The sequence below is a fragment of the Pseudomonas sp. ICMP 460 genome (assembly GCF_002723595.1).
GTDB classification, from domain to species: Bacteria; Pseudomonadota; Gammaproteobacteria; order Pseudomonadales; family Pseudomonadaceae; genus Aquipseudomonas; species Aquipseudomonas kitaguniensis.
Window position 1 is genome coordinate 112,216 of the sequence record NZ_LKBR01000005.1, and the last position, 57,671, is coordinate 169,886.

The 57,671-nt window shown below is 59.5% G+C and carries 52 protein-coding genes and 2 pseudogenes (2 of these 54 only partly in view); 27 read left to right on the plus strand and 27 right to left on the minus strand.

Annotation, left to right across the window (positions count from 1 at the left end; translation table 11 throughout):
• The 5 genes from AO240_RS05925 to AO240_RS05945 all read right to left on the minus strand — a co-directional run.
• Positions 1-1,641, minus strand: partial view of a DUF1302 domain-containing protein gene (locus AO240_RS05925; RefSeq protein ID WP_099235542.1) — the 5' portion only. 150 nt of this gene lie to the left of the window's left edge; 1,641 of the gene's 1,791 nt are visible here — the first part of the coding sequence; it begins with the start codon at positions 1,639-1,641; the stop codon falls past the left edge of the window.
• Positions 1,642-2,176: 535 nt separating this feature from the next.
• Positions 2,177-3,088 (minus strand): SDR family oxidoreductase, encoded by a 912-nt coding sequence (locus tag AO240_RS05930; protein ID WP_099235543.1) that lies wholly within the window; start codon positions 3,086-3,088, stop codon positions 2,177-2,179.
• A 133-nt stretch (positions 3,089-3,221) separates the two neighbouring features.
• On the minus strand, positions 3,222-4,124 hold the full coding sequence (locus AO240_RS05935; RefSeq protein WP_099235544.1) for an alpha/beta fold hydrolase: 903 nt from the start codon (positions 4,122-4,124) through the stop codon (positions 3,222-3,224).
• A complete protein-coding gene (locus AO240_RS05940; protein ID WP_099235580.1) occupies positions 4,124-4,564 on the minus strand; it encodes a class II aldolase/adducin family protein in 441 nt (146 codons plus the stop codon). The genes AO240_RS05935 and AO240_RS05940 overlap by 1 nt, the downstream gene beginning before the upstream one ends.
• A 204-nt stretch (positions 4,565-4,768) precedes the next feature.
• Complete coding sequence (locus AO240_RS05945) at positions 4,769-5,224, minus strand: flavodoxin (RefSeq protein ID WP_099235545.1); 456 nt, start codon at positions 5,222-5,224, stop codon at positions 4,769-4,771.
• Between the two features lie 129 nt (positions 5,225-5,353).
• Here AO240_RS05945 and AO240_RS05950 point away from each other — a divergent pair, with 129 nt between their 5' ends.
• Positions 5,354-5,821, plus strand: a complete 468-nt coding sequence (locus tag AO240_RS05950) for a PAS domain-containing protein (protein WP_099235546.1) — start codon at positions 5,354-5,356, stop codon at positions 5,819-5,821.
• A gap of 57 nt (positions 5,822-5,878) precedes the next feature.
• Positions 5,879-6,484, plus strand: a complete 606-nt coding sequence (locus AO240_RS05955) for a hypothetical protein (RefSeq protein ID WP_099235547.1) — start codon at positions 5,879-5,881, stop codon at positions 6,482-6,484.
• Position 6,485: 1 nt separating this feature from the next.
• Here AO240_RS05955 and AO240_RS05960 read toward each other — a convergent pair whose 3' ends face one another.
• Complete coding sequence (locus AO240_RS05960; RefSeq protein ID WP_099235548.1) at positions 6,486-7,442, minus strand: MerR family transcriptional regulator; 957 nt, start codon at positions 7,440-7,442, stop codon at positions 6,486-6,488.
• A 225-nt stretch (positions 7,443-7,667) separates the two neighbouring features.
• Between AO240_RS05960 and AO240_RS05965 the strand changes: the two genes are divergently transcribed.
• The 12 genes from AO240_RS05965 to AO240_RS06020 all read left to right on the plus strand — a co-directional run bounded on the left by AO240_RS05965 (position 7,668) and on the right by AO240_RS06020 (position 18,718).
• Positions 7,668-8,225, plus strand: coding sequence for a hypothetical protein (locus AO240_RS05965; RefSeq protein ID WP_058414920.1), 558 nt, complete (start codon positions 7,668-7,670; stop codon positions 8,223-8,225).
• A 57-nt stretch (positions 8,226-8,282) separates the two neighbouring features.
• The gene (folM, locus tag AO240_RS05970; protein WP_099235549.1) at positions 8,283-8,993 is read left to right on the plus strand and encodes a dihydromonapterin reductase; all 711 of its coding nucleotides are present in this window, start codon (positions 8,283-8,285) and stop codon (positions 8,991-8,993) included.
• Positions 8,994-9,013: 20 nt separating this feature from the next.
• Entirely contained in the window at positions 9,014-9,574 is a 561-nt protein-coding gene (gene folE, locus AO240_RS05975; RefSeq protein ID WP_099235550.1) for a GTP cyclohydrolase I FolE, read from the plus strand.
• A 2-nt stretch (positions 9,575-9,576) separates the two neighbouring features.
• On the plus strand, positions 9,577-9,960 hold the full coding sequence (gene folX / locus AO240_RS05980; RefSeq protein ID WP_099235551.1) for a dihydroneopterin triphosphate 2'-epimerase: 384 nt from the start codon (positions 9,577-9,579) through the stop codon (positions 9,958-9,960).
• A 262-nt stretch (positions 9,961-10,222) separates the two neighbouring features.
• Positions 10,223-10,519, plus strand: a complete 297-nt coding sequence (locus tag AO240_RS05985; RefSeq protein ID WP_099235552.1) for a DUF1244 domain-containing protein — start codon at positions 10,223-10,225, stop codon at positions 10,517-10,519.
• Positions 10,512-10,853, plus strand: a complete 342-nt coding sequence (locus tag AO240_RS05990) for a HopJ type III effector protein (protein ID WP_058414925.1) — start codon at positions 10,512-10,514, stop codon at positions 10,851-10,853. The genes AO240_RS05985 and AO240_RS05990 overlap by 8 nt, the downstream gene beginning before the upstream one ends.
• Before the next feature lie 333 nt (positions 10,854-11,186).
• Complete coding sequence (locus AO240_RS05995) at positions 11,187-13,238, plus strand: type VI secretion system tip protein VgrG (protein WP_099235553.1); 2,052 nt, start codon at positions 11,187-11,189, stop codon at positions 13,236-13,238.
• A complete protein-coding gene (locus AO240_RS06000) occupies positions 13,235-13,954 on the plus strand; it encodes a DUF4123 domain-containing protein (protein WP_256585861.1) in 720 nt (239 codons plus the stop codon). The genes AO240_RS05995 and AO240_RS06000 overlap by 4 nt, the downstream gene beginning before the upstream one ends.
• A gap of 567 nt (positions 13,955-14,521) precedes the next feature.
• Positions 14,522-14,860: a hypothetical protein gene (locus AO240_RS28850; RefSeq protein WP_256585862.1), complete on the plus strand. Its 339-nt coding sequence runs from the start codon at positions 14,522-14,524 to the stop codon at positions 14,858-14,860.
• Between the two features lie 106 nt (positions 14,861-14,966).
• Positions 14,967-15,674 (plus strand): hypothetical protein, encoded by a 708-nt coding sequence (locus AO240_RS06010; RefSeq protein WP_099235581.1) that lies wholly within the window; start codon positions 14,967-14,969, stop codon positions 15,672-15,674.
• 50 nt (positions 15,675-15,724) lie between these two features.
• Positions 15,725-16,498, plus strand: coding sequence for a hypothetical protein (locus tag AO240_RS06015; RefSeq protein ID WP_256585863.1), 774 nt, complete (start codon positions 15,725-15,727; stop codon positions 16,496-16,498).
• Between the two features lie 12 nt (positions 16,499-16,510).
• On the plus strand, positions 16,511-18,718 hold the full coding sequence (locus AO240_RS06020) for a lipase family protein (protein WP_256585864.1): 2,208 nt from the start codon (positions 16,511-16,513) through the stop codon (positions 18,716-18,718).
• A gap of 210 nt (positions 18,719-18,928) precedes the next feature.
• On the opposite strand, the gene trxB is transcribed toward AO240_RS06020, so the two are convergent.
• Positions 18,929-19,891, minus strand: coding sequence for a thioredoxin-disulfide reductase (trxB, locus tag AO240_RS06025; protein WP_099235554.1), 963 nt, complete (start codon positions 19,889-19,891; stop codon positions 18,929-18,931).
• A gap of 293 nt (positions 19,892-20,184) precedes the next feature.
• On the opposite strand from trxB, the gene cysZ reads away from it, so the two are divergent.
• Together cysZ and AO240_RS06040 are read left to right on the plus strand one after the other, a co-directional pair.
• The gene (gene cysZ, locus AO240_RS06035) at positions 20,185-20,949 is read left to right on the plus strand and encodes a sulfate transporter CysZ (RefSeq protein ID WP_099235555.1); all 765 of its coding nucleotides are present in this window, start codon (positions 20,185-20,187) and stop codon (positions 20,947-20,949) included.
• Positions 20,950-21,003: 54 nt separating this feature from the next.
• The gene (locus AO240_RS06040) at positions 21,004-22,206 is read left to right on the plus strand and encodes a glycosyltransferase family 1 protein (RefSeq protein WP_099235556.1); all 1,203 of its coding nucleotides are present in this window, start codon (positions 21,004-21,006) and stop codon (positions 22,204-22,206) included.
• Here AO240_RS06040 and AO240_RS06045 read toward each other — a convergent pair.
• The 7 genes from AO240_RS06045 to rplU form a co-directional block, all read right to left on the minus strand.
• Positions 22,175-23,278: an NADH:flavin oxidoreductase gene (locus tag AO240_RS06045; protein WP_099235557.1), complete on the minus strand. Its 1,104-nt coding sequence runs from the start codon at positions 23,276-23,278 to the stop codon at positions 22,175-22,177. The genes AO240_RS06040 and AO240_RS06045 overlap by 32 nt on opposite strands.
• A 206-nt stretch (positions 23,279-23,484) precedes the next feature.
• Positions 23,485-23,967, minus strand: a complete 483-nt coding sequence (locus AO240_RS06050; protein ID WP_058414192.1) for a glutathione peroxidase — start codon at positions 23,965-23,967, stop codon at positions 23,485-23,487.
• 101 nt (positions 23,968-24,068) lie between these two features.
• Complete coding sequence (locus tag AO240_RS06055; protein WP_099235558.1) at positions 24,069-24,533, minus strand: CreA family protein; 465 nt, start codon at positions 24,531-24,533, stop codon at positions 24,069-24,071.
• Between the two features lie 15 nt (positions 24,534-24,548).
• Positions 24,549-25,667, minus strand: a complete 1,119-nt coding sequence (proB, locus tag AO240_RS06060) for a glutamate 5-kinase (protein WP_099235559.1) — start codon at positions 25,665-25,667, stop codon at positions 24,549-24,551.
• A 110-nt stretch (positions 25,668-25,777) separates the two neighbouring features.
• A complete protein-coding gene (cgtA, locus tag AO240_RS06065; protein ID WP_058414189.1) occupies positions 25,778-27,001 on the minus strand; it encodes an Obg family GTPase CgtA in 1,224 nt (407 codons plus the stop codon).
• Positions 27,002-27,196: 195 nt separating this feature from the next.
• Entirely contained in the window at positions 27,197-27,454 is a 258-nt protein-coding gene (gene rpmA / locus AO240_RS06070; RefSeq protein WP_003176049.1) for a 50S ribosomal protein L27, read from the minus strand.
• Positions 27,455-27,488: 34 nt separating this feature from the next.
• On the minus strand, positions 27,489-27,803 hold the full coding sequence (gene rplU / locus AO240_RS06075; RefSeq protein WP_003176051.1) for a 50S ribosomal protein L21: 315 nt from the start codon (positions 27,801-27,803) through the stop codon (positions 27,489-27,491).
• A gap of 239 nt (positions 27,804-28,042) precedes the next feature.
• Between rplU and AO240_RS06080 the strand changes: the two genes are divergently transcribed.
• From AO240_RS06080 to AO240_RS06090, 3 genes are all read left to right on the plus strand, one after another.
• Positions 28,043-29,011, plus strand: coding sequence for a polyprenyl synthetase family protein (locus tag AO240_RS06080; RefSeq protein WP_058414188.1), 969 nt, complete (start codon positions 28,043-28,045; stop codon positions 29,009-29,011).
• 205 nt (positions 29,012-29,216) lie between these two features.
• Positions 29,217-29,558 carry a zinc ribbon domain-containing protein YjdM gene (locus AO240_RS06085; RefSeq protein WP_058414187.1) on the plus strand — a complete coding sequence of 114 codons (342 nt, stop codon included), beginning with the start codon at positions 29,217-29,219 and terminating at the stop codon, positions 29,556-29,558.
• 160 nt (positions 29,559-29,718) lie between these two features.
• Complete coding sequence (locus AO240_RS06090) at positions 29,719-29,976, plus strand: hypothetical protein (protein WP_003194088.1); 258 nt, start codon at positions 29,719-29,721, stop codon at positions 29,974-29,976.
• A 149-nt stretch (positions 29,977-30,125) separates the two neighbouring features.
• Here the strand turns inward: AO240_RS06090 and AO240_RS06095 are convergent, their stop codons facing one another.
• Positions 30,126-30,743, minus strand: coding sequence for an FKBP-type peptidyl-prolyl cis-trans isomerase (locus AO240_RS06095; RefSeq protein WP_099235560.1), 618 nt, complete (start codon positions 30,741-30,743; stop codon positions 30,126-30,128).
• Positions 30,744-31,030: 287 nt separating this feature from the next.
• Between AO240_RS06095 and AO240_RS29220 the strand changes: the two are divergent.
• Positions 31,031-32,095, plus strand: a pseudogene (locus AO240_RS29220) (methyl-accepting chemotaxis protein); the annotation flags it as partial.
• A 261-nt stretch (positions 32,096-32,356) separates the two neighbouring features.
• Positions 32,357-32,950 (plus strand): annotated as a pseudogene (locus tag AO240_RS29225) (methyl-accepting chemotaxis protein); the annotation flags it as partial.
• A 655-nt stretch (positions 32,951-33,605) separates the two neighbouring features.
• Here AO240_RS29225 and AO240_RS06105 read toward each other — a convergent pair.
• Genes AO240_RS06105 through AO240_RS06120 form a run of 4 tightly spaced genes read right to left on the minus strand, consistent with a single transcriptional unit; the run spans position 33,606 to position 37,705 of the window.
• Positions 33,606-33,974 (minus strand): glyoxalase superfamily protein, encoded by a 369-nt coding sequence (locus tag AO240_RS06105; RefSeq protein ID WP_099235561.1) that lies wholly within the window; start codon positions 33,972-33,974, stop codon positions 33,606-33,608.
• 29 nt (positions 33,975-34,003) lie between these two features.
• Positions 34,004-35,467: an amidohydrolase family protein gene (locus AO240_RS06110; protein ID WP_099235562.1), complete on the minus strand. Its 1,464-nt coding sequence runs from the start codon at positions 35,465-35,467 to the stop codon at positions 34,004-34,006.
• Position 35,468: 1 nt separating this feature from the next.
• Positions 35,469-36,329 carry a MurR/RpiR family transcriptional regulator gene (locus AO240_RS06115; RefSeq protein WP_099235563.1) on the minus strand — a complete coding sequence of 287 codons (861 nt, stop codon included), beginning with the start codon at positions 36,327-36,329 and terminating at the stop codon, positions 35,469-35,471.
• Positions 36,330-36,355: 26 nt separating this feature from the next.
• Positions 36,356-37,705 (minus strand): gluconate:H+ symporter, encoded by a 1,350-nt coding sequence (locus tag AO240_RS06120; RefSeq protein ID WP_256585866.1) that lies wholly within the window; start codon positions 37,703-37,705, stop codon positions 36,356-36,358.
• A 244-nt stretch (positions 37,706-37,949) separates the two neighbouring features.
• On the opposite strand from AO240_RS06120, the gene AO240_RS06125 reads away from it, so the two are divergent.
• Positions 37,950-38,330, plus strand: coding sequence for a lysozyme inhibitor LprI family protein (locus AO240_RS06125; protein WP_099235565.1), 381 nt, complete (start codon positions 37,950-37,952; stop codon positions 38,328-38,330).
• 137 nt (positions 38,331-38,467) lie between these two features.
• Here the strand turns inward: AO240_RS06125 and AO240_RS06130 are convergent, their stop codons facing one another.
• From AO240_RS06130 to AO240_RS06145, 4 genes are all read right to left on the minus strand, one after another.
• The gene (locus AO240_RS06130) at positions 38,468-39,913 is read right to left on the minus strand and encodes a SulP family inorganic anion transporter (protein ID WP_099235566.1); all 1,446 of its coding nucleotides are present in this window, start codon (positions 39,911-39,913) and stop codon (positions 38,468-38,470) included.
• 78 nt (positions 39,914-39,991) lie between these two features.
• Positions 39,992-40,888, minus strand: a complete 897-nt coding sequence (locus AO240_RS06135) for a LysR family transcriptional regulator (protein WP_099235567.1) — start codon at positions 40,886-40,888, stop codon at positions 39,992-39,994.
• 30 nt (positions 40,889-40,918) lie between these two features.
• Positions 40,919-41,509, minus strand: coding sequence for an NAD(P)H-dependent oxidoreductase (locus AO240_RS06140; RefSeq protein WP_058414173.1), 591 nt, complete (start codon positions 41,507-41,509; stop codon positions 40,919-40,921).
• 123 nt (positions 41,510-41,632) lie between these two features.
• Positions 41,633-42,397: a sulfite exporter TauE/SafE family protein gene (locus tag AO240_RS06145; protein ID WP_058414172.1), complete on the minus strand. Its 765-nt coding sequence runs from the start codon at positions 42,395-42,397 to the stop codon at positions 41,633-41,635.
• Positions 42,398-42,719: 322 nt separating this feature from the next.
• Between AO240_RS06145 and AO240_RS06150 the strand changes: the two genes are divergently transcribed.
• The 3 genes from AO240_RS06150 (at position 42,720) to AO240_RS06165 (ending at position 46,616) form a co-directional block, all read left to right on the plus strand.
• On the plus strand, positions 42,720-43,616 hold the full coding sequence (locus AO240_RS06150; protein ID WP_099235568.1) for a LysR substrate-binding domain-containing protein: 897 nt from the start codon (positions 42,720-42,722) through the stop codon (positions 43,614-43,616).
• A 208-nt stretch (positions 43,617-43,824) separates the two neighbouring features.
• Positions 43,825-45,225, plus strand: coding sequence for an amino acid permease (locus AO240_RS06160; protein WP_099235570.1), 1,401 nt, complete (start codon positions 43,825-43,827; stop codon positions 45,223-45,225).
• Between the two features lie 140 nt (positions 45,226-45,365).
• Positions 45,366-46,616, plus strand: coding sequence for an OprD family porin (locus AO240_RS06165; RefSeq protein WP_099235571.1), 1,251 nt, complete (start codon positions 45,366-45,368; stop codon positions 46,614-46,616).
• A gap of 53 nt (positions 46,617-46,669) precedes the next feature.
• Here the strand turns inward: AO240_RS06165 and mmsB are convergent, their stop codons facing one another.
• Positions 46,670-47,557: a 3-hydroxyisobutyrate dehydrogenase gene (gene mmsB / locus AO240_RS06170; RefSeq protein WP_099235572.1), complete on the minus strand. Its 888-nt coding sequence runs from the start codon at positions 47,555-47,557 to the stop codon at positions 46,670-46,672.
• 15 nt (positions 47,558-47,572) lie between these two features.
• Positions 47,573-49,090 carry a CoA-acylating methylmalonate-semialdehyde dehydrogenase gene (locus AO240_RS06175; protein WP_099235573.1) on the minus strand — a complete coding sequence of 506 codons (1,518 nt, stop codon included), beginning with the start codon at positions 49,088-49,090 and terminating at the stop codon, positions 47,573-47,575.
• Between the two features lie 131 nt (positions 49,091-49,221).
• Here AO240_RS06175 and AO240_RS06180 point away from each other — a divergent pair, with 131 nt between their 5' ends.
• Together AO240_RS06180 and AO240_RS06185 are read left to right on the plus strand one after the other, a co-directional pair.
• Positions 49,222-50,169, plus strand: a complete 948-nt coding sequence (locus tag AO240_RS06180; protein ID WP_099235574.1) for a LysR family transcriptional regulator — start codon at positions 49,222-49,224, stop codon at positions 50,167-50,169.
• Between the two features lie 328 nt (positions 50,170-50,497).
• Positions 50,498-50,788 carry a DUF3077 domain-containing protein gene (locus AO240_RS06185; RefSeq protein WP_099235575.1) on the plus strand — a complete coding sequence of 97 codons (291 nt, stop codon included), beginning with the start codon at positions 50,498-50,500 and terminating at the stop codon, positions 50,786-50,788.
• A 1,542-nt stretch (positions 50,789-52,330) separates the two neighbouring features.
• Here AO240_RS06185 and recD read toward each other — a convergent pair.
• Positions 52,331-54,421: an exodeoxyribonuclease V subunit alpha gene (gene recD / locus AO240_RS06190; protein ID WP_099235576.1), complete on the minus strand. Its 2,091-nt coding sequence runs from the start codon at positions 54,419-54,421 to the stop codon at positions 52,331-52,333.
• Positions 54,418-57,671: the 3' portion of an exodeoxyribonuclease V subunit beta gene (gene recB / locus AO240_RS06195; protein WP_099235577.1), read on the minus strand. Its footprint extends 418 nt past the window's final position; 3,254 of the gene's 3,672 nt are visible here — the last part of the coding sequence; the start codon falls outside the window, past its right edge; it ends in the stop codon at positions 54,418-54,420. The genes recD and recB overlap by 4 nt, the downstream gene beginning before the upstream one ends.

Genomic DNA, 57,671 nt, shown 5'->3' on the forward strand with positions numbered 1-57,671 from the left:
GTTGAACAAACCGTTGGGGCCATAGCCGCTGACGTCTTGGGACCAAGACACGTTGGGCTTGAGGTTCACCCCGGCGAACACGTTGTTGTAGTCGAGGATCGCGCGGGCGCGATAACCCCACGAATTGGCTGTGACAAAACCGTCGGTATCACCCTGAAAGCCGTAGGCGCCGAACACCGAATCGCGGCCGTAGCGCAGTTTGTTTTTGTCTTCCAGGCCGCCGACGTGCACAAAGGCCGCCTCGCCCACCAGCGTCAGCCGTTCAGCGCCCAGCACCTGGTCAAAGAACTGAGTCATGGTGCTCTGGATCTGGGTGATTGCTTTACGCCGATAGCCGGCGTTATCAGCGCCAAACGAACTGCGAATCGGCGAGGCGGTGTTCCCCGCAATCGGGTTGACCAGCGCCAGCGTCAGGTCGGTGGTGTTGAGTTGCACCGGCGCATTCGGCCGGTAGCTGATCTCGCCGGTCCACGCCGTGCCCGTCGGCAAGGTGGTGGAGAAGCTGGCACCGTACAGGCGAATGTCTTCCGGGTAATCGAGGTAATACTGGCCACGGCCGAGCATCGTGCTTTGGGCCAGGCCCGCACCGCTGCCAGGCGCGATGGCATTGGCGGTGGCGGCGATACGCCCGATGGTGGCCAGGTTGGTGTTGGCGGTAATGGTGCCCACGGTGGGCGTGCGGCTGTGGTAATTCATGAAGTACAGGCCGTACTCGGTGTCGTCGCCGAGCCAGCGCAACGCCGCGCCAAACTGGCCACTGTCGCGCGCATCACGGTCCTTGGCGCGCTGCACCACCACGCCTTCACGCGTGACCTGAAAGCCCTGGCCGAAAGCGGCCGCCACCGGTTGCAACGGTGCAATCGCCGGGCTGCCAACGGTGTAGTTGCCATTACAGCCGTGGGCCGCCACGTCGCCACCAAAGAATGTGCCGCAGTTATCCAGCACGGTGTTTTCCCAGTTCAACTGGTAAAAACCTTCCACCGACAACTGGTTGGTCAGGCTTTGGGAAGCGAACAGCATGTTGACCGGGATCAGGCCTTCCTTGATCTCGGCGCCCGGACGGCGGAAGGCCGAGACGTCGATGGGGTTGATGCTGTTGATCGAGTTACCGATAAACGTACTCTCGCCCCAACTCACCACCTGCTTGCCGACGCGCACGTTGCCCGGCAGGTCGCCAATCGAATAGTTGTGATAGAAGAACGCATCGAGCAATTCGTAGCCGGAAGAGCGGGCGCCCTCGTCGCGATGGTGATTGCTGATCTGCTTGAATTCGCGGTCTTCGTCCTGCAACTCAAAGTCGTACCAGTACTTGCCGCGCACAAACACGCCGCTGTCGCCGTACTTGAGTTCCAGGTCGTGAATGCCCTTGAAGATCTTGGAGAAGGTCTCGCCCTTCTTGAAGTTGAGTCGCCCGTCATCCCCGGTGGTTGCCTGGCCCGTGCCGCCGTTGGGTGTGCCCACAAGTTTTTTGTCGGCATCGCGCATGCCCCAACTGGCACCCACCGACAGCGAAGAATCGAATTGCCCTTCGATCTCGCCAATATTGAACGAAACAGCCTGTGCCTGGGCACAGCATCCCAACGCAACCGCAGCGGCGAGCGCCTGTGGCGTGAAGATGGCGCGCATTGTTGTTTTTGTCATGCGTCTTCCCCGGTGAGTGACAGAAGGCTCCACCGTACTGCCGCCGATCAAGAGCGATAAGCGCACCAAAGGAGTATTCGTGTTGTCGCTCGAAAGGATTAGCCGGCCCGCAGGCCGGGGTCCGCGTACGGCCATGGATTGGGTAGATAGCGGGTTATCAAGTGGATGGATACACGCCACTTAAGCTGCAAGCTTTAAGCGGTGAGCGGCAAGGGGTATTGAGGTGGGCCGGGAATATTGTTGCGGTTTTCGTAACAGTCCTTGTCGTGAACCGCTATTACTCAATTTGTTACAGACGATTATTCTTAGCGGGCTTTCAGGGCCAATGGCCCGCTTGCGTCACTGCACGAAAAGTCTGATTCCAATGGATTGATCTGCTGTATCAATCTGTTAGCGCTGTTCACTGACGTTGATTTGTCGCTCCTTGATCCAACGTCTGACTTCGGCCGCTGCTTTTGCAGCGGCTTTTTTTATGCGCGCAAAAAAACGGGGCGCTCTTCGCGCCCCGCATGATTGAACAATGTTCAAGCAATGATCAGCCGCCGAACCTCTGCAAATTCGCCATCATCTCCTTCAAAGACTCGACCGTGTCCTTGGGATGCGCGGCGCCTTCGAAGTCACAAATCTGCGCCCAATGCGCCGCCACGTCATCGGCTGAGAACCCGGCCTGCGGGTCAAACCCCACGCCCAGGCTGCGCTCCCAGCGGGTCTTGCCGACCCAGCCGCCACCCACTTCAAACAGCCCCGAGGTTTCCTGGCAGACCTCGCTGCCCAAGTACACCACCAGTGGGCTGATCAACTCCGGTTTGAGGCGCTCGAACACCTGCGGTGGGATCAAGCCCTCGGTCATGCGCGTGCCGCCGGTGGGCGCGATGGCGTTGACCAGAATGTTGTGTTTGCGCCCTTCCAGCGCCAGGGTGCGGGTCAAGCCGTACAAACCCAACTTGGCCATGCCGTAGTTGGATTGGCCGAAGTTGCCGTAGATGCCCGACGTGGACGCGGTAAAAATCACGCGGCCATAACCTTGCTCGCGCAGATGCGGCCAGACGGCGCGGGTCACTTTGTAAGCGCCTTCGACATGCACCCGGTAAACCAGGTCCCAGTCGCTGTCGTCCATTTTGTGGAAGGTCTTGTCGCGCAGAATACCGGCGTTATTCACCACCACGTCGATGCGGCCGAATACATCGAGCGCGTTCTGCACGATCTTGTCACCGTCGGTGACGGAGTCATGGTTGGCTTCGGCAATGCCGCCCGCCTCGCGTATTTCGGCGACCACCCGGTCGGCAGCCGACGCATTTGCGCCCTCGCCCTGAGTGGAACCACCGAGGTCGTTGACCAGTACTTTGGCCCCGTGCCTGGCGAACAGCAGCGCATGCGCACGGCCCAAGCCGCCGCCGGCACCGGTGACGATCACGACCTTATCCTTGAACTGCACTGACTCACTCATACCGAACTCCGCTGGCCACAATGGGAATGGCGTGAGTGTCAGACACGCAGCCTTTGGTCACAATAAAGACGGCCGAGGCTGAATGGTGCCCGATAAGGCAGCGCGATGATGATGGCTGCCGGATGCGTGTCGCTCAGGAACAGGCGACACGCGGCGCTGGCTGACCAATGCGCTCGCGAAACGCCAGGTAATGCTTAAGCACCAGCACCGGCGCCTCGATGTGTGGGTAGTGACCAATAGAGGGCAACAACACGCTGTCGGCACCGGGCACCAACTGGTGATAGCGCTCCACCATATGGGCGCCGGAGATCGGGTCGACTTCGCCGTCGATCACCCGCAACGGCACCTCGTCACGTTGCATCGCCGCCAGCCAGCGCTCACGCAGGCGGCGACGCTGAGGAATGTAGGCGATCAGTTTGTGCAGGATGCGTGGGCCATCATTGCAATTGATCAGGCTCCAAAAATCATCCAGCGCGCTTTCACTGGGCGGCGTGTCGGGGCCGAAAATCTGCCTGAAACTGTTCGACAAGGCCGTGCGCCCATAAGCGCGACCGATCATCCAGCCGAGCGGGCTGAGCAACAGTTTTTGCACGAGCGCCGGCCGATGGGTTTCGGGGAACAGCCCGCCGTTGAGAAAGACACAGCTGGCCAACCGAAAACGCCCTTCGTAATGGCGGGCCAATAGCTCTTGGGCAACGCTGTCGCCGTAGTCATGGGCCAACACATGCACCGGCTGCGTGACTCGAAGGTGGTCGAGCAGCGCCTGTTGCAGGTCGGCCTGCTCCAACAGGCAGTATTCATGGTCCAGTGGCTTGGCCGATTCGCCAAACCCGAGCATGTCGCACGCGATCACTAGATTGCGTTGCGCCAGCGGCTGCCACAGGTAATGAAAGTCCCAACTGGCGGTGGGAAAACCATGAATCAACAGCAACGGTTCGCCCTGCCCGGCCACCCAGTAACGAATCGTGTGGCCACGAAAGACGAATTCCTGGCCACGTTTGCGCCAGACGCTAAGCGGAATTTCGGCGAGAGGCATCAGCTTTTATACTCAGGGTCTTGCGCGTCCAATTTACCTGACAGCACCGGCCACGCCAGCGCCCCTCCCATACCTTGGGCACTCTGGGTGACAGCCGCCACCATCGCCTTGGCACCGGCCAGAATCTGCGGTTCGATGGTGATCAACTCTGCCCCTCCGTTCTGCGCCAGCACCTGTATATCGCAGGCGCGCTGGAAGGTGAACATCATCAGGAAAGTGTCGGCAATGCTACTACCGCAGGTCAGCAGGCCGTGGTTGTGCAACATCAGGAAGTCGTCAGTGCCCGGCACCTTGGCCGAACTATGCGTGAAACTCAGGTCATCCCAACCCTGTGGCGCCACCAGGCGATAGCTGGCGGCCAGGTCGACACGGGTTTGCCATTCGGCAGCGCTGACCTGCTCTTTGACAGTCTGTGAGGATTGAACGGGCGATAAGCTCACGGCAACGACCTCCATGGCGGGCTTTCTTATTATTTTTTTGGGTGAAGGCCAGTCTAGTCAGACGCCGCGCGGCAAGTAGTTGCCTTCGCAGCCAGCTTAATGACCGAGCGAGTCAGCCATTAGAATAGTACACGCCGCGTCAGCGCGGCGGCGCCAATAAAAGCGCTACCCACCGCGTGACACGGGCAGGCAGCGAACCTGTGGTCAACCGCGCAGTGCAGTCACCAGCTCGGCGAGCCACGGTTCAGCGTCCGTTTCCGGGGTGACACTTTCACTCGCGTCCAGGCGCAGCATCGGCAGCACTTCGCGCACGCCGAGTTCGACGAACAGCTCACGCAGTTGCTCGCCGCCAGCGCAAAAGGTATCGCCATAACTGGCGTCGCCAAGGCCGATCACCGCGCCGGGCAGGCCGCGCCAGGCGCCAGGCAGTTGGTCGCGAATGCTCGAATATAGAGGTTGCAGGTTGTCTGGCAGTTCGCCCATGCCGGTGGTCGAGGTCACCGCCAAAAAGGCCTGCGGGGCAAAGGCCTGCACGTCTGCCAGGCTGGCGCGAGGGTTGTGCCAGGCGTCAAAACCCGCTGCATTGAGGAGGTCGGCAGCGTGGCGGGCGACTTCTTCAGCCGTGCCGTAAACCGAGCCGGAAAGGATGGCGACTTTCATCAATCTGATCCTGTGGTTAAGCGAAAGCGTGGGATATTAGCAGTTGGCGCAGATATTTCAGCGCGTGCCGTGCAACACTCAACCTGTGCCATACACTCCAAGTGCCAGAAACACGCCATGGACCGCTCTATGATTAATGCCCAACTGATGCAAATGGTCGTCAATGCGTCCAACGACGGCATCGTCGTCGCCGAACGCGAAGGCCAGGACAAACCACTGATCTACGTTAACCCCGCGTTCGAACGCATGACCGGCTACACCCTGGATGACATCCTGTATCAGGATTGCCGCTTCCTGCAGTCGGGTGACCGTGACCAACCTGGCTTGCTGGCCATTCGTGAAGCGCTTGGCGGCGGTCGGCCCTGCCGGGAAATAGTGCGCAACTACCGCAAGGACGGCACGCGCTTCTGGAACGAACTGTCGATTTCGACGGTGTATAACGAAGCTGACAAGCAGACCTATTTCGTCGGCGTACAAAAAGATGTCACCACACAGGTGAAAGCGCAGTTGCGCGTCGCGCAGTTGGAAGCGCAAGTGGCCGAGCTTAAAGAGCAGTTGGCGGCACTCAAGTCGACGAGCGGCCATAACCCGCTGTAAATAACCCCGTCGTTAGAGCAATATTGGTTTTTTATTACTTAACCCTTGAGCAACATCATGCAACGCGACGCTTTACTGACGCAGGACGAAATGGAGTTTATCCAGGACATGGCGCATAACCCGCAGCTCAACCTGCGGGATACGTGGTCGAGCCTGACCGTCAACGGCGGTGCACAGATTCGCGATTTGCTCACCCGGTTGGCCGCTCACGACAACGTGACCATTCAGGCGCAGTTCGACAACCAGCAACTGACCTTCCCCTTGCACCTGGTGGAAGACGAGTTTCATGCGGTTCATCTGCGTTTGGGCGTGCCGAGCATTTTCGAAGACGGCCCGATGATCCGCCCCTGGCGCCTGGTGCTCGAAAAGCCGGTGGCACTGGAGAACGTGAAAAGCATCCCTGGCGCTTTGTGGGTGCATGAGGTGTCGTTCAAGGGCGTGCTGCTGGAGAACCGTGGCCGCGGCAAACCACCCAAAACCTTTTGCCTGCGGTTCAGCCCGTCCGGTTACGAACGCATTGCGTTGCGCGGCACGCTGGAGCGGGAAACCGCCCGGGGTTTATTCGCCTACCGCCTGAGCCAAAGTGATGTGGATGAAATAGCGCGCCTGCGCCAGTTCATCCTGCACCAGCACCGCCTGGTTCACCCACACTTACACGCCTGATTCAGCTGTCCAACCGGCCACTGATAAATTGCTGCAGCCGGCGTTGCATCAAACGCCCTTCATTGCCCAGACAGCCGATGGAACTACCTGCCAAGGTGTCTTGCGCCAGGTCGCACGCATCGCCGGCCAGCAGCAAGGGGCAATTGAGCGTCAGCGCAAGGCGCTTGAGCCGCACCGGTAAATCACTGGTCGGCGAGCGGTTGGAAAACAGCACCAAGGCCTGTGGCCGCATTTTTTCGCAGACCAGCGTTAATTCGTCGAACGGCTGACCGACGCCGATGATTTTCACCGCCAGCGCTTCTCCCGACATCAATAAGCCTGCGACCAGTAACTCAAGCTCGCGGCACTCTGCGTCAATCGCCGACAACAGCACCCTGGGCACCGGCAGCTCGCAGGCCAACTGCAAGCGCTGCGCAGTGCGCGAGCGCAGGAAGTTATCAAAGAACAGCCATTCACTGGCTTGACCAAAACGCCCTTGATGGCGCTGCAGTTGTTGCCACAGCGGCATCAGAATGTCTTGAAAAGCAACGTTGACAGGGTAAGCCGAGAAAATCCGGCCGTAGACGCGGTCCAGTTCGCGGTCATCAAAATCACTGATTGCCAGGCGCATCTGTGCTTGCAGTTGGCGCCAATCATCTTGGGTATCCGCAGACTGCGCGCCGCCGGGTACCTCGTGCGATTCTTCACGCGCGAGAATCTTGCCGACCTTGCTCACAGCCACGCCGCGTTCGATCCACTCCAGAATGCGCTGCACGGTGTTGATATCGGTGCTCGAATACAACCGATGCCCGCTTTCGGTGCGCGTGGGCTGGATCAAACCGTAGCGACGCTCCCACGCGCGCAACGTAACCGGGTTTACCCCGGTGACCCTTGCGACTTCGCGAATCGGAAACAACCCCTCGGCGTCGACGTCGTCGACCTGTGTGGTTTCGCGTTGAAGATCAATGATTTCAGGCATCAGTGGGGGCAAGCTGCCGGTTGAAGTTGAATCCCATTAACGCTGATTGAGGCGTCTGATTCAAGGTCTACGGCAATCCGTCCGAAGTCTCTGGTGTATTCAGGTAAAACAGGAATAATCCTTGCTTGCTGCTTGTGCGACAAAGAGCAACGTAGTGGCCTACCCGCCGCCACGTTTGTGCGCCGCCTACCCGGCTTAGCGCACCTGATTACTTGGAGATACACAATGTCTACCTCACCCGTCACCCTGATGGTTGCGCGCCGCGTGGCAAAAGGGCGCTATGAAGAACTGATGGCCTGGCTGCGCGAAGGCGAGCAACTGGCCACCGACTTCCCCGGTTACCTGGGTTCCGGCGTGCTGGCACCGCCGCCCAATGATGATGAATTCCAGATCATCTTCCGCTTCGCCGATGAAAAAACCCTGCATGCCTGGGAATTCTCCGCCTCACGCAGCACCTGGTTAAGCCGTGGCAGCGAGCTGTTCGCCGACCCGTCCGAGCACCGCGTCAGTGGCATTGATGGCTGGTTTGGCGCCGTGGGTGCACGACCGCCGCGCTGGAAGCAGGCAGTGGCCATTTGGCTGGCATTCTTCCCGGTGTCGCTGCTGTTCAACTTCGTGCTGGGGCCACTGCTCGGCGAGCTGGACCTGTTCACCCGCGTGCTGGTCAGTACGCTGGCGCTCACACCGCTGATGGTTTACGTGTTCATCCCGCTCTCGACGCACCTGCTGGCGAGCTGGCTGCACCCGACCGTAGCGCGCAAGGTCACCGAAGCCGCTGCGTGAGTACAGGGGCGACCGCTCGCTGGTATAGTTTCAACTTGCCCGCGACGTGAGCCTCCCATGACTGCAACAGACGCCCCGATCCTGATCACCGGTGCCGGCCAGCGTGTCGGCCTGCATTGCGCCGAGCGCCTGCTGGACGAAGGCCATTCGGTGATTTTCAGCTACCGCAGCGAACGCGCCGGCGTGCACACGTTGCGCGAGCGCGGGGCGGTCGGCGTGTTTGCCGACTTCTCAAGCGAAGCCGGCATTCTTGCGTTCATCACAGCACTGAAAGCGCACACCCATAGCCTGCGCGCGATCATCCACAACGCCTCGGCCTGGGTCGCGGAAACCCCTGGCGACGAAAGCCGCGCTTTCGCCGATATGTTCAGCGTGCACATGCTTGCGCCTTACCTGATCAACCTGCATTGTTCACCCTTGCTGCAACGCTCTGCACCTGCCGACATCGTGCACGTCAGCGATGACGTGGTGCGCAAGGGCAGCCGCCAGCACATCGCCTACTGCGCAACCAAGGCCGGGCTCGACAGCTTGACGTTATCGTTCGCCGCTCAATTTGCGCCGCACATCAAGGTCAACGGTATCGCTCCGGCCATGGTGATGTTCAACGAAGGCGATGACGCGGCCTACCGCGCCAAGGTGCTGGCCAAATCTGCCGTGGGCATCGAGCCCGGGCCGGAGGTGATCTACCAGAGCGTGCGTTACCTGCTGGACAACCCCTATGTCACCGGAACCACCCTGACCGTCAACGGCGGGCGGCATATCAAGTAAGCCGTTTGTGAGGATGTTGTATGACCTTGTCCCTGCCCCACCACTACCACGAGATACTCAAAGGACTGGGTGAAGACCCGGCACGCGAAGGCCTGCTCGACACCCCGAAGCGCGCCGCCAAGGCCATGCAGTACCTGTGTCACGGCTACACGCAGAACCTGGACGAAATCGTCAACGGCGCGCTGTTCGCGTCCGACAATGACGAGATGGTGATCCTCAAAGACATCGAACTGTATTCGCTGTGCGAGCACCACCTGCTGCCCTTTATCGGCAAGGCCCATGTGGCCTATATTCCGACCGGCAAGGTACTCGGCCTGTCGAAGCTTGCGCGCATTGTCGACATGTTCGCGCGGCGCCTGCAGATTCAGGAAAACCTCACGCGGCAAATCGCCGACGCGATCCAGCAGGTCACTCAGGCCGCCGGCGTAGCGGTGGTCATCGAAGCCAGGCACATGTGCATGATGATGCGCGGCGTGGAAAAACAGAACTCAACCATGAACACCTCGGTGATGCTCGGCGCGTTCCGCGAATCGAACACCACGCGCATGGAGTTCCTGCAACTGATTGGACGGAGCAAGTAACAATGCCACAACTTCAACCAGGCATGGCGCGCATCCGGGTCAAGGACCTGTGCCTGCGCACCTTCATCGGCATCAACGAGGACGAGATCCTCAACAAGCAGGATGTGTTGATCAACCTGACCATTCTGTACGCCGCTCAAGAAGCCGTGCGCGACAATGATATAGACCACGCGCTGAATTACCGCACCATCACCAAGGCCATCATCGCCCACGTCGAAGGCAACCGCTTCGCCCTGCTCGAGCGCCTGACCCAGGAACTGCTGGACCTGGTGATGAGCAACGAATCGGTGCTGTACGCCGAAGTCGAAGTGGACAAACCGCACGCGCTGCGCTTTGCCGAATCGGTGTCGATAACGCTCGCGGCGAGCCGTAACCAGCAAGTTTGAAGCTGCAAGCCGCTAGCTGCAAGCTACAAGCTGCCCCTGTTCCAACTTGCAACTTGAAGCTTGCCTGCTGAAAGCTGCCCCTGTTCCAACTTGCAGCTTGAAGCTTGCCTGCTGAAAGCTGCCCCTGTTCCAACTTGCAGCTTGAAGCTTGCCTGCTGAAAGCTGCCCCTGTTCCAACTTGCAGCTTGAAGCTTGCCTGCTGAAAGCTGCCCCTGTTCCAACTTGCAGCTTGCCTGCTGAAAGCTGCCCCCAAGAGAACTCTATGAACGATCAACAACGCCTGGAACTTGAAGCCGCCGCCTTCCGCCGCCTGGTAGCGCACCTGGACAGCCGCAAGGATGTACAGAACATCGACCTGATGAACCTCGCAGGCTTCTGCCGCAACTGCTTGTCCAAGTGGTACAAAGCCGAAGCCGACCAGCGCCACATCGAGCTGAGCCTGGATGACGCCCGCGAAGTGGTGTACGGCATGCCGTATGCGCAGTGGAAAGCCGAGCATCAAAAAGAAGCCAGCGCCGATCAACAGGCGGCGTTCGCCAAAGGAAAAACCCATGACTGACCTGAACACCCTGCGCGCCAGCCTCGACAGCGGCGAACACCTGTTTGCCGACACTCTGGCTTTTATTGCCGCAGGTTACGACTATCAGCCGCAAGCCTTCACCAACGGCGCGGTGGAAAACGCTGCCGGGCAGAACGAAGGTTCGTGCAAAACGCTGGGCCTGGCGTTGCTGGAAGGCTTGAGCGATCAGCAAGCGCTGCTCGCGTTTGGCGAGCATTACCGCTCGGTAGTGGCGACGCCTGAGGGCAGCGACCACGGCAACATTCGTGCTTTGATTGCACAGGGTTTGGCCGGCGTGAAGTTCACCGCGCAACCGCTGACGCGAAAGTCCTGAGTCAGCCCCACGTACAAAAAGTCTTGGCACCTGAGATGGTTTTATCAAGCCATCCATTTCAACCTGGTTTACAGCCTTGAACGCCGGGTAGCGCTGACGCGCTATCTGGCACATGGCGTGTGAGATTTAGCCCTCTATAACCGCTAAGTGCGGTAACCGCGCAAGTCATGCAACGTGACTTCGGCGCAGGCTTACGAACGGTCGGACAGCCGTGTCGGAAGCGTCCTGCATCAGTTTTTTTTCCGGTTTGTTAGCGTGCCCGACACTTAAGCGTGTTCAAGCCAGAGGCCTGAGCATTGCCTGCCGCCCCGCTCTCGGATGAAGGAAAAGCGCATGTACGCGCCGGCCAATACTGCGCACTTCGCGTTGGTGATTCCCACTGTTCGCAACGACTTCAAGGTGCTGGCGTTTCACGGCACCGAAGCCATCAGCACCTTGTACGCGCTCCAGGTTGAACTGGTCAGCGAGTACCCTGATTTCGATCTGGAGAGCCTGCTCAGTCAGCCGGCTTTTTTGCAGTTTGGCCTGAACGGCGAAGGTATTCATGGGCGCATCGAGGAGGTGTGCGTGGGTGAAGCCGGCAAGCGCCTGACCCGTTATCACCTGACCTTGGTACCGGCTCTGCACTACTTGCAGTTCAGCCATGATCAACGGATTTTCCAACAGTTGACGGTGCCGCAAATTGTCAGCCAGGTACTCAATGGCCACGGTATTCAGGGCGATTCATACACCTTTCATGTCAGCGCCCGCCCAGCGCGCGAATACTGCACTCAATACCTGGAAAGTGACTTCGAATTCGTTCAACGGTTGTGCAGTGAAGACGGGATTTCGTGGCACCACCAACACAGCCCGGATGGCCACCAGTTGGTCTTCACCGACAACCAGGCCTGCTTCCCTTTGCTGGGTGACACGCCGTATCAGCAAGGCACTGGCCTGGTGGCTGATCACCCGGTCGTCAGCGAGTTTTCCATACGGTTCAGCACTCGCACCAGCAAGGCCACACGCCGGGGCTATGATTTCCAACGCCCGAGCTTGCTGCGCGAAAGCCAGTTTACTGCCGAGTTCAGCCCTGCGCTTGAAGACTACGGTTACCCGCATCTGATCGAGAATGAAAAACTCGGCAAGCAGCTCGCCCGACAGGCGCTGGAGCGACACCGCGCCGACTACCAGTTGGCCGAAGGCAAAAGCGACCAGCCAACCCTGCGCAGCGGTTACTTTTTCAACCTGACTGAGCATCCGCGTGCGCAGTGCAATGAGTTGTGGTTGTTGCTCAGTGTGACCCACTCCGGCAAACAACCGCAGGTGCTTGAAGAAGCAATCAGTGATGAGGTTAAACCCGAAGACGGCTTTACCCAAGGTTACCGAAACAGCTTCAGTGCGATCCCGTGGGACGTGTTCTACCGCCCGCCGCTGGTCTTGCGCACGTCGGTGTTGGTCAGCCAGACCGCCCGTGTCACGGGTCCTGAGGGCCAGGAAATTTTCTGTGATGAACACGGGCGGGTCAAGGTCGAGTTCCACTGGGACCGCGCCGAACTGGGCAGCGACAAAAGCAGCCGTTGGCTGCGGGTCTCATCCAGTTGGGCGGGCGATAGTTTTGGTTGCGTGACCATCCCGCGCGTCGGCATGGAAGTGGTGGTGACCTACCTGGAAGGTAACCCCGACAACCCGCTGATTACCGGCTGTGTGCCTAACCAGCTCACACCGGTGCCGTACGCTTTACCGGAGAACAAAACCAAAACTGTGTTGCGTAGCCACAGCTCTCCGGCGAGTGGCGGCTACAACGAGCTGTCGATTGAAGACCGCAGCGGCCAGGAGCTGATTTACCTGCGGGCTCAGCGCGACATGGAGCAAAAGGTCATCAATGACAGCCGACTGGAGGTGGGTAACGAGCGCAGGCAAACCATCCACGGCAACAGCACCACGCTGCTCGGGGCGCAAGAACACCGCACCGTCAGCGCTGACCGCAAAGTTCTGCTCAAGGCGAATGACCATTTGCGGGTCGCCGGCAGCAGCCACACCCGTGTGGGTCAAACGCTGGTGATTGAGGGCGGCCAAGAAGTGCACCTCAAATCCGGGGCCAACATCATCATTGATGCCGGAGCCAGCATTACCTTCAAAGGCGGTGGCCAACACATCGTGATAGGCCCTGGCGGTATTTTCAGCAGTACCGAGGTTCAAATCGGCGGCGCACCTGCGCGAGGGACGCCCGCCAAACCGTTATCGCCGGGCGAACTGACGGCCTCGGCGACCCCATCCGAACTGCCAATACTCGCCCCGACGCAAGCGTTGCTGACAGCCGCCAGCAACGTCAAAGGCGCTGACGCGTGCCCGCTTTGCGAGGCCTGCAAGAACGGCCTTTGCCTGCCCCAAGGAATGACAGCATGACGGCCACCTGCCCTCGGCAATGGATGCTCGAACAGCTCACACTCGACCGCACGCTGTGCCTGATCCTCGGCTCGGGGAGCGAACTCGACGCCCGCCACGCCTTGTTGAACACCCGCACACCTGATCAGCACCGCAACGTATACCGGGAAACCCAAGCCTGCGATTTGGCCGATGCGGGGCCTTTAATACTCCACGTCGACCACCCGGACGATGAACGCATCACAGGACTGGTGCAGGTGCCCGAGCGCAATTGGGGCTGGCTGGCGAGTATCGGCAAAGATGACCTGCCTGCGCTGAGCCAGCACTGGCGCGAGCGCTTGATTACCGGCACACGGCCCAACCAGGCGCTGTACCGTTTTCACGATAACCGCGTGCTGGGCCGAGCCTTGCGGCATATGCCGGAAGAGGCACGCCCTGCGTACCTCGGGCCGGCGATCAGTGTGTGTTATTGGCACGGCGCAGGCTGGGAAATCGCCCACAACCCGGCTCCCGGCGAACACCCGCTGCCTGCCGACCCGCCATGGCTGAATGTTCCAGTGCCGGCAAGCCTGTCGATGGAGATGCTTCAGTCGAATATTTACCGGTATCTGTGGGCAGAACACAGCGACGACCTGATGCGACTCAGCCAACGCCAAGACCCCGGCGAGTGGCTGACGGAACAACTCTCGCAGGCTCAGGAGTGGGGAGGTCGGCGCCTGAGCAGGTGCATTTTTTGATTATCAGCAAGCTGAATGAAGCTGAGCCGCCACTTATAAAAAATTGGTTACCTCATAACGGCGAAGCGCCGCAGGTTCACTTCGAGCGCCTGTTTAATGAAGTGAATTTCTGGTCTGGGGAGTCATCAGTGTGAGGGTTTTAGGTCGGGTTAATCCGCAGTGTTTTCGGGGCTTGTTTGCGTGCGCAATAGCGTTGGGAGTTTCGGGCTGTTCGATACTGCAGACGGAGAGTTTTACTTTTCAGGCTGAATTGCCGGAAAACTTTACTGTTGGTGCGGTTACACATTACGAATCAGCATCAGGCGAGATGTGCTCTAAGCGTAAAGCTTTTCGCAGCAAGGAACGCAACGCGGCGCAACTTATTGAACTCCAGCTACCGCTCACAGACACAGCGAAGGGCTGTTCAATGGTTCTGAAAAAGGTTGTGCTACATATAACGGGGCAGTGGGGCAAGCGTGAACTGGACATGAGTCTTCAACGGGCCAGTATAACAATACGCGACGAGCCGTCAGAAACAGTTCACCCTTTCCCTATTTCGGGACCCCTTGTCTTTCAGGGGCAGTGCCAGTGGTTTTTCCGCACGGCAGGACAGAAACGCTATATCAGGAAATCCTAGAGTGCCGAGCGCTAGACGCAAATGGCGTTGTGCAAAAACAGCTTGCGGGTGCAGCGTTGCAACGTGATCAGTTAGCGGGCAAGACGGTGAAAATGGTGCTGACGGTGGCGAGAGAAGAGCTGCCAGCAGTTGGTGACAACTGGATTAAGTTTCCAACCGGCTGGAAGCGATGTATGGGGAAAGGACTTGATGATTTATACGGTTTTTGCCGTGAAAACATCACAGATTTTAAGTCTTTCAAAATGCCTGATGGACGTGACTGTAGCGTCTACCCCAACTGTACTGAATAAGGACATAAAAAATGGGCACGTATAAACCTATGTCACTGGAGCAATCCGCATGATGTGCGTACGACACGTTACGCCCCACTACCTTAGATTCTTATTTGCTAGCGCGATGGCGTTGGTAGTTTCGGGCTGTTCGATAGTGCAGCCAAAAAGCTTTACTTTTCAGGCTGAATTGCCGGAAAACTTTACTGTTGGTGCGGTTACACATTACGAATCAGAATCAGGCGGGATGTGCTCTAAGCGTAAAGCTTTTCGCAGCAAAGAACGCAACGCGGCGCAACTTATTGAACTCCAGCTACCGCTCACAGACACAGCGAAGGGCTGTTCAATGGTTCTGAAAAAGGTTGTGCTCCACATCGAGGGGAAGTGGGGCGAGCGTGAACTGGACATGAGTCTACAACAAGCCAGTATATCAATACGCGACGAGCCTTCAGAAACAGTTCGCCCTTTCCCTATTTCGGGACCGCTTGTCTTTCAGGCGCAGTGCCAGTGGTTTTTCCGCACGGCGGGGCCGAAACGGTATATCAGGAAAATCCTAGAGTGCCGAGCGCTAGACGCAAATGGAGTTGTGCAAAAACAGCTTGCGGGTGCAGCGTTGCAACGTGATCAGTTGGCGGGCAAGACCGTGAAAATGGTGCTGACGGTGGCGAGAGAGGAGACGCCGTACTTTGGGCGTTCATGGCTAGAAACACCAAAGGGTTGGAAGCCTTGCGTCGAAACGAAAGAAACTTTTCGCTGCCAGGCTCCACCGACCTTCACTGATTTCAAAATGCCTGATGGACGTAACTGCACCGTCTACCCCAACTGCACCGAATAAGGACATCAAACGATGGGTTCGTATAGATCTATGCCACTGGAGCAATCAGCATGATGTGCGTACGACACGTTAAGCGCCACTACCTGAGGTTCTTATTTGCAAGCGCCATGGCGTTGGGAGCTTCGGGTTGTTCAGTAGCGCCACCAGAAAATTTTACTTTTCAAGCCGAATTACCCGAAAACTTTAATATTAGTGCGGTTACCTACTACGAATCAGCATCAAACGAGGCGTGTTCATCGCATAAAGTTATCAAGGATGGGCAACCCGAAGTAACACGGCTAGCTGAACTCACGTTGCCGCTAACAGACGCGGCAAAGGGATGCTCAATGGTGTTGAAACGTGTCGCGCTGAATATCGAAGGAAAATGGGGAAAGCGTGATCAGGACATGGATATGGACTCTGCCGGTTTATCAATCCGAGATGACCCGTCACAAAATGTCCGCATTTTCCCCAATACGGGACCGCTAGTCTTTCAAGGGCAATGCCAGTGGTTATTTCGCACAATGGGTTCGCGTCGTTACATCGTAAAAATCTTACAGTGCCGGGCGTTGGACGCGAATGGCGTCGTGCAGAAAAGCCTTCCGGGTGCAGCGTTGCAACGTGATCAGTTGGCGGGCAAGACCGTGAAAATGGTGCTGACGGTGGCGAAAGAAGAGCTGCCTTATTTTGACCGCTATTGGATAAAAACGACTAGTGGATGGAAACCGTGCAAGGGGAATTGGGGGCGCGACATTGAAGAACTGTGTGTAACTCCGCCTCAATTCAAACCTTTCAAAATGCCTGATGGGCGTAACTGCACCGTCTACCCCAACTGTACCGAATAAGGACATCGAACGATGGGTTCGTATAGACCGATGGAAGATGTGCATAGGCCCTCTTTTAGCGACAAGATGTTTGCCTGCCCATTAAAGGGGCATTGGATTAGTTTTCAGCTAGTGGACGAGTTCGGTGATGGCAAACCGTATGCTGGTCTCAGCTATATCCTTCAGGACAGCGCAGAGCAGAAATATACAGGAGCGCTGGACGCCCAAGGATTTGCTAAAGTTGAAGACTGTTATCGAGGACCTGCCGTACTGACGATCGACAATAAGTATCAAGGAGGCGCTGATATTTGGTATGAAAAAATCGTGGATAGAAAGTTTTATCCACTCCCAATCACCGAACTCCAAGTCCGTGCCGAACAAACCCGCTTCTTTCACAAAGATGGATTCCCTGCCGAACACAACCCCGCGTTAAAAGCGGGAGACACATTTATCCAAGTGGAAGTGCGGGACTTGGTCAAACAGCGCGCGCATTTACCGCCGCCCCTTAAACGTAAATACCCGCCGAATGACCTCTTAATCAGAGCACTTGATGAACTGAGGCTAAGCCCAGAGCCGTTATCTCTGAAAGGTGTCGGGCTGCTGTCTAACCGGCACACGCTACTGCAGGTTCGCCCCCTGCGTGCATTCAGGCCCATGCTCTCAACCGATAATGCCTTCAGCGCACTCAACCTGTACCAGCTCGCAATAATGTCGAACTTGAGCTACAACAATTTCGGCCAAAAACCCGCCAAAGAACCTGTGGACACCGTGAGCTTCCCACTGGAACCCAGTGTGGGTAACTTTTTTGGTGAAGCGCTTCCCAACTATCAAGAAAGCTGGAAGGTGGACAGTTCGCAGTCGCCGGTTCACCGTTTCTACCCACTGTATGAGGAAGTTCCTTACTCGAAGCGCTTTGAGATTTTACCGTTCGACCCAACCCTCTATGAGCAAAACAAGCCGAGCGACACTCAGGAACACCCTGCCAATCAGCATTTTTTTGATGACACCAGTAAGTACTGGCTAAGCGGCAAGAGCACACAAGCGTTCATTACGCATCATGATGAGGTGATTTTGATCGCTATCCGTGGAACATTGGAGTTGTCAGATTGGTGGCGTGACGCGGATGCGGCGCAAGTACCTTTCAGCGAGGGTAAAGGCAACGTCCATCACGGTTTTTACGATGCGTATAAGGCGTTGAAGACGTTTGTTCAGAACTATTTGGATAGGTTTCATATCGGCCAAAAAATCATTATCAGCGGCCACAGCCTGGGCGGCGCGATTGCACTACTACTGGCCGAAGCACTGCGATCTGACGAAACCTTGAACTACGACGTTCTCCTCTACACCTACGGATCGCCGCGTGTAGGTGATGCCACATTCGTCGCCGCTGCCGAGCCGCTGACGCACCACCGCATGGTCAACAACAACGACATGATCCCCGGCGTACCCGCACCGTGGATGAACGCACGGCGAAGCATTTGGATTACCGGGCTTGCGGGACTTTTTATTACCAACCCGGTGTTAGGCATTTTAATTTTCGTGGCAGGCCTGGTTCGGGTGGGTGGCGCGCCTTATGAGCATCACGGCACGTTGCATCACTTTATGCCGGTGAACTTCAACGAGAAGCAACTTTCGTCGATTCTCTGGAACCCGGGGTGTGACTCCCTTGAAGAGGCCGCCTGCACGCGTGCGCTGGCCAAAGACGGCGACCTGCCGTTTCGGGGTGGTTTTATCGATCAGGCCATGAGTCTTGCTGATCACAGTATACCGGGGGCCTATATCCCGTTTTCCTGGGCGACCTTTAGACGCTGGCAACAAACCGAGGAAACCAGGGGCACGGTGGTGACTCAACGTGAATACGATGTGGTGGCGTCGGCACTGACGACCATGCGCAGCAAGGTGCACGACCAACGCAAGCGAACAATGGACACGCTGCGCTATTGCAACAACGACCCCGAGTACCTGCAAACGGTGAGCGAGTTGTCCGACGAGTATTACAAGCTGCAAGATTCACTGCAGCGGCTTGAACGATTACGCGTGCGCGCACTGAGGCGGGTGGATGTTTACGGCAGCGCGGCGCACTCGCCCAACCTGGAAGCCGCTCTGCAACGCTGGAAGGGCCAGCGGGAGAACACACTGCAGGTGCAAATTGCGATGATTCCCGAGCCGGACGATGTCGCTTCGATGTTCGCCTCCCGCAGCAGTGGGCCATATACATTCGACATCGATTCGATTACCTAGCGTGGGCAGTTGACGACCATCAACGCCTGAGCCCGGCATGGATCAACATGTGGGAGGGGGCTTGCTCCCGATAGCGGTGTAACAGCCAGACTATCTGTAGCTAATACACCGACATCGGGAGCAAGCCCCCTCCCACCGTTGACCTGTGCGGGTCATTAAATCCAGCACAAAAAAAACCGGCCTCGCAGCCGGTTTTTTCATTTCAATGGTTTAGAACGATGCGTCCTTCAAACCATCCAGGTAACGCTCGGCATCCAGCGCCGCCATGCAGCCGGCGCCGGCCGAGGTGATGGCCTGGCGGTAGACGTGGTCAGCCACGTCACCGGCGGCAAAGATGCCGTCGATGTTGGTCGAGGTGGCGTTGCCTTCGCGGCCGCCCTGTACGACCAGGTAGCCGTCTTTGGCTTCCAGCACGCCTTCGAACAGCGAGGTGTTCGGGGTGTGGCCGATGGCGATGAATACGCCGTCGACTTTCAGCTCGTCGAAGCTGCCGTCGTTGTTTTTCAGGCGGGCACCGGTCACGCCCATGTTGTCGCCCAGGACTTCGTCGAGGGTGGCATTGAGCTTGAGGATGATTTTGCCTTCAGCGACGCGGGCGTGCAGCTTGTCGATCAGGATCTTCTCGGCGCGGAACGTTTCGCGGCGGTGAACCAGGGTCACGGTGCTGGCGATATTGGCCAGGTACAGCGCCTCTTCGACAGCGGTGTTGCCGCCACCGACCACGGCGACCGGCTTGTTGCGGTAGAAGAAACCGTCGCAGGTAGCGCAGGCCGAAACACCCTTGCCCATAAACGCTTCTTCCGACGGCAGGCCCAGGTAACGGGCGCTGGCGCCAGTGGCGATGATCAGCGCGTCACAGGTGTAGACGCCATTGTCGCCGGTCAGGCTGTAAGGCTTTTTCGAGAAATCGACTTGGTTGATGTGGTCGAAAACGATCTCGGTTTCAAAACGCTCGGCGTGCTCTTTCATACGCTCCATCAGCACCGGGCCGGTCAGGCCGTGAACGTCGCCCGGCCAGTTGTCGACTTCGGTGGTAGTGGTCAACTGACCACCCGCCTGCATGCCGGTGATCAGCAACGGCTTGAGGTTGGCCCGGGCAGCATAAACGGCAGCGCTGTAACCGGCAGGACCGGAACCAAGAATAATCACTCGCGAATGACGGGTATCAGACATGACTCACTCCTATCGACCGCCCGCACAACAAGGCGGCTGGAATAAAAAAGGACCGCGAAACACTTGGGGAAGTGCTTGAACTCGCAGGCCCTGAAAATAATGGTTGAAGCGTAACGAGGGGCGCAAGATTAAGGAAATACGCAATAACAATCCAGCTCATAGGCGGTCTCTATGCAGTCGACGCGGTTAATCGACGCCTTTGTTACCGTTGATGTCGTCACACCGGCGGTGCTTTCGCCTTGAATGCAAAGCCGGTAAGGTCGGCGCGTTCGTCCTCTTGCTCGGAGTTCTCCATGCCCGCCCCTGTACTTTCTGGCCCGCAATACCTGCGTGAAGGCCTCAAATTGGTGTTAAGCCCTGGCTTGCGCCTGTTTGTACTGCTGCCGCTGGCAATCAACCTGGTGCTGTTTGTCGGTTTGATCTATTTCGCCGGCCATCAGTTCAGCCTGTGGGTCGACCATTTGATGCCGACGCTGCCAAGCTGGCTGAGCTTTTTGAATTACCTGTTATGGCCGTTGTTTGTGGTGCTGGTGGTGCTGATGGTGTTTTTCACCTTCACCATGCTTGCCAATATCATCGCCGCGCCGTTTAACGGGTTTCTCGCCGAGAAGGTCGAGGTGGTGATACGCGGCACCGATGACTTCCCGCCGTTCAGTTGGGGTGAGCTGGTGGCGATGGTGCCGCGCACCCTGGCGCGCGAAATGCGCAAGCTGGGGTACTTCCTGCCACGCGCCATCGGTTTGTTTATCCTGTCGTTCATTCCCGTGGTCAACCTGATTGCCGCGCCGCTGTGGCTGTTGTTCGGCGTGTGGATGATGGCGATCCAGTACATCGACTACCCGGCGGACAACCACAAGCTGGGCTGGAACGAAATGCTCGCCTGGCTGCGCCAGAAACGCTGGCAGAGCATGAGTTTTGGCGGCATCGTCTACCTGGTGTTGCTGGTGCCGGTGGTCAACCTGCTGATGATGCCGGCAGCGGTGGCGGGCGCCACGCTGTTCTGGGTGCGTGAACAAGGCGCCGAGACGATGGCCCGGAAAACCGTGACGCCGTCATAAATCCATCATCCCAATGCCACAATGGCGACATGGCCCACGGCGAGACTGTGGGTCATGACGACAGCTTCGCTTCACATCACCTTAATCACCGAAACCTTCCCGCCTGAGATCAACGGGGTGGCCAATACCCTTGGTCGCTTGTGTGAAGGTTTGCGCGCGCGTGGCCACCAAATCGAACTGGTGCGCCCGCGCCAGGGTGTCGACCAGACCCGCCCCAGCGACGACGAGTTGCTGCTGTGCCGTGGCTGGCCGCTGCCAGGCTACCCCGGCCTGCAATGGGGCCAGTCGTCGATGCACAAGTTGCTGCGGCGCTGGACCCGCCAGCGCCCGGACGTGCTGTACATCGCCACCGAAGGGCCGCTGGGGTTATCCGCCCTGCGCGCGGCACGGCGCCTGGGGATCAGTGTGGTCAGCGGCTTTCACACAAATTTTCAACAGTACTCAAACCAATATGGCTTGAGCCTGCTGAGCCGCATGGTCACGCACTATCTGCGCTGGTTCCACAACCGCTCGACGTTGACACTGGTGCCGAGCGCCAGCCAACGCCTGGAGCTGGAGCGTCGGCATTTCGAGCGGCTGGGCATGTTGTCACGCGGGGTCGACAGCCAATTGTTCCACCCGGCCAAACGCGATAGCGCCTTGCGCGAAAGCTTTGGCCTGCGCAACGACGACATCGCGGTGCTGCATGTCGGCCGGCTGGCGCAGGAAAAAAATCTCGGGCTGCTCAAGCGCTGCTTTGAAACCTTGCAGCGTACTTATCCACAGCGGCGCATGCAGCTGATCATCGTTGGCGATGGCCCGCAACGCGCGCTGCTGGAGAGCGAATTGCCCGACGCCGTGTTCTGCGGCACTCAGCGCGGTGAGGAACTGGCAAAGCATTACGCCTCAGGGGATCTGTTCCTGTTCCCCAGCCTGACCGAAACCTTCGGCAATGTGGTGCTGGAGGCCATGGCGTCGGGGCTTGGCGTGGTGGCCTATGACCAAGCGGCCGCCACCCAGCATATCCGCCATGGTTATAGCGGCGCGCTGGCGATGCCGGGTGATGAGGAGGCTTTTTGCGATGCCGCCGTGTGGCTGCTCGAAGAGCGCGAGACCTTGCGCAGGGCTCGTCTGAATGCCCGCCAACACGCGAGCCGTCAGGGTTGGCCGGCAATTATCGAGCAGTTTGAACGCCAGTTGCGCGGTGTGTGCAAGGACGGGCCACCGCTAACCGCGCTGTCACCGCTTACACCAAGGTCGTCAACGCCTCACGACTGAACGGCAGAATGTCGCCCTCACGGCCTTCGCGCACCTTCACCGCCCACTCCGGATCTACCAGCAAGGCGCGGCCCACGGCCACCAGGTCGAACTCGTCGTTGTTCAAGCGCTCCAGCAGTTTTTCCAGGCTGGCCGGTTGCGCGACCTTGTCGGTGTTGACCATGAACTGCAGGAACTCGCCGTCCAGGCCCACGCTGCCCACGGTGATGGTCGGCTTGCCGGTGAGCTGGCGTGTCCAGCCGGCCAGGTTGAGCTCGGAGCCTTCGAATTCCGGCTCCCAGAAACGCCGCGTGGAACAGTGGAAAATATCCACACCGGCGTCGGACAACGGTTGGAGAAACTCACCCAGCGCCTGCGGGGTTTGCACCAGGCGCGCGGTGTAGTCCTGCTGCTTCCACTGCGAGAAACGCAAGATGATCGGGAAGTCCGGGCCTACCGCAGCGCGGGTAGCCTGGATCAGCTCGATGGCAAAACGCGAACGGTTGGCCAGGCTGCCGCCGTACTCATCGGTGCGCTGGTTGCTGCCTTCCCAGAAAAACTGATCAACCAGGTAGCCGTGGGCGCCGTGGATCTCTACGCCGTCCATGCCGATGCGTTGGGCATCCTTGGCGGCTTGGGCAAAGGCATTGATCACGTCGTGGATGTCTTCGGTGGTCATGCCGTGGACGACCACCTTGCCGTCCTTGAGTTTTTCCATCGGGCCGTAAGCCGGCACGCTGGCGTCCGGCTCAGTGCCGATACGCCGCACGCTGCCCACGTGCCACAACTGCGGAACGATCTTTCCGCCTTCGGCGTGCACCGCGTCGACGACTTTCTTCCAGCCGGCCAGCGCCGCCTCGCCATAAAAATGCGGCACATTCGGGTAGCCGTTAGAGGCCTGATGATCAACCACCGTGCCTTCGGTGATGATCAGGCCTACGCCTGCGGCGGCGCGACGGCGGTAGTACTCGATAACCCTGGAATTGGGCACGCCACCTGGCGAGAACGAACGCGTCATCGGCGCCATCACCACGCGGGTCGAGAGTTGCAGAGCACCGAGCTGGAACGGTTTGAACAAGGCTTGCACAGGCATGGGAGCACTCCACAGCAGAAGGTTTTATGATGTGGATAATATTGCGCGTGTGCAGCGCTAGATAGCACTATTGATCTGAGTGATAAAGGAGCATGAGAGCAGCTGCAAGCTTTAAGCTTCAAGCTCAAGCTCAAGCTCAAGCTCAAGCTCAAGCTGTACGCAGGGGCTTCTACTTGCAGCTTGCGGCTTGCGGCTTGCAGCTAAATTTAAATAAGCGCTTTTTCGATGGCTTGGACGATAGTGGGGTCATCCGGCGCGGTGCGTGGCGAGAAACGCGCCAGTACCCGGCCGTCTTTGCCGAGCAGGAATTTCTCGAAATTCCAGGTGATGTCACCCGGAAACTCGGCGCCCTCGCCCGCCAGCAAGCGGTACAGCTGATGGCGGTCGGGGCCATTGACCTCAAGCTTGCTGCCCAGCGGGAATGTTACGCCGTAGTTGAGGCTGCAGAACTGCTGGATTTCTTCCTCGGTGCCCGGTTCCTGGCCTGCAAACTGGTTGCACGGCAGGCCGAGCACGCTGAAACCCTGGCCCTTGTATTGCTGATAGAGGTTTTCCAACGCCGCGTATTGCGGGGTCAAACCACACTTGGACGCCACGTTGACCACCAGCACAACGTGCCCTTTGAAGGGCGCCAGCGGCAGCTCTTGTCCGTCTAACGCTTTGAGTTTCAGGTCGTGGAAAGCACTCATGACGAACTCCAGATTTCCCATATTCTTCGCATTGCGGCACGTCGAGATTACAGACCCCACGCCTGCAATCATAGACGCCGATTAAAAAACGCGCCTGCCGGTTACTGCGCCGTCGGCCAGGGCAAAATCGGAATCGCCGTGACCGCATTCTGCGGGCTGCCTTCGATCAGACGGTCGCTGTAGACCAGGTACACCAGGGTATTGCGCTTCTTGTCGAGGAAACGCACCACCTGCATGGTCTTGAATACCAGCGAAGTACGCTCCTTGAACACCTCGTCGCCGTCCTTGAGTTCGCCTTTAAAACTGATCGGGCCGACCTGGCGGCAAGCGATCGAGGCTTCGGCACGGTCTTCGGCAAGCCCCAGGCTGCCTTTTACGCCGCCGGTCTTGGCGCGCGACAGGTAGCAGGTTACGCCGTCGACTTTGGGGTCATCAAACGCCTCGACCACGATCCGGTCATTGGGGCCGACAAACTTGAACACCGTCGACACTTGGCCGATTTCTTCGGCCGAGGCCAGCAGTGGCATGGCCAACAGCAGGCCGAGCAATCCCTGTATCACGCGCATCGTGTATTCCTTTGTTTAGACCAGGATCAGGTTATCGCGGTGAACCAGTTCCGGTTCAGCCATGTAACCTAATAGTCCGACAATCGCTTCAGACGATTGTCCAATGATTTTCTGCGCCTCAAGGGCGCTGTAGTTGGCCAGGCCACGGGCGATCTCGCGACCGTCGGGGGCGACGCACACCACCATCTCGCCACGGCGGAAGCTGCCCTGCACCAATTTGACGCCCACCGGCAGCAAGCTCTTGTGGCCTTGGGACAACGCCGACACGGCGCCTTCGTCCAGCACCAGAGTGCCACGGGTTTGCAGGTGCCCGGCCAGCCATTGCTTGCGCGCCGCCAGCAGCCCGCGCTCCGGCGACAGCAACGTGCCGATGCGCTCACCGGCCTTGAGACGGTCGAGCACGCGCTCCAGGCGCCCGCCGACGATGATGGTGTGGGCGCCGGAGCGCGCGGCCAAACGTGCAGCACGCAGCTTGGTCTGCATGCCGCCACGGCCCAGCGCGCCGCCGACGCTGCCGGCCACGGCGTCCAGCGCCGGGTCATCGGCGCGGGCTTCGTAGATCAATTGGGCATCGGGGTTGTTGCGCGGGTCGGCGTCAAACATGCCGTCGCGGTCGGTGAGAATCACCAGCAGGTCGGCTTCCACCAGGTTGGCCACCAGCGCGGCCAGGGTGTCGTTGTCGCCGAAGCGGATTTCGTCGGTGACCACCGTGTCGTTTTCGTTGATCACCGGGATAACCTTAAGGTCCACCAGCGCGCGCAAGGTGCTGCGGGCGTTGAGGTAGCGCTTGCGGTCGGACAGGTCGTCGTGGGTCAGCAGGATCTGCGCCGTGTGGCGGCCATGCTCGGCAAAGCTGGATTCCCAGGCTTGCACCAGGCCCATCTGGCCGATGGCGGCGGCCGCTTGCAGCTCATGCATCGCGCTGGGTCGCGCGGTCCAGCCGAGGCGGCTCATGCCGGCAGCGACGGCCCCGGACGACACCAGCACCAACTCAACACCGGCCTCATGCAAGGCCACCATCTGCTCGACCCAGACGCTCATGGCTGCGCGATCGAGCCCTTTACCATCCGCCGTCAGCAGCGCGCTTCCGATCTTCACGACCCAGCGCTGCGCACCTGTCACTTTGCTCCGCATCATCTTCAACCTTAGATTGAGGGCTGCGCGACCCAGCGCCGCCCGTAACGTTATACCCGGATACCAAAACGCCGCTCTGAAGGAGCGGCGTTCAAGTTTATCGCAACGACTCAGTCGCGCACGTAAATGATTTCCGGGCCATCCTCATCATCCACGTCTTCCTCGTCCCACTCATCGTCGCCGATGTCATGCACCGACTTCACGCCGCTGCGGCGCAGGGCACGCTGGTCGTCCAGCGCCTGCAACTGGGCGCGTGCTTCGTCTTCGATCTGCTGGTCGAGCTCGGCCAGTTCGGCCTTGAACACCGGGTCGGCCGCCAGGCGGTCGGCGCGGTCTTCAAGGTAGCGCATGATGTCGCGGGTCAGGCGCTCGGTGCCTTCTTTGGCGATAGCCGAGATCACGTAAACCGGGCCGGTCCACTCCAGGCGATCGACGATCTCCTTGACGCGTTCCTCGTGTTCTTCCTCGAGGATCTGGTCGCACTTGTTCAGCACCAACCAGCGGTCACGCTCGGCCAGGGCCGGGCTGAACTTGGTCAGTTCGCTGACGATCACTTCGGCGGCGTCTGGTGCGCTGGTGTCATCCAGCGGCGCCATGTCGACGAGGTGCAACAGCAAGCGCGTACGCGACAAGTGCTTGAGGAAACGAATGCCCAAGCCTGCGCCATCGGAAGCCCCTTCGATCAGGCCTGGAATGTCGGCGATCACGAAGCTTTTCCAGCGGTCTACGCTGACCACGCCCAGGTTTGGCACCAGGGTGGTGAACGGGTAGTCGGCGACTTTCGGCTTGGCGGCCGAGACCGAGCGAATGAAGGTACTTTTGCCGGCGTTTGGCAGGCCCAACAGGCCGACGTCGGCGAGTACTTTCATTTCCAGCTTGAGGTCACGCTGCTCGCCCGGTTTGCCCGGCGTGGTCTGGCGCGGTGCACGGTTGGTACTGGACTTGAATCGGGTGTTACCCAAACCGTGCCAGCCGCCCTGCACAACCATCAATTTTTGACCGGCCTTGGTCAGGTCGCCAATCACTTCCTGAGTGGCGGAGTCGATGATCGTGGTGCCGACCGGTACGCGCAGCACCATGTCTTCACCTTTTTTACCGGTGCAGTCGGTGCTGCCACCGTTGGAGCCACGCTCGGCATCGAAGTGCCGGGTGTAACGGTAGTCGACCAGGGTGTTGAGGTTTTCGTCGGCCATCAAGTAGATGGAACCGCCGTCACCGCCGTCGCCGCCGTTCGGGCCACCGTTTTCGATGAACTTTTCGCGACGGAAACTCATGCAACCGTTACCGCCATCGCCTGCTTTTACTCGGATGGAAACTTCATCAACGAACTTCATAACAAAACGCCTCTCGTCGCACGGACGAGCTTAAAAAAACCAAGACATAAGACTCTTGCAAAAATGAGCGCAGCGACCTCAAGCAATGACTGCAAAACCCGTTGCTTTCGCCCATCACAAACAGCTTTGCAAGAGACTCACCCCACAAACGAAAAAGCCCCGTCGCGAGACAGGGCTTTTCCAGCGATCGCGCAATTAAGCGGCGACAACGCTCACGTAACGGCGGTTGAACGCGCCCTTTACTTCAAACTTGATCACGCCTTCGATTTTCGCGAAGAGGGTGTGATCTTTACCCATGCCAACACCGTAACCGGCGTGGAATTGGGTGCCGCGCTGACGCACGATGATGTTGCCCGGAATGATTTTCTGGCCGCCATACATCTTAACGCCAAGGCGTTTGGCTTCTGAGTCGCGACCGTTACGGGTACTACCACCAGCTTTTTTGTGTGCCATGAGTCAATTCTCCTAGTGAGGAATTAGGCTGAAATTAAGCCTGAATACCGGTGATTTTGATCTCGGTGTACCACTGGCGGTGGCCCATACGCTTCATGTGGTGCTTACGACGACGGAACTTGATGATGCGGACTTTATCGTGACGACCTTGGGAGATCACTTCAGCCACAACGGTAGCGCCGGCAACCACTGGAGCGCCGATGTTCACGTCATCGCCATTGGCGACCAACAGAACGCGATCAAAGGTAACGGATTCGCCGGTAGCGATTTCCAGTTTTTCGATCTTCAGGTATTCACCTGGGGCGACCTTGTATTGCTTGCCACCAGTAACAATTACTGCGTACGACATGGTATTTCTCCGATAATCCTGCTCACCCAGCGCTTTATAAGAAGAGGTATTGGCTGGCATGGCTGCATGGGATGGACGTCCCGAATGCAATTGCGTAAGGCAGGTGCTGCCCAGGAAGTTCAGGGTGCGCGATTGTACGCAAGGTAAATGGGTGTTGCAAGTAGCCGTCTATCGCGCCTTGACACTACGGGGAGAGGGTCCTAGCATGCCGCGCAACCCTTCTGGAGCGACTGTCGCTGATGCAACCCCAAGCTTTCTACCGCGCGGTCGCGGACGATTTTAGCGCCGTCGACGGCATCATCAAGCAGCAGCTGACGTCTAAAGTGCCGCTGGTCTCCAAAATTGGCGACTATATTACGTCGGCGGGCGGCAAACGCCTGCGGCCTTTATTAGTCCTGTTGTGCGGCAAGGCCCTTGGCCGCGAAGGCGATGACCTGCGCCTGCTGGCCGCCACCATCGAATTTTTGCACACCGCAACCTTGCTGCATGACGACGTGGTCGACATGTCCGGCATGCGCCGTGGCCGCGAAACGGCCAACGCGATGTGGGGCAACGCCCCGAGCGTGCTGGTGGGCGACTTCCTGTATTCGCGCTCGTTCGAAATGATGGTCGAACTGGGCTCGATGCCGGTGATGAAGATTCTTTCACAAGCCACGCGCATCATCGCCGAAGGCGAAGTGTTGCAACTGTCCAAGGTTCGCGACGCCAGCACCACCGAAGAAACCTACATGGAAGTGATTCGCGGCAAGACGGCGATGCTCTTCGAAGCCTCCACCCACAGCGCCGCCGCCTTGTGCGAAGCGACGCCTGAGCAAAGCGAAGCGCTGCGCACTTTCGGCGATCACCTGGGGGTTGCGTTCCAGTTGGTGGACGACTTGCTCGACTACCGTGGCGACGCCGAAACCCTGGGCAAGAACGTCGGTGACGACCTGGCAGAGGGCAAACCGACCTTGCCGCTGATCTACACCATGCGCGAAGGCACGCCGGAACAGGCCGCCCTGGTGCGCAAGGCGATCCAGAAAGGCGGTATCGAAGACCTCGAAAGCATTCGCGCTGCAGTGGAAGCCTCGGGCTCGCTGGATTACACCGCACAGCTGGCACGTGACTACGTGGCCCGCGCGATCAAATGCCTGGAAGCGCTGCCTGCCAGCGAATACCGCGACGCGCTGGTTGAGCTGAGTGAGTTCGCGGTCGCACGTACGCACTGAAGACGCCCTGCAGAGCGGGCTTGTGTGGGAGCGGGCTTGCTCGCGAATGCGGAGTGTCAGTCACTGAATACGTTTCTGATAGACCGCATTCGCGAGCAAGCCCGCCCCCACATTTAGATTCCATTGCCAACCCACTCCCCCGCTCGCGCTGCAAAACCCTATATAATGTGCGACTTTTAGCCATCCTGACTCTAAAGGAGCTTTAGTGAGCACGTTGCCACCCTGCCCGAAATGCAATAGCGAATACACCTACGAAGACGGCGCCCAGTTGATCTGCCCGGAATGCGCGCATGAGTGGTCCGCCACTGGTGAGGCCGAAGTGGCCGGCGATGAAACCGTGAAGAAAGACTCTGTAGGCAATGTCTTGCAGGACGGCGATACCATCACCGTGATCAAAGACCTTAAGGTCAAAGGCACGTCGCTGGTGGTCAAAGTCGGCACCAAGGTCAAGAACATCCGCCTGTGCGACGGCGACCACGACATCGATTGCAAGATCGACGGTATCGGCCCGATGAAACTCAAGTCCGAGTTTGTGCGTAAAGTCTAAGCCTGCTGCCTCCATCCCGCGCCCGCCGCGGGGTGGCGTTTCGCCCTCTGCGTTGATCACGCGCAATACCCACACAGAAAAATCAGCAAACCGCCAATAGGCACTTGCTATTCTACGAATAAGAATTATTCTCATTGAAACTTATCAAGGAGAATCAACCATGACGTATTTGATCGATGCCTGGCTGGACCGCCCACACCCTTACCTGCGAATCCTGCATCGGGAAACCGGGGAAGTCTGTGCGGTGCTGGAAGAAGAAGCGCTGAATGAGCTGCAGGACCAGGGCGACCTGGACGTGAATGGCCTGAGTTCGAGTGAGCCCGGCGTACTTAAAGAGGTGGTGCGTAACCTGTTTCTGTTCTGCTATGCCCGAGCGTTGCGCCCGGCAACGGAGCTCAATGGCAAATTTCACCCATGAGCGACCGAGCAAAACCTGTGGATGCAGGCTTTATGTGGAAGCGGGCTTGCTGGCGATGCAGGCGACTCGGTTCACAGTCAAACCGGGTCGACGCCATCGCGAGCAAGCCCGCTCCCACACAGGCACAAGGCCCGCAATAACCTGCTGTGTTACAGAACGTCGAGCAGCTCGACGTCGAATACCAGCACGCTGTGCGGCGGGATGCTGCCAACGCCTTGAGCGCCGTAAGCCAGCTCGCTCGGCACGTACAGGCGCCATTTGCTGCCGGCATTCATCAGTTGCAGGGCTTCGGTCCAGCCGGCGATCACGCCGCCCACCGGGAATTCTGCAGGCTGACCACGCTCGTAAGAGCTGTCGAACACGGTGCCGTCGACCAGGGTGCCGTGGTAGTGAGTACGCACTTGGTCTTCACGGGACGGCTTGGCGCCTGTACCGGCAGTCAGCACTTCAAATTGCAGGCCCGACGCCAGGGTGGTGATGCCATCACGCTTGGCGTTTTCAGCCAGGAACGCCAGACCGGCACCGGCGGCCGCTTCAGCCTTGGCAGCCGCTTCGGCTTGCATGATTTCACGAATGACCTTGAAGCTCGCGGCCATTTGCTCTTGGTCAACGCGGCTTGGTTTGCCGGCGAACGCGTCGGTCAGGCCAGCCAGAATTGCGTCCAGGCTTACGCCCGGTGGCGGGTTGTCGCGCAGTTGGTCGCCCAACTGACGGCCAATGCCGTAGCTGACGCGGGTTTCGTCGGTAGACAGGTTAACTTCGGACATGAAGAGGCTCCGCTGTAGGACAACACTTTAGACCGCTGCATAAATGGGCGCCTAAAAAGTGTCATCCAAAACTAAAAGGGCCAGCAGACTAGCACAAAGTGGCTACCCGATGAGCACCGCGCAGCCCGCACAACGACCGCTGCCATTGGGTATGCAGGATTAAATGCATAGCTGGCGAATTAATTATTTCAGCTTCACGCCGGCTTGCCGATACAGCCGTAAATACCATGGCTGGCTCAAACAACAACACCGCCCAGCAACTCGATATCATTTTTGCGGAGCATTCGATGAATAGCTGGTTCGGCAACATCAGCGTAAACCTCAAACTCGGCCTGGGCTTTGGCCTGGTGCTGGTCCTCACGTCCATCCTGGCCCTTACCGGCTGGACCAGCCTGGGCGGCCTGATCGATCGTAGCAACTGGATGAGCGACATCACCCAGCTCAATGCGTCCCTGACCAAGCTGCGTATCGTGCGCCTGCAATACATGCTGGCCGATGGTGACGAAGCGGTGGCACAGAACGTACAGACTAACCTCGACGCTTTTGCCGCCAAGCAACAGAAGCTGTTGGACAGCTTCAAGAGCCCGGAAAACCTCAAGCTGCTCAACCAGCAAAAGGCCGTGATCACCGCCTACCAACAGTCCCTGAACAAGATGCGCGAAGCCTACCGTAACGGTAATAGCTCACGCCAAGTCATGGGTGACAAGGCAGCCATCGCCAATGAGCAGATCAACGCCCTGGACACCAGCGTGCAGCAGATGCCCGACAGTCCGGAGCGCTTCGCGCAATACCAGGCCGTGAACAATGCCAAGGATGAATTCCAATTAGCGCGCTACGACGTGCGTGGCTACACCTCTAACGCCAACGCCGAGACCGAAGCCCGCGCCGCGGCGCAAATCGAGAAAGCCATCGCGGGTTTGAAAAACCTCAGCAACGTGTTCGGCAGCAGTCAACAAAGCGCACTGGCGTCACTGGAAACCGCGCTGGGCGCGTATCGCAGTGCCGTACAGGCCTATAAAGCAGCCAACAACAACATCGTTACTGCGCGCGCCGAGATGACTACTCAGGGCAGCGACATCGTGTCGATCAGTGAGAAGCTCTACGATATTCAACTTGATCGCCGCGACGCCGAAAGCGCCCAGGCGCGTAGCCTGCAATTGATCAGCACGTTGCTGGCATTGCTGGTCGGCATCATTGCCGCATGGGTGATTACCCGCCAGATCACTCGCCCTATCCAGGAAACCCTGGCCGTGGTGGAACGCATCGCTTCTGGCGACCTGAGCCATAACATCCAGGTCACCCGCCGCGATGAACTGGGCGTGTTGCAACAAGGCATCCAGCGCATGGGCACGACCCTGCGTGAATTGATCAGTGGTATTCGCGACGGCGTGACACAAATCGCCAGTGCCGCCGAAGAGCTGTCGGCCGTTACCGAGCAGACCAGCGCCGGCGTGAACAGCCAGAAGATCGAGACGGATCAAGTCGCCACGGCGATGCACGAAATGACGGCCACCGTGCAGGAAGTAGCCCGTAACGCCGAGCAGGCGTCCCTTGCCGCTGCCGAAGCAGACGGTCAAGCGCGCGCCGGCGACAAAGTGGTGGCCGAGGCCATCGCCCAGATCGAACGCCTGGCGGCCGAAGTGGCACGTTCCACCGACGCCATGACGCACCTGCAGCAAGAGAGCAACAAGATCGGCAGCGTGATGGATGTGATCAAAGCCGTGGCCGAACAGACCAACCTGCTGGCACTTAACGCCGCCATTGAAGCGGCACGTGCCGGTGAAGCCGGTCGCGGCTTTGCCGTGGTTGCCGACGAAGTGCGCGGCCTGGCCCAGCGCACACAAAAATCCACTGAAGAAATCGAAGGCCTGGTTGCCGGTTTGCAGAACGGCACCCAACAAGTGGCCAGCGTGATGAACAACAGCCGCAGCCTCACCGACAGCAGCGTCGAGCTGACCCGCAAGGCCGGCGTCTCGCTGGAAAACATCACCCGTACAGTGTCGAACATTCAGTCGATGAACCAGCAGATTGCAGCCGCGGCCGAACAGCAAAGCGCCGTAGCTGAAGAGATCAGCCGCAGCATTGTGAACGTGCGCGATGTGTCGGAGCAGACCGCTACCGCGAGTGACGAGACGGCCAAGTCGAGCGTGGAACTGGCGCGTTTGGGTAGCCAGTTGCAGCAGATGGTCAGCCATTTCCGGGTTTAGAAATCCCGAGTCGTAAACCAAAAAAAGCCGCCTCGGTTTAAGCCGAGGCGGCCCACCTCTCAGACCTTACAGGTCATCGAAGCTGTCCCGCAGGAATGTCCACACGTGATAAACACGCAGGGCATTCACTACGAGGTTCCACGTACGTCGTGCAAACTTAGACATACTCGGCCCTCCAACAGTTGGGCCTTACCTCCAGCGCACTTACCGGAACACGCGAGCCTTCGGACGCAGGTCGATGCGTCCTTTGAGGTGGCCGGGCTAATGGTCCTTCCGCATCAATCCGGCACGGATTACTAGACCGTGGCGGTCAGTCCAGAATTCGCGCGCGTACCCGGCTCACCTAAAAAGCGACAAACGCAGAACGGAGAGGATCCTAACCAACATCGCGCTTGAAGGTGTGACAACAGTGGTTAAATATCCAGTATTTATCATGAGATTTATTTCAGGCTTTTTCAGCATGGATTACCAAGGCAAAAGCATAATAAAACTCCCGCTCCTGACCACCGCCGAGTCTTGCAACGGTGACATTACCAACGGTATTATTAATCGGCAGGTCGATGCGTCCTTTGAGACAGCAAACTCAGCCGCAAACTGGGTTTGCAATAAAAAACCGCCCTACTAAGGCGGTTTTTTATTGCCTGCCATTTACCGATCAGCCCTCGCCTTCTTCGGCAAACACCAGCCGATTCCCGAACGGGTCCTTGATGCTCATCTCGCGCGAGCCCCAAGGCGTTTCCTCAACTTCAGGCTTGGCATAACGGTAGCCCTTGCCCTGCAATTGCTGCTGGTACGCATCCACCCCTTGCGCCTGAATCCGCACCGCCGAGCCTGGCGACGCATCACCGTGGTGCTCGGACAAATGCAGCACGCACTCGCCCAGCGACACTTGCAGATACAACGGGAAATTCGCCTCGAAACGATGCTGCCAATCCACCTTGAAGCCTAGAAAGTCGACGTAGAACTCCAACGCCTTGGTCTCGTCGAAAATCCGCAAAATGGGGGTGACTTTTCCTAAGTGCATCGCGACCGCTCCGTGTGTGAGAGCGCCCACTATAAAGACCAAAAGCCTCGACGCAAATCCCCGCTGCGCGGCAAAAAACGCCCCGCCCGCTGACCATTCGCCTGCCCATCGCTGTAGCTCAGCACCCCGTTTATCCAGACCCCATCAATGCCTTCCGCCGCGCGTTCGGGCGCTTCAAAATCCGCCACATCGCGCACGCGCAATGGGTCGAACAGTACCAGGTCGGCCCAATACCCCTGACGAATTTCACCGCGCTCGGCCAAGCCAAACCGCGCCGCCGACAAGCCGGTCATTTTGTGCACCGCCGTGTGCAGCGGGAACAACCCCACATCACGGCTGAAATGCCCCAGCACGCGTGGAAACGCGCCCCATAGCCGTGGATGTGGAAACGGGTCTTCAGGCAAGCCATCAGAGCCGACCATCGACAGTGGGTGCGCAAGGATGCGCCGCACATCGGCTTCATCCATTCCGTAGTACACCGCGCCCGCAGGTTGCAGGCGGCGCGCTGCTTCCATCAGCGAAACCTGCCACTCGCCGGCGATTTCCTGCAAGTCGCGCCCGCCCATTTGCGGGTGCGGCGTCGACCAGGTGATGGTGATGCGAAACGCATCGGTAACCTGTTTGAGGTCCAGGGTCGAGGAACTGGCCGCATACGGATAACAATCACAGCCGACAGGGTGGGTTTTCGCAGCCAGCTCCAGCGACGCCAATAGCTGTGGGCTGCGCCCCCAATTCCCCGCGCCCGCGCATTTGAGGTGAGAAATAATCACCGGCGCCTTGGCGTGGCGGCCGATCAGGAACGCCTCATCCATCGCCTCCAATACCGGCTCAAACTCACTGCGTAAATGCGTGGTGTACACCGCCCCGAACGCCGTCAGTTCTTCACTGAGTTGCAGCACTTCATCGGTCTCGGCACTGAACGCGCTGGCGTACGCCAAGCCTGTGGATAAACCGAGCGCGCCGGCGTCGAGGCTTTCGCGCAATTGCACGCGCATCGCCGCGATTTCTTCGGGCGTGGCGGTGCGCTGCAAATCGTCCATATGGTTACTGCGCAGCGCCGTGTGGCCAATCAAAGCGGCAACGTTGACCGCCGGATGGGCGCTTTCGACGGCGGCGCGGTAGTCGGCAAAACGCGGATAAACGAAGGCCTCACGCTTGCCCAGCAAGTTCATCGGGTCTGGCGGATCACTGCGCAAACTCACCGGCGAGGCACTGATGCCACAGTTGCCGACAATCACCGTGGTCACGCCCTGGCTGAGCTTGGGCAGCATCTGCGGGTGGCGGATCACCACCGTGTCATCGTGGGTGTGCACGTCGATAAACCCCGGCGCCAATACCCGGCCATGCGCGTCGATTTGATGCTGTGCCTGCGCTGTCGACAAGTCGCCAATCGTCTCGATGCGCCCGCCGCGCAGCCCAACGTCGGCGATATACCCCGGGGTGTTGCTGCCATCAATGATCAGCGCCTGGCGAATCAGCGTGTCGTACTGCATATCAGTCTCCAAGCGGCAGGCTGTCGGGGCCGCCGCGATAATCGTCGAGGGCCAGTTTGATCCGGCGCAGGCGTTCCTGGTTGTCGTCCGGCAGGGTCAGCGCCAGCTCGGTAGCGAGCAGGTCGATGGCCAGCAGCATTCCGTAGCGCGCCGCGGTGGGTTTGTAGATAAAACTGGTTTCGGCCGGTTGCAGCGGCAGCACCACATCCGCGAGTTGCGCCAACGGTGAATCGGCAAGGGTGATGGCGACGACGGGCGCGTCGTAGTTGCGCGCCAGCGTCACCACCTCCAACAGTTCAGGCGTGAGGCCGGTCAACGAACACACGATCAGCGCTTGCTCGGGGCCCAGCGTCGCCGCCGTGATGCGCATCATCACCGGGTCATGGCAGGCGGCAATCGGGTAACCCAAACGCACCAGCCGCACCTGCAATTCGTCGCTGCACACGCTCGACGGGCCGCCCATGCCAAACGCGTGCAGCATGCGCGCCTTGCCCAGCAGGCTGACCGCATCAGCAAAACTCGCCTGGTTAAAACCCGACAGGTGCTGGCGCAAGGTCGCCTCAATGTCCCCAAGAATTTGCCGGTGAAACGCCGACTGTTCCGGTAACCCCGCCGGGTCGAGGAAGCGGCTGCCAACGCCACTGGCCTGCGCCAGCTGCAAGCGCAAATCACGTAAATCGCGGCAACCCACGCTGCGCGCAAAGCGCGACAACGTCGCCGTGCTGACCTCGGCGCGCTGCGATAACGCGTCCAGACTGGCCGAGGCGGCAAACCCAACATCATCGAGCATCAGCTTGGCGATACGCCCTTCGCCGGCACTGAAAGAGTCCTGGCGGGCGCGGATCTGGTAGAGGATGTCCATCGGGGCTCCGGGTTACAGGGTAAGGCTCATAAAACAAGTGAAAGGCCATAAGTGAGACCGAAGGCGACTACTGAAATCAGGGTCTCCAGCACGGTCCAGGTCTTGAAGGTCTGGATGACCGTCATATTGAAGTATTCCTTGATCAGCCAGAAGCCGCCGTCGTTGACGTGGGAAAAGATCACCGAACCCGCCCCGGTCGCTAATACCAGCAATTCGGGGTGTGGATAACCCAACGCCATTGCCACGGGCGCGACCACGCCGGACGCGGTGGTCATGGCCACGGTGGCGGAACCGGTAGCGATGCGCATCAGCGCGGCGAACAGCCAGCCCATTACCAGCGGCGACAGATGGAACGCGTGGGCCAGGCCGAGAATTTCGTGGGTGACGCCCGCGTCCACCAGGATGCGGTTCAACCCGCCACCCGCGCCCACCAGCAAGGTAATGCTGGCGGTCGGCGCCAGGCATTCGTTGGTGAATTTGAGGATCGACTCGCGGTTAAAACCATGCGCCAGGCCCAGTTTGTAGAAGCTCACCAGGGTTGCCACCAGCAGCGCGATCACCGAGTTGCCGATAAATAGCAGGAACTGGTTAAAGCCGGTACCCGGCGTGGCAATCACGTTGGCCCAGCCGCCGATCATCATCAACACCACCGGCAACAGGATAGTGCCCATGGTCAGCGCAAAACTCGGCAACCGTTCGCGCGGTTCACGCTCGATAAACTGGCGCTCCAGCGGGTTCTCCGCCGGCAGGTGAATACGCGGCACGATGAACTTGGCGTACAAGGGCCCGGCGATAATCGCGGTGGGAATGCCGATCAAAATCGCATACAGCACGGTCTGCCCGACCGACGCGTTGTACGCCAGCACCGCCATCATTGCCGCCGGGTGCGGCGGCACCAGCGCATGCACCACCGACAAACCGGCCACCATCGGCAAGCCAACCATCAGGATCGACACGCCCACGCGCCGCGCCACGGTAAAGGCAATCGGCACCAGCAACACAAAACCAACCTCGAAAAACAGCGGCAGCCCCACCAGGAACGCGATACACACCATTGCCCAATGCGCGTTGCGTTCACCGAAGCGGTTGATCAATGTGCGCGCCACCTGCTCGGCGCCGCCAGACTCCGCCATCATCTTGCCGAGCATGGTGCCCAGCGCCACGACCAGGGCGATATGCCCGAGGGTTTTACCGACGCCGGCCTCATACGAGCCCATGATGGTGTCGGCCGGCATCCCGGCCATCAGCGCCAGCCCGATAGACACCAGCGTGATGACGATAAACGGGTTGAGCCGATAACGTGCAATCAGCACGATCAATGCAATGATGGCAATGGCAGCGTATGCCAATAGCCCAAAGCCCGGTGATGCGGCCATGCGGTACTCCTCGGAAAGGGTCACGTCGAGTGTGTTGTGAAACTCATAAATCATTCCCGAGGAGTATTTTCAATTTTTATGAAAGTAATTTTCGCCCACAGGTACGCGCTGTCGCTTGGGGACATGTGCAACGCCACTGCATGAAAATTCGAGGGGTGTTCTTACATCAGCCTCAATTGGGGCTGGAAACTCAATGGCTTCAATCGAGTCATAGAAGGCGAACTCAGTCAGACAGGAACCGATCATGCTTCGTACCTCCCTCGCCGTCAGCGCCCTGTTGGTTGCCGTGTGCGGCAGCGCTGCAGCCGCCGACAACGCCGCACAGAGCAAATGCATGGACACGGCCAACACGACCGGAGATATGGTCGCTTGCAACGTCAATGAAACCAAGGTGCAGGACGCTCGCCTGAACCGTGCCTACAAAATTGCGCTGTCCGCCCAAGAGGGTGCGCACAAGCAGCAACTGCAGGATGTGCAGCGCCTGTGGATCACCTACCGCGACGCTAATTGCAAGTTTATAGGCAGTGCCACTGGCGGCACTATTGATCGGGTCAATGGTTCCGGCTGCATGCTGGACATGACCCAAACCCGCGCCGAGGAACTTGAAAACCTGGTTGGGCCATAACCGCGCTCAGCCACAAGTGAACCTGTGACGAGCGGGCAAGTGTGGTGAACGGGCTTATGTGGCGAGCGGGCTTGCTCGCGTTGGGCTGCGAAGCAGCCCCAAAAAGGCTGAAGCCGCGCAATCCAACGCAAACACCCTCAATCGTGATGAACCTTCGCGCGCTTGAGCAGCTTTTTGCAGCGCTCCGACAAATGCAGCACCCGCAGGTGCTTGCCGGCCTTGCTGTAACGCTCGCGCAAGGTCATCAGCGCGGCAATCGCTGAATAGTCGACAAAGCTCAGGTGACGGCAATCGAGCGTCACCTGGGCCGGATCATTGGCCGGATCGAACTGGTTCAAAAACGGCGTGGTCGACGCAAAAAACAAGGTGCCGTGCAAACGATAGAGCTTGCTGCCATCGGCTTCCAGATGCTCATCGGCATACAGTTCACGCGCTTGTTGCCAGGCAAAGTTCAGCGCCGCAATCACGATGCCGCACAGCACGGCCGTGGCCAGGTCGGTAAACACGGTGATCACAGTAACCGCGATAATCACCAGCACGTCGTTGAGCGGCACCTTGTTGATCACCCGCAACGAGGCCCAGGCGAAGGTCTGTTGCGACACCACAAACATCACACCGACCAGCGCCGCCAGCGGAATACGCTCAATCAGCGGTGACAGAAACAAAATGAACAGCAGGATCATCACCCCGGCAAACACCCCGGAGAATCGCCCGCGCCCACCCGAGCTCAGGTTGATCACGGTTTGCCCGATCATCGCGCAACCGCCCATGCCGCCGAACAGCCCCGAGAGCATATTCGCCGCGCCCAAGGCCACGCTTTCGCGGTCGGGGTAGCCACGGGTTTCGGTGATTTCATCGGTGAGGTTCAGGGTCAGCAGGGTTTCCAGCAAGCCGACCATGGCCATCAGGAACGCGTAAGGCGCGATGATGCTGAGGGTGTGCATCGACCAGGGCACCTGCGGCAGCGCGAACGTCGGCAGGCCGCCGGCGATGTGCGCCATGTCGCCCAGCGTGCGCGTCGGCAGGCCGAGCAGGTACACCGCCAAGCCGACGCCGAGGATAGCCACCAGCGCAGGCGGCACGGCGCGGGTCAGACGCGGCAGCAGGTAAACGATGGCCATGGTCAGCGCGACCAGCCCGGTCATCACGTACAACGGCGTGCCGCTGAGCCAGCTTTCGCCGCTTTTGAAATGCTCCAGCTGCGCCAGTGCAATGATGATCGCCAGGCCGTTGACGAAGCCCAGCATCACCGAGTGCGGCACCATGCGCACCAGCTTGCCCAGCCGCAACAGGCCGAACGCGACCATGATCAGCCCGCCCAACAGCACCGTCGCCAGCAAGTATTCAACGCCGTGTTGCACCACCAGCGCGACGATCACTACCGCCATCGAACCCGCGGCGCCGGAGACCATGCCTGGCCTGCCGCCGAATAACGCGGTGAGCGTGCAAATGATAAAGGCGCCGTAGAGGCCCATCAGCGGGTTGAGATGAGCGACCAGGGCGAAGGCGATGCATTCGGGCAACAACGCAAAGGACGTGGTGAGGCCGGCCAGAGCATCGGCGCGCAGACGGGTAAGGTTCATGAAGTACCAAGGCATTGCGGGGAATAAGGTCGGGAATGGTACGAAATTGCAGCGGGTGGGGCCAGTGAACTTATGGGGTCAGCAGGCATACCGCGCCAGTTTGGTCTGGATGAAATCCAGGAAACACTGAATACGCAGCGCCAACTGCGAGTTACGGTAGAACACCGCATGAATCGGCTGGCGATAGCCACTGTTGAACGCTTCCAACACCGGCACCAGGCGCCCGGCGTTGATATCTTCAACCGTCATGAAGTTCGACAGGCAGCAAATGCCCTGCCCCTCCAGCGCCAGTTGGCGCAGGGTCTCACCGCTGGACGCGGCGATGCTTGGCGCAATCAGCCAGCGGTCGCCCTCAACGTGACGTAGCGGCCAATGGTTGAGGGTTTCGGTCTGGGTGAACCCCAGCAACGTGTGGTCCGCCAACTCGGCGACCGTGCCGGGCGTGCCGTGTTGCTTGAGGTAGCCAGGGCTGGCAAGGATATGCAGCGGCGTGCAGCCCAAGGCGCGTGCATGCAAGGTGGAGTTGGCGAGTGCACCAATGCGAATCGCGATGTCGGTGCTCTGCTCCAGCAGGTCGATGATCAAGTCATCGCTGTTCAGCTCAAGCTGGATCTCGGGGTACAAGCGACGAAATTCGGCGATGTACGGCACGATGCCATGCAGCATAAACGGCACGGCGGCGTTGATGCGCAACCGCCCCGCCGGGTTTTTCTGGCGTGACGACAGGCGCTCTTCCAACTCCTCCATCTGCGCCAGAATCACCTTGGCCTGCTCAAAAAAGTACTTGCCCTCTTCGGTCAGGTCCATGCGCCGCGTGGTGCGGTTGATCAGCGTGGTGTCGAGCTTGGCCTCCAGGCGCGACAAGGTGCGGCTGACCCCCGAGGGCGTCTGCCCGACCTGCTCCGCCGCCGCAGAAATCGACCCGCACTCAATCACGCTGACGAAGATCTGTAGCTCATCGGATCGGGCTTTCACGGGCTGTCCTCGGTAACGGTTCGCAGCAGCTTACACCGAGAGCGTGAACACCTGCGCCAGATGCTGCTCGTAGCGCGCCACGTCGGCCTCGATGGCCGGGCGTTTCATCACATCCACGCACAGAAAGGTCGGCAAAGCGCGCATGCCAAGGAACTCGTTGGCCTTGTGGAACGGGAAGTACACCGCGTCCACGCCCTTGGCTTCGAAGAAGTCAGCCGGGTCGTCAAAGGCTTGCTGCGGCGCGTTCCAGGTCAACGACAACATGTACTGTTTGCCGTGCAACAGGCCGCCGCTGCCATATTTTTGCGTCGCATCGGAACGCGTGCGGCCATCACTGGCGTAAAGGCTGCCGTGGCCTTCGGTGAACACTTCGTCGATGTACTTTTTGACGATCCACGGCGCGCCCATCCACCAACCGGGCATCTGGTAAATGATCACGTCGGCCCAGAGGTATTTGGCGACTTCTTCGGCCACGTCGTAGCCTTCGTCGATATGCGTGACTTTGACGTCGATACCGCCACGGTCCAGCACCGCCAAGGCGGCGTCGTGCAGCGTGGTGTTGTAGCGGCCATCGGAGTGAGCGAACTTTTTGCCGCCGTTAAGCAGGAGTACTTTTTTCATGGGAGCGAATCCAGAGGGTTATCAATGTATGCCGGCAGGCTACGGATATTGGCGCCCCGGAATAAGCCTCGACGCGGCAAAATACACTTGACCTGAGCGCACGAATAAACCGGTACTTTTGATTTATCCGCTGATTAACAAATGGCCACCCAACAACACCATGCCGATAAAAAACACCCTTTTGAATAGTTGCGCGCTGATGCGCTGGCGCAGCGCTTGGCCGAGCCACATACCCAGCAACGCGGGCACCAGCGCCAGCAGTGAGGCATTTATTTCACCGCCGCCCAAGGTGCCGCGCCAAGCCAAACCGGCCGCCAGCGCCAGCGTAGACACCGTGAACGACAACCCCAACGCCTGCACCAACTCGTCTCGCGTCAAACCCAGCGCCTGCAGGTAGGGCACTGCGGGTATCACGAACACGCCGGTGGCCGAGGTGATGACGCCGGTGATCAACCCGCACACCGGGCCCAGCCAGCGCTCGGTGTGTGGCTTTACGTTGAACGCGGGCAACAACAGCCCACTCAGCGCATACACCAGCAACGCCGCGCCCAGCGCACGCACCACCCAATGCCCGCCGTCCATGCCCAGCCATACGCTGCCAAACCCGCTACCGAGGAAAATCAACAGCAGCATCGGCCACAGGCGTTTGATCAGCGACCTCAAGTGGCCACCGAACGTGAGTTGCCAGAGGTTGGTCACCGTTGAAGGAATGATCAGCAACGCGGCAGCCTGCGCCGGTAACATAGCCAGGCCGAGCAGGCCCATGGCAACGGTGGGCAGGCCAAGGCCAATCACGCCCTTGACGGTGCCGGCCAGCAGGAAAGTGCCGAACACCAGCAGGGTCAAGGCGGGGCCGATGGTTTGGTAGAACGCCAGGGAAGTATTCATGCGCGCAGTGTGCAGGTTTTAGAGGCGGTCGCACATTCGCCATATACTGAGGCAGCCTCTTGTTTTGTGTGAGGCTGAGGGCCTCATCGCGAGCAAGCCCGTTCCCACACTTATTGGGGTGTGACGCAGAATTTTGCAGCTGTCGCAGTTCAACTGTGGGAGGGGGCTTGCTCCCGATGGCGGCCGTTCAGCCACTGATTTATTGACTGAACCACCGCTATCGCGAGCAAGCCCGTTCCCACACTTGACTGTATTCACACATCAACAGGTGGGAGTGGGCTTGCTCACGATGGGGCCAGCCCAGCCAACCGAGGAGCCCGCGATGCACTTTGACCTGATCGACCTGCGCCTGTACCTGCATATCCTCGACACCGGCAACATTACCGCAGGCGCCAGCCGCAGCCATTTGTCGCTGGCCGCCGCCAGCGCGCGCATTCGGGCGATGGAGGCGTCGCTGGGCACCGCGTTTCTGCAACGCGGCCGCCGAGGCGTCACGCCCACTGCCGCCGGTAAAGCGCTGGCCAGGCACGCGCGCTTGCTGCTGCAACAGGCTGAGCACCTGCAACACGACTTGGCGGAATACGCCAATGGCATCAAAGGCCAGGTGCGCCTGCTGTGCAACACCACCGCCCTCAGCGAATACCTGCCGGAGTTGCTCGCGGATTTTTTGCGCGAACACCCCAACCTCGGTATCGACCTGCAAGCGCTGCCGAGCCTGCGCATTACCCAAGCCTTGCGCCAGGGCACGGCAGACCTCGGGATCATTTCCGACGCAGTAGACTCCCATGGCCTGCAGACCCTGGCCTTTCGCGACGACCCGCTGGTGCTGATCATGCCGCTGGAGCACCCGCTGGCGAGTGGCCCAGTGAGTTTTATCGACAGCCTGCAACACGACTACGTGGGCCTGGCCGCGCAGAGTGCGCTGGCGGTGTACCTGGAAGAACAGGCGCTGCACGCGGGCTTTCGCTTGCACACGCGAATTCGCGCCGACGGCTTTGACGGGCTGATTCGCATGGTCGCTCACGGTGCCGGCCTGGGCATCGTGCCCCAGGCTGCATTGCAACGTTGGCCGCTGGAACGCCGCGTCAAGGTGCAACCTTTACGCGAAGCGTGGGCCTGCCGCACGCTGCTGCTGTGCGCGCGGTCGTTCGAACAGTTGCCCGGTTACGCCAAGGCCTTGTTCGATGCCTTGGCCCTGCCCGTGCGAAAAAACCCGTAGTACAGCGATCGCCGTGGGGGCTTGCGCCCTGCCCAAGGCCCGCGCCAATGGTCGAATCGGTCCCGCAATGGCTAGCAGATCAGGCACTTGATGGCGTTCAGCTGTATTACGAAAAGTTTACGCAGAGTAATATCTGCCCCCTCAGCACTTCTGAGGGCGGGTGCGGCGTGCAATCCCTCTCAAGAAATACCAGTCGATAGGAAAGTTAATGGCGGATGACATGGTTAACCCGGTAGGCCTCAAGCGTGGCCTGAAGAACCGGCATATTCAGCTGATTGCCTTGGGAGGGGCGATTGGCACGGGGTTGTTCCTTGGCTCGGCCGGGGTACTCAAGTCGGCAGGCCCGTCGATGATCCTGGGTTACGCGATTGCGGGTTTTATCGCGTTCCTGATGATGCGCCAGCTCGGCGAGATGATTGTCGAAGAGCCAGTGGCCGGCTCCTTCAGCCACTTCGCGCACAAATATTGGGGCGGTTACGCAGGCTTTTTGTCAGGCTGGAACTACTGGGTACTTTACGTACTGGTGGGCATGGCCGAACTGACGGCGGTGGGCAAGTACATCCAGTTCTGGTGGCCGGAAATCCCCACGTGGGTCAGCGCGCTGGCGTTTTTTGTGGCGGTGAACCTGATCAACACCCTGAACGTGAAGTTCTTTGGTGAAACCGAATTCTGGTTTGCGATCATCAAGGTGGTGGCGATTGTCGGCATGATCATGCTCGGCTGCTACCTGCTGTTCAGCGGCACCGGCGGCCCACAAGCCTCGGTCAGCAACTTGTGGAGCCACGGCGGGTTCTTCCCGAATGGCGGCATGGGGCTGTTGATGGCGATGGCGTTCATCATGTTCTCGTTTGGTGGCCTGGAGCTGGTGGGTATCACCGCCGCCGAGGCCAGCGAACCGCGCAAAGTCATCCCCAAAGCCATCAACCAGGTGGTGTACCGCATCCTGATTTTCTATGTGGGCGCGCTGACCGTGCTGCTGTCGTTGTACCCATGGGACCAACTGCTGCAAACCCTCGGCGCGTCGGGCGACGCTTACAGCGGCAGCCCGTTTGTGCAGATTTTCTCGCTGATCGGCAACGACACCGCCGCGCATATCCTCAACTTCGTGGTGCTGACCGCGGCGCTTTCGGTCTACAACAGCGGCGTGTACTGCAACAGCCGCATGCTGTTCGGCCTGGCCGAGCAAGGCGATGCGCCCAAAGCGCTGATGAAGCTGAACAAGCAAGGTGTGCCGCTGCGCGCACTGGCGGTTTCGGCGTTGGTGACGATGCTGTGCGTGGTGGTCAACTACATCGCGCCGCAGAATGCGCTCGGGCTGCTGTTTGCGCTGGCGGTTGCATCGCTGATGATCAACTGGGCGCTGATCAGCATCACCCACATCAAGTTCCGCAAAGCCATGGGCGAGCAAGGCGTGGTGCCGTCGTTCAAAACCTTCTGGTTCCCGTTCAGCAACTACCTGTGCCTGGCGTTTATGGCAATGATCATCAGCGTGATGCTGGCGATCCCGGGCATCCGTGAGTCGGTGTTTGCAATGCCGATCTGGATCGGGATTATCTACATTGCCTACCGGTTGCGGGTCAAAAACGCGAACCCTGCCGTGATGCGCTAACCCATTTGCCTGACCTCTGTCGCGACATGGCGCGCACAGAATCAGACAAGTCCTGCACTCCTTCAAACGAGTCCTAGGTCGGTTTAATAGAAGTTTACAGCAGCCTGTGATGAGCACTTCCACTCACGCAGGCTGCTTAAATGAACACAACAATCAACGTAGGCGTTTTAACCCTTTGCACCTTTCTTGCGCCCAGCGTATTCGCTGACTTCATCAGTGACAGTACCGGCAAGCTCGAACTGAAAAACTTCTACTACAACCGCGACTATCGCGACCCCGATGCCATGCAATCCAAGCGTGAGGAGTGGGCACAAGGTTTCGCCTTGCAACTGGAGTCGGGTTTTACCGAAGGTACCGTGGGTGTGGGCGTCGATGTGCTCGCCATGGCCGGGTTCAAGCTCGACTCAAGTGCCAGCCGAACCCGCAGCGGCCTGCTGCCGGTGCGCGAATCCGGCAAAGCCGAAGACAGCTACGGCGAGGTAGGTTTTACCGCCAAACTGAGGGCTTCAAAAAGTACGCTGAAAGTTGGCACGCTGGTGATGCCACCGCTGCCGTTTTTGGAAAAAAACATCGGCAGTTTGCAGCCGCAACTGTTCAAGGGGGCCTATCTGCGCTCGCAGGAAGTGCAAGACCTGACGCTGGATGCGGGCAGAATCACCCAGGTCAATCAAGGCAACTCCACCAACTATGAAGCGCTGGGTGTGGGTACCGGCTCACGCAAGAACATTGTCGTGCGGGGCAAAAACCAATCGAACGCATTCGACTTCGCCGGCGGCAGTTACGCCTTTAATAAACAAATCACCGGCAGTTACTACTACAGCGCGCTGGACAGCCTTTACACAAAACACTCTGCCGCCGTTCAACATACCTACCCGATCGCCGAGAACCAAAGCCTGAAGAGCGAACTGCGTTACGCGCGCGCGACCGACAACGGCAACACCAACATCGACAACACCGCGTTGGGCGCGTTGATGAGTTATTCATGGGGCGCGCACAAATGGACCGGCGCCTATCAAACCATGTCGGGCGAAACGGGGTACGCCTCCCTGAGAGGGAGCTTCTCCTCGCTGGTGAACTTTTTCCAGTACAGCGACTTCGCCAACAAAAATGAAAATTCCTGGCAAGCGCGTTACGACTATGACTTCACCGCACTCGGTGCGCCTGGCCTTTCGCTGTTTACTCGCTATGCATCGGGCAGCAACGTCGACCGTGGCCCAGGGCGCTCGGACGGCCGCGAATGGGAACGCGATATCGACGTGACGTATGCGTTCCAGAACCCCACGCTTAAAAACGTGAAGGTACGTTTGCGCAACGCAATGGTGCGCTCCAACTTTGAACGCGATATCGATGAAACGCGCTTGATCGTCAGTTATGAGCGGCCACTGTGGTAACGCGTAGCCTGTAAAAAACGCGAGCCCACCGACGCGGGCTCTCGCAAATTTGCCTACTCGGGCTTGCGATAGCTGTTGATGATCGCCGAGAAGTCCTTGCCGCCTTCTCCGCGCTGGCTCATCGATTGATACAACTGTTGGGCCACGGCGCCGAGGATCACCGGTTGCTTGGCCTGGCGCGCGGCCTCAGTGGCCAGGCCCAAATCCTTGAGCATCAGGTCGGCGCCGAAACCGCCGGTATAACCCCGCGACGAAGGCGCAGTGTCGATCACGCCGGGCCACGGGTTGTAAGTATCTGAACTCCAGCAGCGCCCGGTGGAGCTGTTGATGATGCCGGCCAGCACGTGGGTGTCGATGCCCAGCGCATCGCCCAACGCCATGGCTTCGCTGACGCCGACCATGCTGATGCCGAGCAACAGGTTGTTGCAGATCTTGGCGATTTGCCCGGTGCCGACGTCACCGCAATGCACGATGTTGCGGCCCATCTGCGCCAGCACCGGTTGAAGGGTGGCGAACAGTTCCGGGGGTGCGCCGACCATAAACGTCAGCGTGCCGGCACTGGCGCCGCCGGTGCCGCCGGACACCGGCGCATCGGCCATTATCACGCCTTGTTTGGCGGCGGCAGCGGCCACATCGCGCGCGGTTTGCGGGTCGATGGTGCTGCAATCCACCGCCGGTACGCCTTCGCCGATACCGGCCAAAACGCCGTCGTCATTCAGCCACACACTGCGCACATGCGCAGCGGCCGGCAGCATCGTAATGACCAGTTCAGCAGCGTGCGCCGCATCACGCGGTGAGTCGCTGATGCGGCCACCCAGTTCGGCCAGCTCTTTGAGCACCGTTTGGTTGAGGTCGAACAGGCTAAGCGCGTGGCCGGCCTTGATCAGGTTGCGGGCCATCGGCGCGCCCATGTTGCCCAAACCGATAAATGCAATTTTCATGCTCGTCTCCCGAACTCAGCGCAAGTTGATGGTGGTGTTGACGCCATCGTTGACCGTGTCGTCGTCAAACCAGCGGCTGGTGACGGTTTTGGTCTGGGTGTAAAACTGCACCACTTGCTTGCCGTACGGGCCAAGGTCGCCGAGCTTGGAGCCACGCGAACCGGTAAAGCTGAAGAACGGCACCGGCACCGGAATCGGGATGTTAATGCCGACCTGGCCCACGTCAATTTCGCTCTGAAACTTACGCGCCGCCGCGCCGCTCTGGGTGAACAAACCGGTGCCGTTGCCGAACGGGTTAGCGTTGACCAGTGCGATGGCCTCATCGAGCGTCGCGACCTCGAGCACCACCAGCACCGGGCCGAAGATTTCCTGGGTGTAGATCTGCATATCCGTGGTCACGCCCGAGAACAGCGTCGGGCCGACGAAGTTGCCTTGCTCAAAACCCGGCACCGTGATGTCGCGGCCGTCCAGCTCCAGCGTGGCGCCTTCTTTCACGCCGCTTTCGATCAACTCCAAAATGCGTGCCTTGGCGCGCCTGGAAATCACCGGGCCAACATCGGTGCCCGCTTCGCTGCCGGCATTTACGTTGAGCTTTTGCGCCAGCGCCTTAAGGTCCGGCAGCCACTGCTTGGCCGCGCCGACCAGCACCACCACCGAGGTCGCCATGCAACGCTGGCCCGCCGCGCCGAAACCGGCACCGACCAGCGCATTCAACGTGTGTTCGCGGTTAGCGTCGGGCAGCACCACGGCGTGGTTCTTCGCGCCCATCATCGCCTGCACGCGCTTGCCGTGTTTGCCCGCCAAGTCATAAACATGCGTGCCCACAGCGGTCGAGCCGACGAAGGACACGGCCTTGATGTCTTTGTGCGTGCACAGCGCATCCACCACGTCTTTGCCGCCGTGCACCACGTTCAACACGCCAGGCGGCACACCCGCTTCCAGCGCCAGCTCCACCAGCAGCACGGTCGACAGCGGGTCTTGCTCGGACGGTTTAAGAACGAAGGTATTGCCGCAGGCGATGGCCATCGGGAACATCCACAGCGGAATCATCGCCGGGAAGTTGAACGGGGTAATGCCCGCGCACACGCCGATGGGTTGGCGCAGGGTGTAGGTGTCGACACCACCGGCGACGTTTTCAGCAAACTCGCCCATCTGCAACGTGCCGATGGAACAGGCGTGTTCCACCACTTCCAAGCCACGGAAAATGTCGCCTTCGGCATCGGCAATGGTCTTGCCCTGCTCGGCGCTGAGGACCACGGCGATACGTTTGGAGTGTTCGCGAATCAACGCTTGCAGCTTGAGCATGATGCGCATGCGCGCGCCGATTGGCGTCAGCTTCCAGGTCTGGAAGGCGCGGTGGGCAGCGTCGATGGCGGCATTCACTTCATCGGCCGTGGCAAACGGCACCTTGGCCAGCACTTGCTGGGTGGCCGGGTTGACGACGTCTTGCCAATGGGTGGTCCTGGACTCGAGCCATTCACCGTTGATCAGCAGCTTGACCTGTTGCACGGCAATGTCGGCAGATGCGTTCATGAGGGTCTCCAAATCTTATAGTTATGCAGAGACAAGGCGCGTAAACCGCCTTGGGAATGAGGCGTTCGGACTGTTTTTGGAGTATAGATGTGCAAACTTCTAATAAGAACGCACATAAAAGCCGGTTCAATATGCAAAAAAACATCACGTCCCTGGGCTCCCTGAACTGGGATGACCTCAAGTTTTTTCTCGAAGTGGCGCGCACCCGCAAAGCCAGCGTCGCCGCCAAGCGCCTGGCGGTGGACTACACCACCGTGTCGCGGCGCATCAGTTCGCTGGAAGTGTCACTCGGCACCTTGCTGTTCGAAAAATCGCGGACCAACGGTTTTGTCTTAACCGCCGAGGGCCAACGTTTGCTGGGCTACGCGGAGTCCATCGAAAGCACCTTGCACATGGCCTGCGAGCAAGTCTCCGGCTCCGGCGTGGCGCTCTCCGGCCATGTGCGCATGGGCTGCACCGAAGGCTTCGGCAGCTTTTTCATCACGCCGCAGTTGAGCCATTTCGTCGACACCTACCCAGCCATCTCGGTCGACATCCTGCCGCTGCCGCACTTCATCAGCCTGTCCAAGCGCGAAGCCGACATCGTTATCGCCCTGGAACGCCCGGAACACGGGCCTTACGTGTGCTGCAAATTGTGCGACTACACATTACAGCTCTACGCGACCCAGGATTACCTCGACCAACACCCGCCCATCCAACGCCCCGCCGATTTGGCCGAGCACCCGTTTATCAGCTACGTGGATGATTTAGCCTTCAGTTCGGAGCTGTTGTACCTGGCGAACGTGGTGCCCGGCGCCAGCGCAAGTTTGCGCAGTACCAGCGTGATCGCGCAGTACGTCGCGGCGCAGCAAGGCCGGTCGATGGCGATATTGCCGTGCTTTTTGGCGGCGCAGGATGCGCGGTTGTTGCCGGTGCTGGGGGAGCAGATTGCGATTACGCGGCAATTTTGGATGTATTGCCGGGAGGATCTGCGCAAGTTGAAGCGGATCACGTTGTTGTGGGATTACATCCGGGAGGTGACGGAGCAGAACGCGGGGTTGTTGATGGGGGAAACGCGGGAGATGCGCTTTGCGGATTAAAGGGCCATCAGCGACGTTTCGCTTTAACTTGCAGGACGTTTCCTAGAGACTCTCTAGCCTATTGCGCCTTACCGTTTGGGTCTCTAGCCTCTCTGGGTCGCTGCACATCAGCGATCGGGTTTAGCGATCCGGACTTCAAGAGAGGCACCGCACCAAACGAATCAGCTGGCAGCCGCCAGCTTTAAGCGTTTTATGGCGGCTGTGTGCGGGAGACCTTGAGTCTACCCGGGGCGCTCTCAACCCGGATCGCTAACCTGCACACAGCTGCCACCCTCTTCATGTTTAGCGATGTGATGTGGCGGCTCTACTTCAGCAGAGAGCAATCATCATGAGCAAAATCGTCCCCGACCCACCGCTTTCCTCCGTCACTACCCTCGGCATCGTCACCTTTGGCGACTACGGCGAAAATCAAAAACCATTGTTCCGCGTCAATTCCGGCATGCCCATCGGCGAAGCCCTGGAGCACGCCTCCACCTTGCTTTTTTACTCCAAGAAACTCGCCATGGAAGCCGCCATGGATGTACGCGGCGAGCAATACGCATGGGCCGCGCATTACCTGTGTGAGATGGGCAAAGCAGTCGTGGATGACCTGACGCAAGCAATGACGCCAGGCACTTAAGCGAACGCGGTTTGTAAAATGTGGGAGGGGCTTGCCCCCTCCCACAGTTGAACTGCGACAGCTGCAAAATTCTGCGCCACATTCCAATAAGTGTGGGAGCGGGCTTGCTCGCGATAGCGGTGGGTCAGTCAATAAATCAGTGGCTGAACGGCCGCCATCGGGAGCAAGCCCCCTCCCACACTTGAACTGCGTCAGCTGCAAAATTCTGCGCCACATTCGAATAAGTGTGGGAGCGGGCTTGCTCGCGATAGCGGTGGGTCAGTCAATACATCCTTGGCTGAACGGCCGCCATCGGGAGCAAGCCCCCTCCCACAGTTGAACTGCGACAGCTGCAAAATTCTGCGCCACATTCGAATAAGTGTGGGAGCGGGCTTGCTCGCGATAGCGGTGGGTCAGTCAATACATCCTTGGCTGAACGGCCGCCATCGGGAGCAAGCCCCCTCCCACAGTTGAACTGCGACAGCTGCAAAATTCTGCGCCACATTCCAATAAGTGTGGAAGCGGGCTTGCTCGCGATGACGGTGGGTCAGTCAATACATCTTTGGCCGAACCGCCGCCATCGGGAGCAAGCCCCCTCCCACAGTTGAACTGCGACAGGTGCAAAATTCTGCGCCACATTCCAATAAGTGTGGAAGCGGGCTTGCTCGCGATGACGGTGGGTCAGTCAATACATCTTTGGCCGAACCGCCGCCATCGGGAGCAAGCCCCCTCCCACAGTTGAACTGCGACAGGTGCAAAATTCTGCGCCACATTCCAATAAGTGTGGAAGCGGGCTTGCTCGCGATGACGGTGGGTCAGTCAATACATCTTTGGCCGAACCGCCGCCATCGGGAGCAAGCCCCCTCCCACAGTTGAACTGCGACAGGTGCAAAATTCTGCGCCACATTCCAATAAGTGTGGAAGCGGGCTTGCTCGCGATGACGGTGGGTCAGTCAATAAATCCTTGGCCGAACCACCGCCATCGGGAGCAAGCCCCCTCCCACAGTTGAACTGCGACAGCTGCAAAATTCTGCGCCACATTCCCAATAAGTGTGGGAGCGGGCTTGCACGCGATGGCGGTGGGTCAGTCAATACATCTCTGGCTGAACCGCCGCCATCGGGAGCAAGCCCCCTCCCACAGTTGAACTGCGACAGCTGCAAAATTCTGCGCCACATTCGAATAAGTGTGGGAGCGGGCTTGCTCGCGATAGCGGTGGGTCAGTCAATACATCTTTGGCTGAACCGCCGCCATCGGGAGCAAGCCCCCTCCCACAGTTGAACTGCGACAGCTGCAAAATTCTGCGTCACATTCCAATAAGTGTGGGAGCGGGCTTGCTCGCGATGACGGTGGGTCAGTCAATACATCTTTGGCCGAACCGCCGCCATCGGGAGCAAGCCCCCTCCCACAGTTGAACTGCGTCAGGTGCAAAATTCTGCGTCACATTCGAATAAGTGTGGGAGCGGGCTTGCTCGCGATGACGGTGGGTCAGTCAATAAATCAGTGGCTGAACGGCCGCCATCGGGAGCAAGCCCCCTCCCACAGTTGAACTGCGTCACATGCCGCTAAAGGCTGGGCTGCTCAAGGTCCGCTATATTCTCAGGCGCGGCGTCCAACTCCAGCATCAACCCGCTCAAGCGCTTGACCTTGCGCCGCACGGCCTCTTCGAATACGCCGCCGCGCGGCTCGATCAGGCTGAACCAGCGTTTGGCGCGGGTGATGCCGGTGTAGATCAGCTCTTTGGTCAGCACCGGGTTCAGCGCATCCGGCAATATCAACGCGGTGTGGGTGAACTCTGAGCCCTGGGATTTGTGCACGGTCATGGCGTACACGGTTTCCACATCGTTCAGACGGCTTGGCAGCACAAAGCGTACGCCGCCCTGGCCATCGTTGCGTGGGAAAGCCACGCGCAGCACCAGCGGGCCGCCATCGCTCTCGGGCAGTTTGAGAGCGATACCGATGTCGCCATTCATTAAGCCCAGCCCGTAATCGTTGCGGGTCATCAGCACCGGGCGGCCTTCGTACCAGTGTTCGTCGCCTTCGATCAGCCGCACTTTGCGCAGGGCGGCGGTGATGCGCAGGTTCAAACCTTCCACGCCCCACGGGCCTTTGCGCACGGCGCAGAGCAGCTGGAACGCGTCGAACGCTTGCAGCAGGTGTTGCGCCCAGAGGGTCCAGGCGGGGTCTTCACGCGGGGTATCGGCTGCCGGGCGCGCGCTTTGCAGCAGGTTGAGGTAATAGCGATAGCCTTGGGCGCCGTCGCCCTGCCCGTCCAGCACCAAGCGCTCCAGGGCAGTGTCGTGTTCGCCCTTGAGGCTGACACAAAACAGGTCAGCGTGACTGCGAGCGGCCAACAGCGCGCGCGCTTGTTCGGCATTTTGCTGGTTGACCCAGCGTGCCAATTGGCCGATGCCACTGCCTTCACCAAAACGCCGCGAGTAGCGCAGCATCACCACTTGCTGAGCCAGCGGATGGCTGCCGTCGTGGTCTTCCTGCAGGCCGCTGGCGCCGAGGTCTTCGCCGCTGACCGCTTGCAGCCACTGGCGCGTATCGACGCTGTACCAACCGGCCTCGGCGTCGCGGCACAAATCGCCGAGTACGGCGCCGGCCTCTACCGAGGCAAGCTGGTCCTTGTCGCCGAGTAATACCAGGCGCGCGTGGGGCGGCAAGGCGTCCAGCAGGTTGGCCATCATTTCCAGGTCGATCATCGAGGCTTCGTCCACCACCAGCACGTCCAGTGGCAACGGGTTGGCCAGGTGATGACGAAAGTGCCGGGTGCCGGGGCGACTGCCGAGCAGGCGGTGAACCGTGGTGACTTGCGTCGGGATTTTTTCGCGCACGTTGTCCGATACGTTCAGCGACAGCACTTGCTGGCTGATCGATTCGGTCAGGCGCGCGGCGGCTTTACCGGTCGGCGCAGCCAGGCGAATGCGCAACGGGCTGCCAGCTTCCACGGCGGGCGCCTGCAACAGTGCGAGCAGGCGCACCACGGTGGTGGTTTTGCCGGTGCCGGGGCCGCCCGTGACGATGCTGAATGCACCGCGCGTGGCCAGGGCGCAGGCGAGTTTTTGCCAGTCGATAACACCATCGGGCGGCGCTTGGTCGAACAAACGGTTGAGGCGTTGCGGCAAATCGGCGACCACGTTTTCCCGGCTGGCCAGGCGCAGGCGCAACGCTGTGTCGATGCGCCGCTCGTAGGTCCAATAACGACGCAAATACAGGCGCTTACCGCACAGCACCAAGGGCCGACTTTGGGCAGCGTCACTGCCATCGACCGCCCGCGCGACCAAACGACTGGACGCCAGCGCGTGGCACCATTCGGCGCCGTCCAGGCCCTCGAGCAATTGCGAAGGCAGCAGCATGGCGCCGGTTTGCTGGTCGCCCTCGGGCGGCAGCGACAAGGCAAAATCGGGGGCCTTGAGGGTTTCGAACAGGTCGAGGCATACGTGGCCGTGGCCGAGTTGGTGGCTGGTCAGCGCTGCCGCCAGCAACACCAAAGGGTCCGCGTGTGGATCAAGTTCGTGCAAAAAGCCGACGAAGGCTTTGTCCAGGGCGCGCAACCAGCCGCGATCAACCCAACGCTCCAGCAATTGCACCAAGTCGGCAGCACGACTGAGCGGCAGCAGGTCCTCAAGCGGTAACGGCGACAGGCTCATAACAGCACTCCTTGTTCCCAGGCGGGCTCAACCTTGGGCGGTATTGGCTTGCCCTGGAACAGCAGGTCCAGGCCTTCGATCAATTCGCGGGGCGGCCGGGTGAAATACGCGCCGTGGCTGGCGGACTGGGTACCGCGCAAGAACAGGTACAGCGCACCGCCGACGTGGCGGTCGTAGTCGTAATCCGGCAGGCGTGCCTTGAGCTGGCGGTGCAAGGCCAGCAGGTAAAGCACGTATTGCAGGTCGTACCGATGCTCCAGGATCGACAGTTCCATGGCGTCATGGGTGTAGGCCAAATCGTCGGGGCCGAGCCAGTTGGATTTGTAGTCAGCCACGTAATAACGGCCGTCGTGTTCGAAGGTCAGGTCGATAAAGCCCTTGAACATGCCGTTGAGCAGCACCGGTTCGGCGGCAACCCGCGAGACGCCGTTATGCGTGTACTGGCACACCAACTTGTCGAGGGCGAGCACGTCGACTTTGTGGCTGGCGAACCAAAATTCCATTTCGATCTGGTACTGCTGCAAGCTGCTCAGGGTGATGCGGTCGTTATCCACGGGCAGCGGCGTTTGCAACACATGCCCCAGCCAGCCACTGAGGGTGACGATCCAACCTTGCCAGTTACGGCGGTTGCAGCGCGCGCCCACAGCCTTCTCGATGGCCTCGGGTGTAACGTTGAAACCCTCGTCGCCCGCCCACTCCAACAGGCCGTGGAGGAAGGTGCCGGGGTTGGGACCGCGTGGGAAACGGTGAATATCGCCGCCGGACGCAGCTACTTCGCGCGGTGCGTCGGGGTCGAGGCGCTCGTCATCAAACAGCTTCTGGGCCTGTGGGCTTTCCGGTGCTTCAAGGCTGGCGGCGCTCATGCTGTCGCCAATGCGCAGCGCGCTGTAGGAGGCGATCCACCAGTTTTCGGCGGCCTTGCGCTTGGGCAGCAATGGCGCGAGCAAGGCGGCCTCGTTGCGTGGCGGGTAAAAAACCAGGTCTTGCGCTTCGGGCACGCAGGCGTAGTGGATGGCCGGGCAGCCTGCCTGCAAATCCAGCAGCCAGCGCGCCAAACCCGCGGACGCGCCCAAAGACGCGCCGCCGCCGAGCAGGTACCCCAACGCGGACAGGTGCAACACGGAGCGGCTGTTATTGCCTCGTTTGAGGTCGGCAATGCCGAGCCAGCAGGCGTGTTTGGCGCGGGTCAGTGCGACGTAGAACAAACGCAGGTCTTCGGCCAGGCGCTCGTCATCGGCCTGAGCGATCAATTCGTCGGTCGGCCGCAGGCTGACGTGGGACTTGCCCTGTTCGTCATGGTAGTGAAGGGGCAATCGGCTGCCGTCTACCGGCTTGGCCGAGCAGATGAAGGGCAGAAACACCAGGTCGTATTCCAGGCCCTTGGACTTGTGGATGGTCACCACCTTGACCAGTTGCTCATCGCTTTCAAGGCGCAGAATCTGCTCTTCACCGGCTTGCCCCGACAACGCCAGGTGCTCGGCCAAATGACGGATCAACGCTTGTTCGCCATCCAGTTCCGAAGCCGCCTGTTGCAGCAATTCGCTGAGGTGCAACAGGTTGGTCAACACCCGTTCGCCGTCGCTGCGCGCGATCAGGGTTTGCGGCAGTTTGAAATCGTGCAGCAGCCGACGCAGCATCGGCAGCACGCCTTGGGTACGCCAAATCGCACGGTAGCCACGGAATTGCATCACGCGGGTTTCCCACGCCAGTTCGTCCAGGTTCAGACGTTCCAGTTCAAGCAGTGGCAGGTTCAAGGTGACGCATGCCAGCGCAGCGCGCAGCGGGCGCTCTACATCCGGTTCCGCGCAGGCCTTGAGCCAGGCCAATACGTCGTGAGCTTCCTGGGCGGCGAAGACCGAGTCTTTGTCGGACAAGTACACGCTGCGCACGCCGCGAGCGGCCAGTTCGCCGCGCACGGCTTGAGCCTCCTTGCCGTCGCGCACCAGAATCGCGATGTTTGACGGCAGCACGCCTTCCCAGTGCTGGTCCTTTACAAAACCGGCCGTGCCTTGCTGTCCGCCATTGAGCAGCTCGACGATCTGCGTGGCGCAGGCCGCCGCCAGTTGCTGACGATACACCGCGTTGGAAATCGGCTGATCGGTGGGCAGGTGCCAAAGGTTCATCGCCGGCAACGTCTGGCCATTGACCTGCAGGTGCTCCTTGCGGCCTTGCGATAACACCGGGTGGAACGGCACCGGGTTATCGCCCGTCGGCTCGCGGAACAGGAATGCGCCACGGCCTGTTTCGGCGCGCTGGAACACATGGTTCACCGCCTCGACCATCGCATGGCTGGAGCGGAAGTTAGTGCCTAACGTGTGGTGGCGGCCGGTGGTTGATTGGCGCGCGCGCAGGTAGGTGTAGATGTCGGCACCGCGGAAGGCATAGATCGCCTGCTTCGGGTCGCCGATCAGGAACAGGCCGCTGTCCGTGTGGTTTTCTTCGATGCGGTAGATGCTGTCGAAGATGCTGTACTGCACCGGGTCGGTGTCCTGAAACTCATCGATCAGGGCCACCGGGAACTGCTCGCGAATCACACTGGCGAGGCGTTCGCCGCCGTCTGCCTGCAGCGCCGCATTCAGGCGGATCAGCATGTCGTCGAAGCCCATTTCGGCGCGTCGGCGTTTTTCTTCTTCAAACCGTCTACCCACCCAATCGGCCGCATGCTGCAACACGGCGGCATCGGGAGTTGGCAACGCGTCCAGGCTCGCTTTGAGGCTGGCCATCGCGTCGATGCCCGGGTGATGCGGCGGCTCGCCCTTCCAGGCTTCGGCCATACCGTCGGGCGTGAGCCGGCTGAAGCCGGTGCCGATGTCGAGTTGTTCGAGGGTTTCATCAGCGGCCCAGGCGCTGATTTTTTCGAACCAGGGCTCGAAGTAACGCGCCTGCATCTTGCGACCGTCGACGGCTTTGGCAGCGACGGCTTGCAGGCAGATGTCACGCAGTTCGGCGGCCCATTGCTGCCAGGGCGCCTTGAGGTTTACCAACGCTTCACGGCGTTCTTGCAGGCACGCATTGATCAGCTCGGCGGGCTCGCGGGCATCAAGCGCCGGCCGTTCGCTGCCGAACAGCGCGCGCACGCGCGGCATCAGCGCAGCGGGGCCGCTCCAGTTGTTGCGTACCCAGTTGAGCGCGTCGTCGTGCATCGGGTAGCAGAACAGCCGCCAGTAATCGCGCAGTACTTCGCCAAGCAGGTCGCTGTGATCGGTTTCCAGGGTTTGGGTGAACAGGCTGCCGCTGTCGAACGCGTGTT

Coding starts and splice junctions, on each gene's coding strand:
- AO240_RS05930 (WP_099235543.1), bottom strand. CDS start 3,088: ATGAGTGAGTCAGTGCAGTTCAAGGATAAGGTCGTGATCGTCACCGGT.
- AO240_RS05935 (WP_099235544.1), bottom strand. CDS start 4,124: ATGCCTCTCGCCGAAATTCCGCTTAGCGTCTGGCGCAAACGTGGCCAG.
- AO240_RS05945 (WP_099235545.1), bottom strand. CDS start 5,224: ATGAAAGTCGCCATCCTTTCCGGCTCGGTTTACGGCACGGCTGAAGAA.
- AO240_RS05950 (WP_099235546.1), top strand. CDS start 5,354: ATGATTAATGCCCAACTGATGCAAATGGTCGTCAATGCGTCCAACGAC.
- AO240_RS05955 (WP_099235547.1), top strand. CDS start 5,879: ATGCAACGCGACGCTTTACTGACGCAGGACGAAATGGAGTTTATCCAG.
- AO240_RS05960 (WP_099235548.1), bottom strand. CDS start 7,442: ATGCCTGAAATCATTGATCTTCAACGCGAAACCACACAGGTCGACGAC.
- AO240_RS05965 (WP_058414920.1), top strand. CDS start 7,668: ATGTCTACCTCACCCGTCACCCTGATGGTTGCGCGCCGCGTGGCAAAA.
- folM (WP_099235549.1), top strand. CDS start 8,283: ATGACTGCAACAGACGCCCCGATCCTGATCACCGGTGCCGGCCAGCGT.
- folE (WP_099235550.1), top strand. CDS start 9,014: ATGACCTTGTCCCTGCCCCACCACTACCACGAGATACTCAAAGGACTG.
- folX (WP_099235551.1), top strand. CDS start 9,577: ATGCCACAACTTCAACCAGGCATGGCGCGCATCCGGGTCAAGGACCTG.
- AO240_RS05985 (WP_099235552.1), top strand. CDS start 10,223: ATGAACGATCAACAACGCCTGGAACTTGAAGCCGCCGCCTTCCGCCGC.
- AO240_RS05990 (WP_058414925.1), top strand. CDS start 10,512: ATGACTGACCTGAACACCCTGCGCGCCAGCCTCGACAGCGGCGAACAC.
- AO240_RS05995 (WP_099235553.1), top strand. CDS start 11,187: ATGTACGCGCCGGCCAATACTGCGCACTTCGCGTTGGTGATTCCCACT.
- AO240_RS06000 (WP_256585861.1), top strand. CDS start 13,235: ATGACGGCCACCTGCCCTCGGCAATGGATGCTCGAACAGCTCACACTC.
- AO240_RS06010 (WP_099235581.1), top strand. CDS start 14,967: ATGGCGTTGGTAGTTTCGGGCTGTTCGATAGTGCAGCCAAAAAGCTTT.
- AO240_RS06015 (WP_256585863.1), top strand. CDS start 15,725: ATGATGTGCGTACGACACGTTAAGCGCCACTACCTGAGGTTCTTATTT.
- AO240_RS06020 (WP_256585864.1), top strand. CDS start 16,511: ATGGGTTCGTATAGACCGATGGAAGATGTGCATAGGCCCTCTTTTAGC.
- trxB (WP_099235554.1), bottom strand. CDS start 19,891: ATGTCTGATACCCGTCATTCGCGAGTGATTATTCTTGGTTCCGGTCCT.
- cysZ (WP_099235555.1), top strand. CDS start 20,185: ATGCCCGCCCCTGTACTTTCTGGCCCGCAATACCTGCGTGAAGGCCTC.
- AO240_RS06040 (WP_099235556.1), top strand. CDS start 21,004: ATGACGACAGCTTCGCTTCACATCACCTTAATCACCGAAACCTTCCCG.
- AO240_RS06045 (WP_099235557.1), bottom strand. CDS start 23,278: ATGCCTGTGCAAGCCTTGTTCAAACCGTTCCAGCTCGGTGCTCTGCAA.
- AO240_RS06050 (WP_058414192.1), bottom strand. CDS start 23,967: ATGAGTGCTTTCCACGACCTGAAACTCAAAGCGTTAGACGGACAAGAG.
- AO240_RS06055 (WP_099235558.1), bottom strand. CDS start 24,533: ATGCGCGTGATACAGGGATTGCTCGGCCTGCTGTTGGCCATGCCACTG.
- proB (WP_099235559.1), bottom strand. CDS start 25,667: ATGCGGAGCAAAGTGACAGGTGCGCAGCGCTGGGTCGTGAAGATCGGA.
- cgtA (WP_058414189.1), bottom strand. CDS start 27,001: ATGAAGTTCGTTGATGAAGTTTCCATCCGAGTAAAAGCAGGCGATGGC.
- rpmA (WP_003176049.1), bottom strand. CDS start 27,454: ATGGCACACAAAAAAGCTGGTGGTAGTACCCGTAACGGTCGCGACTCA.
- rplU (WP_003176051.1), bottom strand. CDS start 27,803: ATGTCGTACGCAGTAATTGTTACTGGTGGCAAGCAATACAAGGTCGCC.
- AO240_RS06080 (WP_058414188.1), top strand. CDS start 28,043: ATGCAACCCCAAGCTTTCTACCGCGCGGTCGCGGACGATTTTAGCGCC.
- AO240_RS06090 (WP_003194088.1), top strand. CDS start 29,719: ATGACGTATTTGATCGATGCCTGGCTGGACCGCCCACACCCTTACCTG.
- AO240_RS06095 (WP_099235560.1), bottom strand. CDS start 30,743: ATGTCCGAAGTTAACCTGTCTACCGACGAAACCCGCGTCAGCTACGGC.
- AO240_RS06105 (WP_099235561.1), bottom strand. CDS start 33,974: ATGCACTTAGGAAAAGTCACCCCCATTTTGCGGATTTTCGACGAGACC.
- AO240_RS06110 (WP_099235562.1), bottom strand. CDS start 35,467: ATGCAGTACGACACGCTGATTCGCCAGGCGCTGATCATTGATGGCAGC.
- AO240_RS06115 (WP_099235563.1), bottom strand. CDS start 36,329: ATGGACATCCTCTACCAGATCCGCGCCCGCCAGGACTCTTTCAGTGCC.
- AO240_RS06120 (WP_256585866.1), bottom strand. CDS start 37,705: ATGGCCGCATCACCGGGCTTTGGGCTATTGGCATACGCTGCCATTGCC.
- AO240_RS06125 (WP_099235565.1), top strand. CDS start 37,950: ATGCTTCGTACCTCCCTCGCCGTCAGCGCCCTGTTGGTTGCCGTGTGC.
- AO240_RS06130 (WP_099235566.1), bottom strand. CDS start 39,913: ATGAACCTTACCCGTCTGCGCGCCGATGCTCTGGCCGGCCTCACCACG.
- AO240_RS06140 (WP_058414173.1), bottom strand. CDS start 41,509: ATGAAAAAAGTACTCCTGCTTAACGGCGGCAAAAAGTTCGCTCACTCC.
- AO240_RS06145 (WP_058414172.1), bottom strand. CDS start 42,397: ATGAATACTTCCCTGGCGTTCTACCAAACCATCGGCCCCGCCTTGACC.
- AO240_RS06150 (WP_099235568.1), top strand. CDS start 42,720: ATGCACTTTGACCTGATCGACCTGCGCCTGTACCTGCATATCCTCGAC.
- AO240_RS06160 (WP_099235570.1), top strand. CDS start 43,825: ATGGCGGATGACATGGTTAACCCGGTAGGCCTCAAGCGTGGCCTGAAG.
- AO240_RS06165 (WP_099235571.1), top strand. CDS start 45,366: ATGAACACAACAATCAACGTAGGCGTTTTAACCCTTTGCACCTTTCTT.
- mmsB (WP_099235572.1), bottom strand. CDS start 47,557: ATGAAAATTGCATTTATCGGTTTGGGCAACATGGGCGCGCCGATGGCC.
- AO240_RS06175 (WP_099235573.1), bottom strand. CDS start 49,090: ATGAACGCATCTGCCGACATTGCCGTGCAACAGGTCAAGCTGCTGATC.
- AO240_RS06180 (WP_099235574.1), top strand. CDS start 49,222: ATGCAAAAAAACATCACGTCCCTGGGCTCCCTGAACTGGGATGACCTC.
- AO240_RS06185 (WP_099235575.1), top strand. CDS start 50,498: ATGAGCAAAATCGTCCCCGACCCACCGCTTTCCTCCGTCACTACCCTC.
- recD (WP_099235576.1), bottom strand. CDS start 54,421: ATGAGCCTGTCGCCGTTACCGCTTGAGGACCTGCTGCCGCTCAGTCGT.